Genomic DNA, 57,509 nt, shown 5'->3' with positions numbered 1-57,509 from the left:
GCGGCCCACCTCCGCCGCCTCCACCCCGCGCCCCTTCAGCAGCGCCAGCGCCGCCGGCACGTCCGCCTTCGCCACCACCGCGATGAGCCCCAGGCCCATGTTGAAGGTGTCGTACATCTCCTGGCGCTCGACTCCGCCCAGCTTCTGGATGAGCTCGAAGATGGCGGGCCGCTTCCACGTCTTCTCGTCCAGCACCGCCCGCGTCCCGTCCGGCAGGCACCGCGGCAGGTTGCCCGGAATCCCGCTGCCGGTGATGTGCGCGAAGCCCTTCACCTTCACCGCCTTCGCCAGCGCCAGCGCGTCCTTCACGTAGATGCGCGTGGGCTCCAGCAGCGCGTCCGCCAGCGGCCGCTCCAGGCCCTCGGGCACCGCGTCCAGCTTCAGCTTCGCGTCCTCCAGCAGCACCTTGCGCGCCAGCGAGTAGCCGTTGGAGTGCAGGCCCGAGGAGCTCATCCCGATGAGCGCATCGCCCGGCGCCACGCTCTTGCCGTCGATGATCTCCGAGCGCTCCACCACGCCCACGCAGAAGCCGGCCAGGTCGTACTCGCCCCGCGCGTAGAAGCCCGGCATCTCCGCCGTCTCCCCGCCCAGCAGCGTGCACCCCGCCTGCTCACAGCCCTGGGCGATCCCCTTCACCACCTCGGCCGCGGCGTCCACCTCCAGCCGCCCCGTGGCGAAGTAGTCCAGGAAGAAGAGCGGCTCGGCCCCGCAGGTGAGGATGTCGTTCACCGACATGGCCACCAGGTCGATTCCCACCGTCCCGTGCCGGCCCGCCTGGAAGGCCACCTTCAGCTTGGTGCCCACCCCGTCCGTGCCCGCCACCAGCACCGGCTCGCGGTACTTCCCGGGCGGCAGGGCGAACAGTCCCCCGAAGCCGCCCACCCCGGCCACCACCTCCGGCCTCACCGTCCGCGCCGCATAGGGCTTGATGCGCTCCACGAACGCATCGCCCGCCTCGATGTCCACTCCTGCCTGCTTGTAGGTCGTTCCCACGGCCGGGCCTTCTATCGGCTTCCCCCTCTGCTTGTCTCGGCCGGAAGCACCCCGGGTGTCACATTCGCGTCGTCCTGGACGCGGGGGCTCCAAAGGGGGCTCCCAGGCGCCTCGGGTGGGGTGGGCGTCTGGACGACACCGAGGGTCCACAAGCCATCAAAATCCGGCCGGAATTTGACCCTGCGAGTGGGGACGGCTTAACTCGCCCTGCGATGGGCGCCGAGGAAACCCTCTTTCAGCGATTCGGCAAGGAATTCCCGAAGGGCACCGTCCTCTTTCGAGAGGGCGAGCCCGGCAAGGAGATGTTCGTCATTCAGTCGGGACGAATCGCCATCTCCAAGCGAGTGCGGGACGTGGAGAAGGTCCTGGCCGTGCTCGGCCCGGGCGAGTTCTTCGGCGAGATGGCCATCATCTCCAACAAGCCTCGCAATGCCTCGGCCAGCGTGAGCGAGGACGCCAAGCTCCTGGTGATCGATCCCAAGACGTTCGAGGGGATGATCCGCGGCAACGCGGAGATCGCCGTGCGGATGATCAAGAAGCTGGCGGAGCGGCTGTCCGAGGCGGACGCGCAGATCGAGAACCTGCTGCACGCGGATCCGGCGAGCCGGGTGGTGCACCACATCCTCCAGGTGTGCCAGACGCGCGGGCGGCCCATGGAGGAAGGCGTGGAGATCGAGCTGGCGGTGCGCGAGCTGCCCCGGCAGATCGGCGTGGGCGAGCCGGCCATCCGCAACATGCTGGATCGTCTGGAGCGGGCTGGCCTGGTGGAGCGCTCGGGTGACAGACTCACCGTGTATGACACCGCGCGCGTCCACGACTTCCTCCAATACCTGGAGATGAAGTGGAAGTTCGGAGAGCTCTAGCGTGAAGCTCCAGGTTCTCGGCTGCCATGGCGGTGAGCTTCCCTCGTGCCGCACCACGTGCTTCCTGGTGGATGACGTGCTCGCGCTGGACGCGGGCGCGCTCACCAGCACGTTGTCGCTGGAGCAGCTCTGCAAGGTGGACGACATCCTCGTCGGCCACAGCCACTTCGATCATGTGAAGGATCTGCCGTTGATGGCGGATCTGATCATCGGCCGGCGGGACAAGCCGGTCACCATCCATGCCTCGCGCGAGTGCGCCCGTGCGCTGCGCGAGAACATGTTCAACAACGCGCTCTGGCCGGACTTCACGCGCATTCCCACGCGCAAGGAGCCGGTGCTGCGCATCAAGCCCTTCCGGGCCGGCAGCACGTTCCAGGTGGGCCCGTACACGGTGCAGTCCATCCCCGTACACCACCCGGTGGAGTCCTGCGGCTTCGTGATCACCCGCGGCCGGACCTCCATGGCCATGAGCGGGGACACCGGGCCCACGGACAAGCTGTGGAAGGTGCTCAACCAGACGCCCACCCTCAAGGCGCTCCTGGTGGAGACGAGCTTCCCCAACGCACTGCATCAACTGGCCGAGGTCTCCGGCCACCTCACGCCGAAGATGCTCGAGGACGAGCTGACCAAGTTCCAGCGCAACGGCTGCAACGTGCTCGTCTACCACCTCAAGCCGGCCTTCCTTCCCCAGTTGAAGAAGGAGCTGCGGGAGATGCCGGTGGAGATCCTCGAGCTGGGCGATACCTTCGAGTTCTGAGGCTTGACGGGCCCCGGGGAGTGCGGTTAACCGCCCTCCCATGGCCTGGTTCTCCAAGAAGCCCCGTATCGCCACCGCCCCCGAGCCCATCGAAGCCCCCAGCCGCATGCAGGGGCTCTGGGCCAAGTGCGAGAGCTGCGACGAGATCATCTACCGGCAGGAGCTGGAGAAGAACCTCAACGTCTGCCCCCACTGCGAGCACCACCTCCCCTGGACGGCGCGCGCCCGCCTGACGTCTCTGTTGGACCCCGACAGCTTCGAGGAGTTCGACAAGGAGCTGGAGCCGCAGGATCCGCTCGGGTTCACCGACTCCAAGAAGTACAAGGACCGGCTGCGCTCCACCCGCAAGGCGCTCGGCGAGAACGACGCCTTCATCTCCGGCGTGGGCCGCATCGAGGGCAAGCCGGTGTCCGTGGGCTGCTTCGTCTTCGAGTTCATGGGCGGCTCCATGGGCTCGGTGGTGGGCGAGAAGGTCACCCGCGTCTTCGAGCGCGCCCATGAGCTGAAGTGCCCGGCCATCGTGTTCTCCGCCTCGGGCGGCGCGCGCATGCAGGAGGGCATCTTCTCCCTCATGCAGATGGCCAAGACGAGCGCGGCCATCGCCCGCTTCCGCAACGTGGGCAAGCCCTACATCTCCGTGCTGCTCCACCCCACCACCGGCGGCGTGGCGGCCTCCTTCTCGTGGCTGGGTGACATCATCCTCGCCGAGCCCAAGGCCCTCATCGGCTTCGCCGGCCCGCGCGTGATCGAACAGACCATCCGCCAGAAGCTCCCCGAGGGCTTCCAGCGCTCCGAGTTCCTCGTGGAGCACGGGATGATCGACGCCATCGTGCACCGCAAGGAGCTGCGCGCGAAGCTCGGCCAGCTCGTCACCCTGCTCGGCTAGTCCCCGCGAGTGATGACGCTGCCCCGGACGCCGGCGGAGGCCCTGGAGTTCTTCTCCCGGCTCAGCCCCTCCAGCATCAAGCTCGGCCTCGAGCGCGTGCGGGAGACCCTGGAGGCGCTCGGCCACCCCGAGCGCCGCTACCCCGTGCTCCACGTCGCGGGTACCAACGGCAAGGGCAGCACCTGTGCCTTCTCCTCCGCCGCGCTCCACGCCGCGGGCCACCGGGTGGGGCTCTACACCTCGCCCCACCTGGTGCGCGTCAACGAGCGCATCCGCGTGAACGGGGAGGAGATCTCCGACGAGGTGTTCGGCCAGCGCATTCTGGAGGTGCTCGAGCGGCACCCGGCCGCGGCCACCTCGCTCACGTACTTCGAGTTCGGCACCGTGGTGGCCTTCTGGCACTTCGCCCGCGAGGCCGTGGACGTGGCCGTGGTGGAGGTGGGCCTGGGTGGCCGGCTGGATGCCACGAGCGCCTGCGAGCCGCTCGTCACCGCCATCACCGCGGTGTCCTTCGATCACATGGAGTACCTGGGCAACACCCTGGGGGCCATCGCCGGGGAGAAGGCCGGCATCCTCAAGCCGGGCGTCCCCGTGGTGGTGAGCCGTCAGGAGCCCGAGGCCCTCGCCGCCATCGAGCGCAGGGCTGGGGAGGTGGGCGCGCCCCTGCTCCTCGAGGGCCGTGACTTCTCCGTGGTTCCTCGCCCGGACGGCCGCCTCGCCTACGAGGGAACGGGCCTCTCGCTGGAGGGCCTCACCCTGGGCCTCCGAGGGGAGCACCAGCGGCAGAACGCCGCGGTGGCACTCGCCTGCCTGGAGCAGCTCTCCGCACGCGGTGTCTCCGTCTCCCCGGAAGCCCTGCGGGCGGGAATCGCCGGGGCTCGCTGGCCCGGACGCCTGGAGGAGCTGGGCGGCTCGCCCCCCGTGCTGCTGGATGGCGCGCACAACCCCGCCGGTGTGCAAGTGCTGCTCGCGGGCCTGCGCTCCTTGTACCCGGGCCGCAAGGTCCACTGCGTCTTCGGCGTCGTGGCCGACAAGGACCGCGGACCGATGCTGCGCGCGCTCCTGCCAAGCTGTACCTCGGTCCACCTCACGCCGCTCGATACCCCTCGCTCGCTGGCTCCCGAGCTTTACCTCGACGAGGCGCGTGCGTGGTGTGCGGACGTGTACGCCTGGCCCTCGCTGGACGCGGCGCTGGCGGGCGCACGGGCTCGCGCCGCGCCGGCGGACGTCATCCTGTGCACGGGTTCACTGTTTTTGGTGGGGTCCGTGCGCGCCAGGCTCGGTGGAAACCTTGGCGCGTTGCATCACAGTTCGTAGATTCACGGTATGCGCTTGCCGGATTGGAGAGCGGCGACTCCAACGGGTCCCCATACACCGACGGTCGATGAGCTCGACTTCCGGTCGCTCTACCAGAAGACGAAGTACGTGGTGGAGACGGCCGATGGCTGGTCCCTCGTCATCACCCGCTATCGCCCCGTCAAGCAGCCCTTCGCGCAGCCCCTGTTCGGCGAGCCGCTGCTGCTGGTGCACGGCTTCTCGCAGAACCGGCACGCCTGGACGAGCGGCCAGTTCGTCAAGAACCTGCTCTTCTTCGGGGTGGACATCCACATCCTCGAGCTGCGCGGCCACGGCAAGAGCTCCATCGAGTTCCAGAAGGAGCGCGCCGCGCGCTTCCGCCGCCCGCTGCCGCAGGACCTGGACTACGGCTGGGACATCGACAGCTACTTCCTCTATGACTTGCCGGCGGCCGTGTCGGGGGTCAAACGCATCACCCGGCGCGAGCGCATCTTCTACTGCGGCCACTCCATGGGCGGCATGCTCGGCTACGGCTACGCCGGCATCCACGACGACTTCGATGGCCTCATCACCATCGGCTCTCCGGCGGACCTGGGCCGCGGCATCGCGGCGCTTCGCGTGCTGGCCCTGGGCACTCCGTTGTTGGGCGCGGCCATCGACACGGCCATCGCCGGCCTCAACCTGGAGGAGCGCGTCGGGCACACCGGGCGCATGCTGCTCGCGCGCGGGGCCTCCGCCGTCAACGAGAAGCTGGCCCGGTGGTTGGAGCCCAGGGACGGTCCCCAGCAGCACCGCTTCCACTACATCCCGGTGGATGACTGGCTGAAGTTCGCGGAGAAGCAGCTCGCCCGGGCCGAGGACCATCCCGTCTTCAACCGCCTCACCACCCGCATCAACCGGTTGAGCAATCCCGCTCGCGTCAGCTCCAAGGACGTGCGCTGGCTGCTGCGCGAGGGTGGAGAGCGCGAGCCTCGCAAGGTGGTGGAGCAGTTCGCCCGGTGGATCCGCCGCGGCGAGATGGTCTGCTACCGCACCGGGTACGACTTCAAGCGGGGCTTCTCGAAGATCCACATCCCCATGGCCATCATCTTCGGGGACATGGATCCGCTGGCCTCGGTGGAGTCCACGCGCAGCGTGTACCACGCGGCCCAGAGCGAGTACCTGCTGTGGCGGCCGGTGAAGGGCAACAGCCACATCGAGCTGACGATGGGGCACGACATCCGGCAGATCTGCTACGACATCAAGAACCTCATCGAGTACGCGCGCACCCACCGCACCCGCAAGCCGGCACTGCCCCGGCTGCGCTGAGCGGGCCGCCGCGCGAGGGAAGTGCTGCCGTCCGAGGGCTTCACTGGTAGACGTCTACCAGTGAAGACGCACATTGGCCTACATCACTGGTAGACGTCTACCAGTGCCACCGCTCGAGGCCGATGAACCGGATGCCGGGGTGTGGCCGTTCCAGGTGGGAAGTGCCCGGCCCGATGGCCATTTTCAGGGCACGAACCCACCACGCTCGCGGCGGGATTGCTGGAAAGTTGGAGCCCGAGTACCGCGTGCTAGCTTCGAGACGCCATGCGTCCGTCCAGAGGGAAGTCGCCGATGAAGGCCATCCTGGTTGCGTTGCTTGCCTGCGTGATGGTGCCAGCCCTGGCTCTGGCGCAGGAGGGGCAGGCCCCGGGCAATCTCAACACCATCACGGCCGTCAACGTGACGGGCGGCCGGGTGGAGATCGTGGGCACCCGGAAGCCCAACTTCACCACCTTCACGATGACGGATCCGCCCCGGCTCGTCATCGACATCTCCGAGGCCGTCTTCTCCGGCGTGAAGGAGGAGCTCGCCGTCGGCAATGGCACCATCACCGGCATCCGCACGGCCAGCTACGGCTCGGACGAGTCGTCGATCGCCCGGGTGCTCATCGGCTACGAGCGGGAGGTGGAGACGGACATCCAGGCCGCCGGCAATTCATTGGTGGTGACCATCGCGGGCGGTGGGGGCGCGGCCGTGGCGGAGCGGCCTGGCGCCGCCCAGGGCACGGCTCCGGCGGGCACGGCTCCGGCGGGCACGGCTCCGGCGGCGGCGGCCACCCCGCCCGGTACCACCGCGGAGCAGGCGGCCGTGGCGGCGCGGACGGACCGGCAGCAGCAGGAGAAGGCCGCGGCCCAGGCGACCGCGGCGGCCCAGGCGGACCCGCGGCAGCAGGAGAAGGCCGTGGCCCAGGCGACCGCGGCGGCCCAGACGGACCGGCAGCAGCAGGAGAAGGCCGCGGCCCAGGCGACCGCGGCGGCCCAGGCGGATGCCGAGGCCCGGCGGCAGGCCGAGGCCCGGGCGGTGGCCGATCGCAAGGCGCAGGAGGAGGCCGCGCGGGTGGCGGCCCAGCAGGCCAAGGAGGCCGAGCAGCGGCGTCTCCAGGAGGAGCGTGCGGCGAAGGAAGCCGCCGCGGTCGCGGAGAAGCAGCGCCAGCAGGACGAGGCCCGCGCCGCCGCCGCGGAGAAGCAGCGCCAGCAGGCCGACGAGAAGGCTCGCCGCGAGGCGGAGGCCCAGGCCGCGGCCACCGAGAAGAAGCGCCAGCAGGACGAGGCCCGCGCCGCCGCCGAGGAGAAGAAGCGCCAGGCCGCCGAGGAGCGGGAGGCGAAGCTCGAGGAGGCTCGCGCCGCCGCCGAGGAGCGCCGCGCCGCCGCCGAGGAGAAGAAGCGCCAGCAGGCCGAGGCGCGCCAGACTCGCGTTGCCCAGGCCGAGACGCCGCGCCGGGAGCCCGAGCAGGGTGACAGCGCGGGCGGCTCCTCGCGCAGCAAGGTCATGACGCTGGTGGGCTTCCAGCCGGCTCGCGCGCGCGTCTTCGTGCGCACCAACGAGCCCGTCCGCTACAACGTCACCGAGGGCAACAAGGAAGTGGTGCTGGAGCTGGAGAACACCCGCATCTCCGAGTCCAACAACACCCGCTCGCTCAACACCTCCTTCTTCGACACGGCGGTGGCCTCCGTGAATGCCGATGCGGGTCCCTCCCGCACCGTCCGGGTCGCCATCAAGCTCAAGGAGCAGGTCTCGTTCGAGACGCGCCAGGAGGGCAACGAGGTCTTCATCGAGTTCCAGCGCCCCTCCCGCCGCTGACGCACGCGGCGCCAGCCGTCCCGGGACGTAAGGCTTTTCCCTCATGCGGCCGAGTGTCAGCTCGGCTGCCCCCATTCCAGACTGAATATTTTTCCTGGAAGTGCTCGCTCACACGGATGCCCACCGGCCGCACGGCCGATGACGTACCACGCGTGTGAACGAGGGGCTCGGCTTTGGACTCGGGATGCGATACGAGACCGTCACACCGCCACAAGCTCGCGGCGTGTCCTCCCTCCGTTTTTCGTAGGGGCGGCAGGACTCGACAAGGGGGCGAGCGGGCCTGGACTTCGGAGTGAACCTCACGGTTACGGAGCTCGGGGCGTTCGGAACCGGGAGGCAGGAATCCTGGTCGCGTGTGCGTGGTTCTTCACTCCCTGACTGGATTCCCCCTGAGGAGGACGAGGTCTTTCGTGTCGGAACTCGGCAAACGTATCGGACAGCGTATTCGTGAACTTCGCACCCAGCGCCCGGAGCGTTGGACGCAGGAGGAGCTCGCGGAGCGGGCGCAAATCAGCGTCTCCTTCCTCTCGATGATCGAGCGGGGAGAGCGCGTTGCGCATGTGGAAACCCTTGCCGCCCTGGCCTTGGCCCTGGGCGTGAGCCTGGGCGAGCTCTTCGCGGGAACGGAGGAGACACCGGCGCAGACGGAGGATTTGCTGCGGCCGTTGTCGGACTTCGCTCGCGCGAGGGGCCTGACAGCCCGGGATGTCGACCGCCTGCTGGGCGTGGCCCGGGCCATGTTCAGCGGCTCCGCGGCCTGACCCAGGCAGCCCTGAAAAGGCCGCTGTCCTTGACTGGACGCATCTGAGACCGGGAAGATGGAAGTCCTCTTCTAAGGAGTCTTCTCAGATGCGTCTGGGTCTCGCCGTGTGGATGGCGATCGCGAGTGGAGTGCTTGCGGCATGCCAGCCCTCCCTCCCGGCCACGCTGGAGTTCGTGGATCAATCTCCCCTTCAGCCCAAGCTGGGGGAAATCACCACTTTGCGCTTTCGCGCCATCGACTCTCGTGGTCAGCCGCAGCCGGGCGTGCGCATCGTCTTCGAGACGCAGGCGCCCGTCTCCGGTGTCGAAATCAACCCCCCGGAGGCCACCACGGACGTGGGCACCGGCATTGCCTCCACCCAGGTGGTGGCCAAGGGCGGCCGTGTCTCCTCCGTGGTGGTGATCGCCCGGGTGGAGGACCTGATGGTGACCAGCCCCGCGGTCACCTTCGCCGGCTCCTCCTCCAACTCCCGCCAGTTCACGTTCCAGTGCGGCTCCGTCTCCGGTGATGGCTCCGGTGGTGTGCACGCCATTGGCGCCTACGATGAGACGCGTCACCTCATCGCGGGTGTGAAGCTGAACTGCATCGCCCACGTGGCCGACCGCAACGGCGATGGTATCGCCGGGGCGCAGGTGTCCTTCCTCACCGAGGCCGGCACCATCGGCCCCAGCGCCACCAGCGTCACCGACGTGGTGGGCAATGCCCAGGTCCTCTACAAGACCTCGCTGCCCATGCCCGACGACGTGACCCCGGGCACCTTCTCCTGGAATCCGCTCAACGACGAGACCCACACCGGCGAGTACATCGCGCCGCTGTGGATGCACCCGTTCATGTGGCAGGACGATCCCATCGCCGGCTACCTCGCGGAGCCCACCCTCCAGGAGCCGCGCCGGCAGGATCCCGTCCGTCCGGGCAAGGAGAACAACCCCCGCGACAACCTGGTGAGCATGATCGCCGTCACCTCGGGCGAGGAAGCCTTCGACGACAACAACAACAACGGCGTGCGCGACGCGGACGAGCCCTTCGTGGACCTGACCGAGCCCTTCGTCGACAACAACGACAACGGCACCTGGGATGCCAAGGAGCGCTACGTCGACGCCAACGGCAATGGCAAGTGGGACGGGAAGAACGGCAAGTACGATTCCATCACGCTCATCTGGGTGCAGGAGCGCATCCTCTGGACGGGCTGGCCGCACGAGCTGGACCGCGCCATCAACTCGCGCAATCCCAAGGCCGTGGTGCGCCAGCTCGTTCCGGCGCCGAGTGGCACCCCGCCCCGGAACGTGCGGAACATGCTGAAGTTCGACGCGTACGTCGCCTCGTTCCTGCTGGCGGATCCCTGGTTCAACAGCATCGCCCGCAACGCGGAGTCGGACGGCTGCGAGAATGGCTCGGTGGGGCCCGTGAAGGTGTCCACGTTCCTCTCGGGCAAGGCCTTCACCTACCCGGCCTACACGCTCATGACGTACTCGGTGGAGGACGTGCGCGATCCCGCCGCCAACCCTCCGGCGCCGGACTACCCGCGGCCCATCGCCTACTCGGTGAGCGCGCCCTGCCGGTTCACCGCCTCGCCGGAGGAGGGTCACGAGGCCCTCGTGTTCGCTCCCATCGTCGAGGGCACCATCCAGTAGTCAGAGGCCCGGCAAGGGCATTGACCCCGGGCCCCTGCATCCGTAGCGTCCTCCCCGGCTGATTGGCGAATCAACGGGCCGGGGAGAGACACCGCGTGAGTCAGCGGCAGAGCAAGTCGGAGGCGGCAGGGAACCGGGAGAGTGAGCGCCGCCGCACCATCCTGCGCGCGGCGATCGACGTGTTCGCGCGCAAGGGCTACCACGGGTGCCGCATCGCGGACGTGGCGCGAGAGGCGGGCGTGGCCTACGGGCTCGTCTACCACTACTTCAAGAACAAGGACGAGCTGCTGGAGACCGTCGTGGAGACGGGGTGGAGCGGCTTCGTCTCGCGCATGCGCGCGGTGGCGGAGGAGGAGAGCACCTCGCTCGAGGAGAAGGTGCGCGGCATCGCGGACGTGGCCTTCGAGGCCTACCGGGTGGACCCGCGCGCGGTGAAGGTGCTCATCCTCGAGGTGGCCCGCAGCCCCGCGGGCACCCAGGTCGTCAGCCGTCAGCAGGCCTACCTCGACACCATCCGCATGGCCGCGGACATGTTCGCGCGCGCCCAGTCCACCGGCGAGCTGCGCGCGGACCTGGACCCGATGCTGTGCGCCTCGCTCCTCTTCGGCGCCATCGAGCTGGGCCTCACCGCCTTCGTGTCCGGCCTGATGGAGGACCGTGGCCCCGAGGCGCTGGAGCGCGCCAAGCTGCAGATCGCCGAGTCCTTCCTTCGCGGCGTCCTTCCCGGCGCCGCCACTCCCGCGGAGGCGTCATGGAAGCAGGAGAAGGTGTCGTCCGGTACCAGGCCCAAGGCGGGCAAGCGCTCCTGACCATCGATCGGCCGAAGGCGCGCAACGCGCTCTCGCCCGAGGTGCTGCGGGAGTTGATGGCCGCGTTGGATCGCGCCGAGGCGGATGCCGCCGTGCGCGTGGTGGTGCTCACCGGCGCGGGAGAGAAGGTGTTCTGCGCGGGAGGAGACCTCGGGCAGATGGGCGGGGAGGGGGGTTTTCTGGCCTCCCACGAGGGCCGCCGCGCCTATGGCCGGTTGCTGCTGCGGCTGCAGGACGTGCGCAAGCCCACGGTGGCACGCGTCAACGGGCATGCGCTCGCGGGCGGGTTGGGCCTGGTGCTCGCGTGTGACCTGGCCGTGGCCGCCGAGCACGCCGAGCTGGGCACGCCGGAGATCGACGTGGGGCTCTTCCCCATGATGATGATGGCGCTGCTGCAGCGGCACGTGGGCCGCAAGCGGGCGCTGGAGATGGTGCTGACGGGCGAGCGGATGGCGGCGCGCGAGGCGCTCGCGCTGGGGCTGCTCAACCGGGTGGTGTCCGCGGCGGAGCTGGACACGGCGGTGACGGGGCTCGCCGGGAAGCTGGCCGGCAAGAGCCAGGCGGTGTTGGCGCTCGGACGCCGGGCCTTCTTCACCGCCGAGGACATGCCGCTGCCGGCCGCGCTGGAGTACCTGTCCTCGCAGCTGTCCCTCAACGTGCTGACCGAGGACGCCGCCGAGGGGGTCACCGCCTTCATCGAGAAGCGGCCCCCGAAGTGGAAAGATCGCTGAAGGACCGCTACTCCTTGTCGCGCTGGGTGACGGCGGGGGCGGGCTCGCCGGTGAAGTCGAGCTTGAGCAGCGTCTCGCCGTCCACCCACATGTCATCCACCTTCACGCCCCAGTGGAGGTGGGGGCCGGTGACGCGGCCGGTGGCGCCCACCTTGCCGAGCAGCTGGCCGCGCTCCACGCGATCGCCGTCCTTCACGTCCGTGGCGGACAGGTGGAAGTAGGCCGTGTAGAGGCCCGCGCCGTGGTGCACGAGCACCGTGTTGCCCGAGGCGTACGCATCCCGCGACATCACCACCGTGCCCGCGTTGGCCGCGTACACGGGCGTGCCGGTGGCACCGCGGATGTCCGTGCCGTAGTGCTGGCTCTGCTTCTTGCCGTTGTAGGTGCGCAGATCGCCATAGGGCGCGGTGATGGTGTCCTGGCGCGGCCAGGCGAAGTTGTCCTGGAAGAGAGGCGCGGCGAAGGGTTGCGCGAAGGCGGCGGCGAAGGCGGCCTTGTCCGCCTCCATGCGCGCCTGCACCTCGGGCTCGGGCTTCTTCACGGTGAACTTGTTGGCCACCTTCAGCGTGCGCGAGGGCCAGCCCGCGGCCACCACGTCCAGCGTGCCCGTGAGCTCCGTGGGCGTGACGAGCCCCTGGGCGGGCACGGACACCTTCACCGGCACCGGTCCCGGCGTCAGCTCCACCGGAAGGCCGGTGAGGGCCTGGAACCCCTCGCGCGTCGGATAGAAGCGCAGGGGGCGCTCTCCGAGCGTCCCGGTGGGAACCTGGGTGAGGCCCCGCACGGTGACGAGCACCGGATCTCCCGGACGGGCGGCGGCGGGCTGAAGGGAGAGAAGGGGACGCTCCTCGGCGGCGAGAGCGGACAGTCCGAGGGCCAGCAGGAGGAACGGAAGCCTTCTGAGCGGGGCGGTGTGCACGGGGGCGAGATATGCGTGCGGAAGGGGAGGGCGTCAACGAATGCCGGCAGCGACAACCCCCCGAATGTCCGCCGCGTGGCTGTCAGCGCCACCTGCCGGAGGAAGGAGGGGCGCATGCTCCGTCCTTCGAGGAGCAGGCGGACGAGCGGGCCCATGTGAGCCTCGAAGTTCCCTCTGCTCGCATGGCTCCCTAGCTTGCGCGTCATCCGTTTTCTGTTTCTGAGGGGGAGATAATCGGATGCCGCGCAACTTCCGTTTCGAGCACTTCAACGCACCCAAGACGTCGACTCCGGCCCGTGGGGTGCGCCGCCGGGACAAGCAGGCCCTGTCCGCGCGGCATGCGGTGGAGCGCCGATCCGACAAGGAGATCCACTACGGCCGCAGCCATGCGGAGACGGAGGAGATGTTCCAGGTACGCGCGATGAACGCGCAGCTCGAGGCGCTGGCGGGGCTGTCGGCCAACGCGCCGGTGAAGCCCTCCGCCACCAACCGGGGCCAGCCCATCGGCGCGCTGCCGGTGTCCGAGGAGCCGACGATGGTTTCGCGCGCGGCGCTCCGGGACGTGCTCGACGAGGCCCTGCGCCAGTTCCGCGCCCTCCAGTCGGGCATCCAGGACGCCACCCGGGCCACGGGGCGGCTGCTGTCGCTGCCCATGGAAGCGGCCCGTCTCGCCGCGCAGCGCATGCGGCTCGTGCAGGGCTAGTCGCCCGGGAACAGGCCACACGTGGAGCTGACGCTCGTCTCCTACAACATCCACAGCGGCATCGGGACGGATGGCCAGTTCGATCTGAACCGCGTGGGGGACGTGCTGCGGGAGATCAACGCGGACGTCATCGCCCTGCAGGAAGTGGGGGACTACCGGGGCGTGACGTCGCGCGAGGATCAGCCCGAGCACCTGGCGGATCTGCTCGGGCTGCACATGGCCTTCGGGCCCAACGTGGTGCGCAACGGCCGCCGCTACGGCAACGCCATCCTCTCGCGGCTGCCCATCCTCAAGTCGAAGAACTACGACCTGAGCGTGCCCCGCCGCGAGCCCCGGGGCGCCCTGCGCTGTGACCTGGACCTGGGCAATGGCCGGCAGCTCCACCTCTTCTGCCTGCACCTGGGCCTGAGCATGAGCGAGCGCCGCCGTCAGGAGGCGCTGTTGCTGTCCGCCGACATCCTCCGCGACGCCGTGCGGAATGATCCGGTCGTCGTGTGTGGAGACTTCAACTATTGGGGCCCCGGTGCGGTGCCCGGGCTGGTGCGCCAGGCCATCCACGACGTGGCCCTGGAGCTGGGCATCCGGGTGCGCACCTACCACTCCCGCCTCCCGATGCTGCGTTTGGATCGCATCTACGTGGACGCGGGCGTGAAGCCGCTGTCGCTCCAGGCCCACCGCACCCCGCTCTCGGCGGTGGCCTCGGATCACCTGCCCCTGGTGATGCGCTTCGAGGCGCCCCTGGAGGCCCGGCCCCCCCTCTCGGCACCGGTGGAGCTCATCGGCTAGCCTGGGGCCTCCGGTCCGTCCGATGGCCGACGCTGACGAACGCCGGACAGATTCCTCCGTGGCGGGGTTGTCGCGGAGAAAGGGAGGATCCTACGTTGGGACCTCCGAATGAGAGCGACGGCTGGGGAGCAGATGGGCTTGGGCACCGAACAGACGGAGCGCGGATTGAGCGCGCTCCTCGGGCGCTTGACGGATGGTTTCAGCAAACTGGTGACTCAGCACCTCACGCTGGCGCGCGTGGAGTTGATGGAGGACGCGCGCGTCATGGGCACGGACGTGGCGCGTATCGCCGCCTTCGTGCCCTTCGTGCTGGTGGGCTACTGCTTCCTGTGCGCGGCGCTGTCCGCCTTCCTGGCCCGGTGGATCGGCTGGGACGGCGCGCTCGCGCTGGTGGGCGCCGTCAACCTCGTGGGCGGAGGAATGGGAATCGCGCGAGCCGCCTCGCGGCTCAAGTCCTTCCGGCTCATGGACGACACCGCCGAGGAGCTCAACCGCAGTGTGACGGCGCTCGCGCAGACGCCGGTTCCGGTGCCGGCCGTCCAGCCCGCGACCCTTCCCCCGGAGGCCGGCCATGGCCGCTGACGGCAAGGCGCGTGTCGTGCCCCAGACGGCCGAGCAGATCCGCGCGGAGATCGAACGCACCCGCGCCGAGCTGGCCCTGTCCGTGGGCGAGCTGCGCCAGGAGGTGGCGCGGCGCACGGACTGGCGCCAGTGGGTGCGAGAGCGGCCCTACACGTGCCTGGGGGCGGCTTTCTTCGTCGGCTTCCTCATCGGCAATAGCCAAAGGCGCTGAGACGCCCCATCTTCGCCACCACCCTTCCCAACACCCCGAGAGGAGACGGTTTCCATGGACGTCAACCCGCAGCAGATTCAGGACAAGGCCCGCCAGCTCCAGGAGAACCTCCTGCCGCAGATCGACGAGGCGCGGCGCAACCTGGAGGATGTGAACACGCGCGTGGTGAGCTTCATCCGCGCCAACCCGGGCACCTGTCTGCTGGGCGCCGTGGCCGTGGGCTTCATCATCGGCCGCATCGCCTCGCGCCGCTGAGCCCGTCACCGATTTCTCGACGCATCGGAGTTCCTACATGACGACCTTCCAGAGCAACCCGGGCAATGGCGGCCCGTCTTCCAACGGCAGCCAGGCACAGGGCAATCAGGGGCAGGACGGCTTCGGCCATCGGGTGGACCGGATCGGCTCGGACGCGCAGCAGCTGTGGGACGACGCGCGCGGCGCGGTGACGGATCTGCAGGACACGTTGGACCTCAAGGGCCGCGTGGATCGCAATCCGTACCTGATGATGGCCGCGGCGCTCGGCGTGGGCTACGTGCTCGGCGGCGGGCTCTTCACGCGCACCACGGGCCGGCTGCTGCGGCTGGGCGTGCGGCTGGCGGCGCTGCCCATGGTCAAGGACGAGCTCATCGGCATGGCCGAGGCGGCGCTGCGCGGCGTCGAGACGGGGGCCCGCATGGCCGGGACCGGCAACGCCGGTGGTTCGGACCGCCCCCAGGGTTCCCAGGTGTGATTGACTTGCCTTCCCACCCGCCGCACATGGAGTGCCCGCGATGTTCAGCGCCAAGGATCTGAAGAAGATGGACAGAGACGATCTGCTCGAGCTGATCGGCCTCGAGACGAAGAAGGGCCCCACGGACTGGCTGTTGCCCGCGCTGGGCGCCTTCTCCGTGGGCATGCTGGTGGGCGCGGGCCTCGGCCTGCTGATGGCGCCCAAGCCCGGTGCCGAGCTGCGCGATGACCTGCGCAACCGGCTGCAGGGCGGGGACACGCTGTCCAACGGCACGGGCCAGCAGCGCCCCGAGTCCGTGTCCCGCGGCGCCTGAGTCCGCTGTCCGTGCTCCGCCCGGGAATCCGGGCGGCCGTCGAGGGGCGATCCGCTCAACCGGGTCGCCCCTTCGACTTTCCAGGCGGTACACTCCAAGTCCATGCGGGAGCTCGCGGCGTGACGTCGAGGAAGGAACGCAAGCCGGCCAGCGGCAAGGGCCGGGCAGGCAAGGGCGCCTCCGGTTCGGAGCCGAAGGTGGAGGCCCCCGCTCGGGCGCGGGGTGCGGTGAAGCGCGAGGTCTCGCCGCTGCGCCGCGACACGCCGAGGGAAATGGCCGCCATCGATGGGGCGTGGGAGGAGGGGAGTCCGCTCCCCGTACCCGTGCGGCCCCGGCGGCCCGCGGCGGCGCAGGAGCTTCCGCCCAGGCGCGTGTCCTCGCCGCGCCGGGATACGCCTCGCGATCTGCCCGCGGTGGGTGGCGAGGGAGAGACGCCCGTGGCTCGCGCCGGGAGCGTGCCGGGAGCGCCCTCGGCGTCGGCGGAGGCCGTGACGCGCGGGGCCCTGGCCCGGGTGCGTGGCATGGAGACGCTGGAGCCCGCCTATGACGCGTGGCTCGAGCTGCGGCTGGCGTACGGCACCGCGCGGTTGCGCTTCCAGGAGGAGCGCGAGCGGTTGGATCAGCAGGGCTCCTTCCTGGTGGGCGCGGTGCGCGCGGCGAGTCAGGAGCGGGCCGTTTCGGCGGAACCGGCTCCGGCGGAGGAGTCGGCGCTCACCTCCGGAGATGCGCCCATGCGGGACTTCCTGCGCCAGGCCGAGGAGAAGCTGGCGCGGGCACGCGAGGCGCTCGCGAAGGAGGAGTCCGAGAGCGAGGCGCGCTTCCAGGCGGCCTTCGAGGAGATCCGCTCCACCGTGAAGGACCGGGTGCGGCGGTATCTGGCCGGCTCGCCTCCGCGCTTGAAGCTGCTGCTGCGCAAGGTGGGCGCCACGCGCGTCATCCTCCACGTGGAGCGGGTGGGCGGGGATGTTCCCGTGCTGTTGCTGTACCTCTTCGCCGGGCGCATTCCCTCTCGCCACGGGTTCCTCTTCGACGACTCCACCGAGGACGTGTCGCTCCCGCCCGCGCCGCTCTACCCGGAAGAGGGCGTGGCTCCGGCGGAGGTGCGCCCGGAGGCTCCGGCATTGGTGGCCCGCGTGCGTGCGCCGGGCGAGGTGCTGCCCGTGAAGGGATTCCTGCCCGTCTTCGTCCCGCGCCCCGAGGGCGGCGAGGACTTCTTCCGCCTGCTGCAGCGCGGACCGGTGATGGAAGTGGAGGTGGCCGAGGGCCCGGGCTTCCGCGGTGTCCTCACGCGCGAGGAGTCCGAGCGTTTCGCGGGCCACCTGCTGCGCCTCAAGCTCGAGGGCAGGCTCGAGCTCGAGGTGGAGGCGGGGTAGGAACCCGGGCGGCTACTCGAGGGTGTGCACCAGACCGATGTCGGCGGTGCCCACCAGCAGCGTGCTACCAGTGAACAGGTTGTCGGACTGCGGGCCGCCGAGCTGCGCCGTCTGGAAGATGACGAGGTAGTTGCTGTCCTTCTGGGGGAAGGCGGTACCCGGGATGGAGAGGATCTCCTGCTGCCACTCGCCGGTCGCCGTCACGAGTTGCAGGAAGTCCAGCGGCTCCTTCGGCATGTTGGTGTAGGTGATCGCACCCTTTCGACCTTCCATGTCGAGTGGGACCACGGTGACGAAGCCGAGCGTCAGTGGCTTGCCTCCACTCTCCGTGGGCCGCCTCAGCGTGAGGCTCTGGTTGGCCGCGTGCCGGACGTAGCCCCCGGCCGGGTGGAGCGCTTCAATCCGCTCCAGAGCCGGCGCGTCCTTCACCTGGCCCACGTGCGAGTTGCCGCCGTGCACGGCGACGAAGTTGTAGGTGGCACCATTCACATACTTCACACCCGCATCGTCGCCATAGTCGCTCTTCAGGCTGTACATGCCCGTGTCCTCACCCTGCTTTTCGAGGGCGAGCGAGCCCCCGTTCTGGATCTCGATGCGGACGGTGGCATCGGAGAGTGGCTCGGGGGTGCCTTGCTCGCCGTCGCGCGTGGCGAAGAAGACGAAGGCCTCTGTCTGGCCCGGGATGGTGATCCGCTCCTCGCCCGGGGGGATGCCGCCGTCGGGCAGCGTGCCGGCGTCGAGCCCGGACATGGCGACCAGCGACACGTCCACATCCGGTGTGGACAGGAGGGTGCCCACCATCACCTTCTCGGCCAGGAGCTGGTCGAAGTTGCAGGCAAGGGGGGCGACCAGGAGAGCGGTCACGGCGGCGGACAGCAGGATGCGTTTCATATGCGTCTTTCCAGAAGGGCAGGCCGCCCAGATGGACGGCCCGGCGAGCGAGCATATCAGGGCCACGGGAGGGCTGGGGATGGGGGCCGAACGCGGTATGGTGCCTGCTCCCGTGCGAAGCCTTCCCATCTACTCGGCCGGTCTCCGCTTCCTGCAGCGGCTCGGCTACTCGCTCCTGCAGGCCACGCTCTTCGGCGCCATCCTGGGGCTGCTCGTCTTCTATCGCGTCCCCCGTGCCCTGCTGTCCGAGGACGCCACCCCCATCGCGCTGCTGGCGCGGCCCTCGGCGTGGCTGCAGTCGTGGGAGCGCGCCACCTACGACTGGCGCGCGCGCTCACTGGGAGGCCGCTCCTCACGCTCGGATCGCGTGGTGGTGGTGGCGCTCGATGACGAGACGCTCGCCGAGGCCCGCCAGGACGAGCACCCCGGCATCGCCTCCAACCCGTGGCCCCGCGAGATTCTGGGCGGCCTGTCCAACCGGCTCGTCGACGAGGGCGCGGAGCTGGTGCTGCTCGACTTCCCCTTCACCGAGCGCAGTCCACGCGCCTGCCTCGCCCAGGGCACGCCCGCTCTGGAGGGGCTGGACGACGACCAGGCCTTCCGCAAGCTGTTGGATCGCTACCCGGAGAAATCGCTGCTGGCCTTCTCCTGGTCGCTGGACCGGGGCATCCCCGCGGGCAGCCGGCTGTGGCCGTACCGCGTGCGTCTGGGCACCTACCCGAACGAGGCCGAGGCCCGGGGCCGGGTGCAGAAGGTGTTGTCGGATCAGCGGCCGGCCTACCTCATCCCCGCGGGCAACGCGCTGGAGGTGTGGGCGGGCGTGGCCAGCGAGCAGGAGGGCCAGCGGGTCGCGCTGGAGCAGGGCGTGCGCGAGCCACCGAAGGTGCAGGAGCGCCGGGTGACGGACGACACGCACCGCGTGGGCCCGCTCGAGCTCTTCGTGTCGCTGGCCGAGGTGCAGGTGGAGGGGTTGGACGTGGCGCAGCTGGAGGAGGTGCGGCAGCTGGAGCACCCGGTGGCGCCGCTGCTCGGCACGGCGAGCCTGTACGGCTCCAGCACCGTGTTGCCCGAGCCGGATGGCGTGGTGCGGGCCGTGCCCCACCTGGTCAGCTACCGCTCGCGCGAGGGCACCCGGCACGTGTTGCCCTCCCTGCCGTTGATGGCGGCGATGCGCCTGGCGAACACGCGCCAGCTGCGTTACGCGGACGGCCGGCTGTACGTGGGGGACCGCTTCTCCATCCCCATGGACGAGTCCGGCTACAGCCTGGTGCGCTGGGATGCGGCGGAAGTGGGGCGCGGCTCGCGGGGCTCGGTGTCGCGGGCCATTCCCGCGTGGAACGTGCTGCTCAACCTCTTCGCCGTGCGCGAGGGCGTGCCACCCCGGGCGGTGCACGACATCGAGGGCCGCCTCATCGTCTTCACCAACACCTCGCGCCAGGGGATGCACTACCAGCACACGCCCATCGGCGAGTACACGCCCGCGGGCGCGGTGCTCGCGCAGTCGCTGGTGAACCTGCTGCAGTCCGAGGGCATCACCCGCGCCACCCCGCGGATGGATCTCTTCCTGACGCTGGGGATGGCCTTCATCGGTGCCTTCGTGGCGCTCACCTTCAACCGGGGCCTGCGCTCGTCCGGCGACGTGCTGGTGTACCTGGGCGCCATGAGCGCGGTGGGCCTGCTCTACGCCTGGGGGGCCTGGCACATCTTCCTCAAGGAGCGGCTCTGGGTGGCGATGATGGGCCCGCTGCTGGCCATGGGGCTCACCTTCATCTTCACCATCGTCCAGGCCTCGCGCTCCGAGCGGCAGCTGCGCCACTTCGTCACCGACGTGCTCGGCCGCTACGTCAGCCCCGAGGTGGCGCGGCTCGTCACGCGCGACCTGCGCCTGCTGACGCGGCCCGAGCGCCGCGAGGTGACGGTCTTCTTCTGTGACCTGGTCGGCTTCTCGCGGCTCGCCAAGGAGCTGACGCCCGAGCGCCTCATCCAGCTGCTCAACGACTACCTGACGGACGTGACGGACGTGGTGCGGGCCACGCGCGGCCAGGTGGACAAGTACATCGGCGACGCGGTGATGGCCTTCTGGGGCGCGCCCGTGCGCACCGAGCGTCATGCGCACCACGCCTGCGAGGCCGCGTTGAAGGTGCGCACGGTGCTGTCGGAGCGCCAGGAGTACTGGGACAAGACGTACGGCCAGCACCTGCAGTGCCGCATCGGCATCGACAGCGGCGAGGTGCTGGTGGGCGGCATGGGCAGCGACTTCGAGTCCAAGTACTCCGTCATGGGCGAGTCGGTGAAGCTCTCCATGTTCCTGGAGAGCCTCAACCGCGGCTACGGCACCTTCGTGCTGGTGGGGGACACCGCGGCGAAGCTGGCGCAGGACGCCTACGTCTTCCGCGAGGTGGATCGGGTGCGGCTCAAGAGCCGGGCCGAGCCCTCGCGCCTGCACGAGCTGGTGGGCCGCAAGGGTGAAATCACCCCGCAAATGCAGGAGCAGCTCGCGCTCTACGAGCAGGCGCTCACCGCGTACCACCAGCGGCGCTTCGACGAGGCGCTGGCGCTGTTCACGCAGGGTGCGGAGACGTTCCAGGATCCGGTGGCCGGCGTGTACGCCGAGCGCTGCCGCAAGTTCGCCTCGGCGGCGCCGCCCGAGGACTGGGACGGCGTGTTCGCGCTCGAGGGGAAGTGAAGGGGGGACGGACTACTCCGCCTCGTCCGGGTGGCCGAAGAGCTCGACGACGGGCTTGTCCTGCTCGATGTGCTCGGCCACCACGCGCTTCATCTTCTCCGGGGTCATGTGCGAGTAGTACACCTCGCCCTCCCAGCCCATGAGCTGGAAGTCCTCGGGGGAGAGCGGATCCCGCTTGCGTCCCGTCTCCTCGCGGATGACGACGTTGGGGCCCATGTGGCAGAAGCCGTAGCAGCCTCCGCGGTACAGCTCGCAGCGCGCCTGGAGCTTGCGGGCGGACAGCTCGTCACGGGCGGCCGCGGCCACGGAGTCGGAGCCGTTCGACTTGCAGCTCGAGCCCTTGCACACGGAGAGGCGGTAGCGCTTCATGCGTCACCCACCCTACGGCGTTTGCGAGGAGGCGGAAAGGGTCGCGCGGCCGGTGAGGGCCAGCCCCCTCGCACGCAGCGAACCGGGTTGTAGGGCTCCAATGCCGCTGCACGCGGGCCCCCCTCGAAACGGAACCGGCCCGCCGTTCCACCGCGAGCAAGCGGGGAGGGCGGGCCGGAAGCCGGCGGAGTGCCGGACGTCCTACTTGAGGAACTTCGTCACGGGCACGGGGCCCTCGTTGGACACCACGGTGGAGCGGGTGCCCGGGGTGACGTGGTCGCCGTGCGAGTGGCCCGCGGCGAGCTCGTGGCCGTGGTGCGCGCCCTCGTGGCCCTCGCCGATGCGGGTGTGGGCCTCCTTGTGCACGTGGGCCGGCTGCTCCGAGCCCGGGCGCTTGTTCCACGGGTCGGACGGGTGCGCCACGGCGGGCCCCTTGAGCAGCTTGGGGATGTCGTAGACGAAGCCCTGCCGGTTGTACTCCGGCGGAGTGTGCGTGTACGTGTCCATGCGGATGGCGTCCTTGGGGCACGCGTCCACGCACAGTCCGCACACGATGCAGCGCAGCTCGTCGATGACGAACTGGGTGGGGAACTTCTCGATGACGCGCGATTCACCCTCGGCCGCGTCCACCTCGTACTCCCCGGCCTCGATGTAGATGCACTGGGCCGGGCAGATGGTGGCGCACATGTAGCAGGCCACGCAGCGCGGCTTGCCATCCTCGCGCGGAACCAGCCGGTGCAGACCGCGGTACCCGGGAGGATAGGGGACCTTCTCCTCGGGGTACTGCACGGTGGTGACGAGGCTGGTGCCCTTGCGATCCTCGAACGGGACGCCCACCTCGCGGGTCCCGAAGAGGTTGCGCAGGAAGTGCCGCGTGGTGATGGCCAGACCCTTGATCAGCTCCGGCAGGTAGGAACGCTCGCGGATGTCGGTGCGGGGATCCTGAGTCGCCTTGTAAGCCATGGTGTCTTTCTCTCAGCCTAGTGCGAAGCCGCGGCGGCACCGGAGTGCGCACCGGAATGGGTGTCCGCGTGGGCGGCGTGGCCGTGGGCCGGCAGGCCGTGACCATGCGCGTCGTGACCGTGGGCGTCGTGACCGTGCCCGTGACCCCCGCCGTGGCCCTCCTCGGACTTGAGCGCCGAGGACGTGGTCAGGGCGATCAGCAGGCCGATCTGCAGCAGGCCGAACACCGCCAGCGCCCGCAGGGACGGATCCCACAGCACCAGCGCGCCCGTGGCGAACACGTTGAAGAGGCCGATGGGCAGGAGGATCTTCCAGCCCAGCGTCTGGATCTGATCGTAGCGGAAGCGCGGGAACGTCCAGCGGATGGCCAGCTGCAGCCACACGAAGAACATCACCTTCGCCCAGAACACGGTGCCCAGGAGGGTGCCGTACAGCCAGCCGTGCTCCTTCATCAGCGCCAGGTTGGACAGCCACTCGCCGCCGAAGGGCAGGTGGTAGCCACCGAAGAAGAGCACCACGATGAGGCCGGAGAGGACCACGATCTCCACGAACTCGGAGATCATGAAGAGGCCGAACTTCATGCCCGAGTACTCGACGAAGTAGCCGATGATCTCCGACTCACCCTCGGGCGTGTCGAAGGGGGCGCGCTTGGTCTCCGCGAAGGCCGCGGCGAAGAAGAGGAAGAAGCCCAGCGGCTGCAGCAGGAAGCCCCACGCGGGCACGCCGATGTCGAAGCCGCCCACCCGCGCTTCCCACAGGTAGCGGGCCTGGCCGACAGCGGCATTGCCCATGCCCAGCTCGTTGGCCACGTTGCCCACGAAGGCGGGCAGCTGCACCGTGGAGAAGGCCATCATCAGGCCCACCAGCGACAAGCCCAGCGCGACCTCGTAGGAGATCATCTGCGAGGCGGCGCGGACGCCACCGAGCAGGGCGAACTTGTTGTTGGAGGACCAGCCGGCCAGCGACGTGCCGTACACCGCCAGCGAGGCGATGGCGAACACGTAGAGCAGGCCGAAGTCCGGGGTGGCCACCACCATGTCCACGGTGTGGCCGAACACGGACACCGTGGGGCCGGCGGGCACCACCGCGAACAGGGCGAACACCGGCGCGAAGGCCAGCATGGGCCCCAGGTTGTAGAGCAGCTTGTTGGCCGTGGCCGGGAGGAAGTCCTCCTTGAACAGCATCTTCATGCCGTCGGCCAGGAAGTGGGGGATGCCCACCAGGGCGCTGTTCTTGATGCCCGGCAGGTTGATGCGCGCGCGGTTGGGGCCGATGCGGTTCTGCATCAGCGAGCTCCACTTGCGCTCGGCCACCGTGAGCAGGGACGCGATGCCCATCACGACGGCCACCATCAGGATGGCCAGGTTCGTCAGGCGGCTACCGCCCGGGAGGACCCCCTCCACGAGACCGCCCAGAGCATAGGCCGCCGCCATGATGCCCACGAAGTGGGCGAACATGACGCCGAACCAGAAAAGCATGGTGAGTGTGCGCTTCATTGTCAGATACCCCGGACCCTGGGAGCGCCGAACTCACGGTACCCCGGAGGCCGGCCGTCGGCGGCGGTCGGCAGCGGGTTGATGCCCGGCTTCTCCCGGTCGGGAGGAGCCGACTTGTCCCAATCGAACCCGGCGAACGCGGCCACCTGCTTGCCCAGCTCGCGGAACACCTCGCGAGAGGACGTCCAGGCCGCGGTGCCACCCATCTCGCGGCTGAGCTCGGCCGCCAGGGCCCAGTGCCCCACGGCGTCACCCTTGGACGGGTAGGCCTTGCGGAAGCGCTGGATGAGGCCGTCCACCTGCACGAAGGAGCCATCGAACTCCACGTGCGCGGAGGCCGGCAGCAGCACGGTGGCCTGCGCGGTGAGCGGCGACTCGTTGGTGGCCTGCGCCACGAACACGTCCAGCTTCGCCGCCGCCTGCGCGAAGGTCTCCACGTTGCCCGGCACCTCGGTGCCCACGGCGTAGAGCGCCTTCACCTTGCCGCCGTCCAGGGCCTTCACCAGGTCCTCGAACGGCTTGAGCGCCAGCCCCAGGCCCTGGGCGATCAACTCCAGGCCCTTGCGGTTGGGGTTGCGGTCCGCCGTGAGGAGGTAGTGGTCCGCCTCGCCCTGCGGGCGGCCACCCACGTAGATCTCCTTCGCGCCCAGCGTCGCCTTGGCGAAGGTGAGCGTGGCGAGCAGATCCTCGTTGGAGGCCACGGGCGAGGCGAGCACGGCCACCTGGCCCTTCACGCCGGAGAGCGCCTTGGCGGCGGCCTGGATGGCCTCCTTGCGCGCCACTTCCGGACGGGCGGTGCCGGTGCCCTGCTGGCGGCCCACCACGGCGCTGAGCACGCGCCCGGTGTTGAGCCCCTTGTAGGTGGCGCGGCCGTGGTCGCACATCCAGCTCTTGTTGACGGCCTCGTTCTCGCGCGGGCGGTAGCGGTAGGTGTCCTGCGCCATGAAGTCCGCGTAGATGTTGCAGCCGCGCGAGCAGCCGGTGCACACGGACGGAGCGGCGGACAGGAACCAGGAGCGGGCGCGGAAGCGGAAGTCGCGGCTGAGTAGCGCGCCCACCGGGCAGATGTCCACGGTGTTGAGCGAGTAGTTGCTGTTGAGCTCGCTGCCCGGGAAGGTGTCGATGACCTCGTGGCTGCCACGGCCGAAGATGCCGAGCTGCGGCTCCTTCGGAATCTCGTTCATGAAGCGCACGCAGCGGCTGCAGATGATGCAGCGCTCCTGGTCCAGCACCACGCGGGGCCCCAGCACCTTGCGCTTGTTCTTCATGACCTTGCCGCCCTCGAGCCGGGAGGGGCGGTAGTCGTAGCGCATGTAGTAGTCCTGCAGCTTGCACTCACCGGCCTGGTCGCAGATGGAGCAGTCGACCGGGTGGTTGAGGAGCAGGAACTCCATGACGGCGCGCTGCTGCTCCTTCACCTTGGGCGTGGTGGTCTTGATGACCTGGCCCTCGACGAGCGGCGTCTGGCAGCCGGGCACCAGCTTGGGGGCGTTGGAGGCCTCCACCATGCACATGCGGCAGTTGGCCGCGATGGACAGGCGCGGGTGGTAGCAGAAGTAGGGGATGTCCGAGCCGACCATCCGGGCCGCCTCGATCATGTTCGTCCCCGGCTTCACGACGACTTCCTTGCCGTCGATGGTGCAGGTGACGAAGCCCGGGTTCTTGGGCGGGGGCGGCCCGGCCGGCTTGGCCGCGGGAGGAGGCGGCGGCGCGGTGGGGGCGCTGTGCGCGGCCGGAGGCGTGTCCAGCTTGGCGCCCGCGGGCGGGTTGGAGGGCTGGGAGCCGATCTTCGCCGCCGGCGTATCCGTGGGCGCACCCTTCGGGGGCGGCTGGGCGTCTCCGGTGGGCTTCTTGGTGTCGTTGTCGCTCACTGCTCGACCTCGCCGCCGATCATGTTGATCGTGTCAAAGGTGGGAATGAGGTCCGCCAGCAGCTTGCCCTTGATGATGTGGGGCACGGCGGACAGGATGGGGTAGCCCGGCGCGCGCACGTGGACCTTGTAGGGACGGCCGCTGCCGTCGCTCACCATGTACCAGCCCAGCTCGCCGTTGGCCGCCTCGGTGCAGTCGTAGACCTCACCGGCGGGCACCTGCACGCCCTCCATCACCAGCTTGAAGTGCGAGATGACGCCCTCGATGGTGCCGTACACCTCGGGCTTGGGCGGCAGCGCGATGCGCCAGTCGTCCAGGATGATGGGGCCGGCCGGAATCTGCTGGAGCGCCTGGCGGATGATGCGATCCGACTGCTTCATCTCCTCGATGCGCATCAGGTACCGGTCGTAGTTGTCGCCCTTCTCGCCGACCGGGACGTCGAACTCCATCCGGTCGTACACCCAGTAGGGCTTCACCTTGCGCACGTCGTAGTCCACGCCGCAGGCGCGCAGGCAGGGGCCCGTCCAGCCGTAGTCGATGGCGTCCGCGGCCGTGATGATGCCCGTGTCCTTGGTGCGGTCCACGAAGATGCGGTTGCGCGAGAGCAGCCCGTCGATCTCGTTGACGTGCTCCATGACCTTGTCGAGCGTCTTGATGACTTTCTCGCTCCAGCCCTCGGGCAGGTCGCGGTTCATGCCGCCGATGCGCCCGAAGTTGGTGGTCAGGCGCGCGCCCGTCAGCTCGGCCACGCGGTCCATGATGAGCTCGCGCGCTTCCACGGCGAAGAGGAACGGGGCGAAGCCGCCCAGCTCCATGCCCGTGGCGCCCACGCACGTCAGGTGATCATGGATGCGGTGCAGCTCCGAGCCGATGACGCGGATGTACTGGGCGCGCTCCGGGATCTCCAGGCCGATGAGCTTCTCCACGGCGTTGAGGAAGCCGAAGTTGTTCATCATCGCGGACACGTAGTTCAACCGGTCCGTGTACGGCAGGCACTGCGTCCAGGTGACGTTCTCGCAGCTCTTCTGGAAGCCGCGGTGCAGGAAGCCGATCTCACAGTCGATCTCGGCGATGTTCTCGCCCTCGAGCTCCACCTTCAGACGCACGGTGCCGTGCGTGGCGGGGTGGGAGGGGCCCATGTTCACGTACATCCGCTTGGTCTGGAGGTGGGCCTCCAGCTCCGCCTCGTGGGCGTAGGCGTCGGTGTCCGGGTTGGGCGCTTCGGGGGTGGGGGGTGACACGGGCTTGTGGGTGTCCGCCATGATGTCTGTCCTCGGGAGGCTGCCGGTGGGAGGCGCTCAGGAAACGCCGCTGGTGCCGGGGCCGCGGAAGATGTCCTTGATAGGGCGCTCGGGGATGAGCGGCTGACGGTCGCGCAGGGCGTAGTCCTTGCGGAGCGGGTGGCCCTGGAACTCCTCGTACAGCAACACGCGGCGCAGGTCCGGGTGTCCCGAGAAGCGGATGCCGTAGAAGTCCCAGACGAAGCGCTCCCACCAGTCGGCGCCGCGGAACACGGGCGTGATGGAGGGAATCTCCGGACGGGCCTCGCTCACGCGCACCTTGAAGCGCACGTGCTCGTGACGCGACAGCGAGTAGATGAAGTAGACGACCTCGAAGCGCGGATCATTCTCCGCCAGGTGCAGGCGGTCCACCGCGTCGATGGAGGTGAAGAGCTTGAAGTCCAGCTCGTTCTTGAGGAACGCGGCGACCTTGGGAAGGTGCTCCGCGTGGATGACGGCCCAGGCGCCGCCAGTGCGGTCGAGGTAGCGCTCCGCCACCGCCTCCGGAAACTGGGCGGTGACCCTGTCCAGTGCGAAAGTGCTCAAAGGGGGCCCCAATGCTGGCTATGGAATCCGGCGCGTTATAAGGATGCCCCCCGGCAGGCGTCAACGTAATCCCTCAGGCATCCTCACTACTTACGCGAGTCAGAAGCCGGCGTTCGCCGGAATGGGGCTTCCGGGCCGGCTCCTCGGTGCCCTCCCGGGCGGTAAGGGGCCCGGGAATGAAGGTGGCCACCGGCTCTCGCTTGCCCGCCACCGGGGTGGGGGGGACCTCCCGCCAGTGAAACCCGTCCCCCGCCCGCTCCCGGGTCTCCCGGGAGACGAGCACCGGGGTGCGGTGCTGCTTGGTGAGGTGTTCGATCCGGCTGGCCAGGTTCACCGTGTCGCCAATGGCGGTGTACTCCAGGCGGCGGGCGGTGGAGCCGATGTTGCCGAGCACCACCCGCCCGGTGTGCAGGCCCACCCCCATGCGCAGGGCGGGCTCACCCCGGGCGGTCCGCTCGGCGTTCAGCGCCTCCAGCTCGCGCACCATCTCCAGGGCGCACTCCACGGCGCGCCGGGGGTGCGCCGGGTCCGGCAGGGGGGCACCGAAGTATACCATGAGTGCGTCCCCGATGAACTTGTCGAGCGTGCCGCCATGGCGGAACACGACCTCCACCATGCGGCCGTAGTACTCGTTGAGGATGGCCACCACGGCCTCGGGGGACAGCCGCTCGCTGAGGGCGGTGAAGTCGCGCAGGTCCGAGAAGAGGATGGTCACCTCGCGCACCTCGGGGGTGGACACGGGCGAGGCCAGGTCCTGCAGGCGCTCGGCCACCGCGGGGGAGAAGTAGCGGCCGAGCTGGGCGCGCTTGAGCTCCTCGCTCGTCACCGCGGAGATGAGCACGCGGATGCGGTGGTAGAGGTAGCGCGCGGCGGCACCCGTCAGCACCAGCACCACCACCGCCACCACGCGCGCCCCCACGCCGATGGAGGCCTCGGCCTGCAGGGTCACCTCGGCCACGCAGGCCGCTCCCGTCACGGCGAAGAGCACCGGCCGGCGCAGCGACAGCGCCGACAGGACGATGATGCAGCAGTAGAGGCCCAGGGTGAAACCCGCCACGCCTCCAGGAGAAGGGGACACGGGCAGGGCGAGGTGCTGCAGCCAGTAGATGGCCGGCACGTCCACCACCGCGAGCGACAGGCCCGCCCAGCTCGCCCCGCGGGGCCAGCGCCACACGATGCCCACCGTCATCGCGGTGCACATCCAGTAGGCGCTGAAGGGAGCGAGGTACACCTCCCAGTCCGCCAGCCCCTGCACCCGGGCGAGGTACACCGTGATGGCCAGGATGGCGGACACGCCGAGGAAGCGCAGCAGCGCCAGACGCGCGGTGTTGAGCCGGCGCTCCTCCTCGAGGGCCCTCCCCACCGGTTCCCGCAGGAAGTCGATGAGGGGGGGTCGTGTCTGCCCGGCTTCGTCCACGCGACCTCGGCGGTAAGGGGGAATGGTGCATTCTCGCACGTCCCCCGGAGGTCCGCACGGTTCGCGAGCCCGCCTGCTCGTCCGAAAAGGCGAGGGCCCCGCCACCTCCGGAGAGGTTCGCGGGGCCCTGGAGCCGCTGCACCCGGTGGTGCGCGGGGCCTACTTGCTGAGGTTGTACTGCGCGGCCAGCAGGTCGTGCGGGGCCGAGCCCTTGTGACCCACCCGGTGCACCTGGTTGCCGATCTTGTCCTGCAGCAGCTTGAGGCCGTCGAGCACCTGCTCGGGGCGCGGCGGGCAGCCCGGGATGTAGACGTCCACCGGGATGATGCGGTCGATGCCCTGGAGCACGGCGTAGTTGTCGTAGAAGCCGCCCGACGAGGCGCACACGCCGAAGGCGACGACCCACTTGGGCTCGGCCATCTGCTCGTACACGCGCTTGAGGATGGGCGCCTGCTTCTGGTTGATGGTGCCGATCACCATCAGCATGTCCGCCTGACGGGGCGAGAACCGGGGGAACTCGGCGCCGAAGCGGGCGATGTCGTGACGGGCGGCGGCCACGGACATGAACTCCATGCCGCAGCACGCGGTGGCGAACGGGTAGGTGAAGAGCGAGTACTTGCGCGCCCAACCCAGGCCCTTGGACACCATCCGCTCGAAGAAGCCCATGGCCTCGTCGCGGCGGGTGGTCAGTACGGGTGCGATGTCAGAGTCAGCCATGATTCCTCAGTGCCCTCAGTGCTCCCACTCCAGGGCGCCCTTCTTCCAGATGTAGATAAGGCCCACCACGAGGGTCGCAGCGAAAACGAGCATCTCCACGTAGCCGAACCAGCCGAGCGCCTGGAAGTTCACCGCCCAGGGGTACAGGAACACGGCTTCGACGTCGAACACGATGAAGAGGAGGGCCACCACGTAGAACTTCACCGCGAAGCGCTGGCGCGCCGGGCCACTGCTCTCGGAGCCGGCCTCGAAGGCGGTGGACTTGATGGCGCTCGGACGCTTGGGGCCCAGGGCGGCGGCCAGCTGAACGATGATGAGCGACAGCACACCCGCGAGCAGCAGCACGATCGCCAGCGGCAGGTAGGGCGCCAGGGGGTTGGGGTCGAGCGTGGGGTTCATTCGGCGCGGACCCTAGGGACACCGGGCAGCCGTGTCAATGGAGAAACCCCGGAAGCCAAGCCCCGGACATGACAGAGGAAAGCCCCGGGACGGGCTCGGCCGCCCGCCCGCCACTCCCGGGGGCCCGGACAGGGGGTTTGACGCTCCGCGCACCGGGGGCCTAGGGTCACGGGCTGGCGCGTCTTCCGATCAGATAGGAGAGAGCCCGGGCATGTGGGGTCGTCTCAGTTTGCGCTGGCAGGTGGCATTCGCGGTGCTGGTTCCCAGTATCGCCGTGGCCCTGTTCAGCGGTTTCTACTTTCCGGAGCAGCAGCGGAAGTCGTCGCTGGAGCGGCTCGAGGATCGCACCCGGGTCGTGGGTCTGCTCGCCTCGCATGAGCTCTCGGCCGTGCTGGAGCAGGCGGGGGTGACGGCTCCGGATCGTTCGGAGTCCCAGCCCGTGGCCTCGAGAGACATCGGTCTGCGGGCCGTGCCGCAGCTCCTGAACGTCTTCGATCGGGTGGAGCAGGTGGGCGCGGTGGCCTTCCAGGCGGTGCTCTCGCCCGGGGACAAGGTGCTGTCCGAGCGCGGCTTGCCGAAGGGGCTCAAGGGCACGCCGAAGGAGGGCGAGGAGTGCTCGATGGAGCACCCGCAGGGCCTCCCGGTGCTCTTCTGCCGGTTGCCCGGGAGCCACACCTACGTGGTGGGCCTGGACGCCGACCAGATGAAGCCGGAGTCCATGCAGCAGGCCCTCTTCGTGTACCTGGGCGCCATGGTGGTGGGCCTGTTCATCACCTTCTTCATCGGACGGGCCATCGCCGAGCCGGTGACGCGCATGACGCAGGCGGCGCGCGAGGTGTCCCAGGGAGACCTGTCGCTCAGCGAGATGGACGTGGCCTCGGCGGGCGAGGTGCGCATGATGGCGCACTCCTTCAACGAGATGCTCGGCACGCTGCGCGGCACGGTGTCGGAACTGCTGGCGCGGTTGGAGCAGCTCTCCAGCGCCTCGCGCGGACTGACGGGCGCGTCGGCGGACCAGGAGCACGTCATCAGCCAGCAGGCGGCGTACGCGCAGCAGATCGCCGCGACGTTCGAGGAGCTGAGCCGCACGGCGGAACAGATCTCCAGCTCCACCGAGGTGGTGGAGTCCAGCGCGCGGCGCACGCACGAGGCGGTGGCCGAGGCGATGGCGGTGGTGGCGCAGGTGGTGGCGGGCATCAACGACATCCGCATGGAGTCCAAGGGCGTGGCGGATGCCATCGTGGGCCTCAACCAGGACCTGCAACAGGTGTCGAAGATCGCCCAGGTCATCAACCAGGTGGCGGAGCGCTCGGACCTGCTGGCGCTGAACGCGGCGCTGGAGGGCACCAAGGCGGGCGAGGTGGGCCGGGGCTTCTCGCTGGTGGCGGCGGAGATGCGCAAGCTGGCGGAGAACGTGTCCGCGTCGGCGCGCGACATCGCCCGCATCGTGGAGAAGGTGCAGGACTCGGGCAACGAGGCGGCCACCAAGGCGCGCGTGGGCATGGCCACGAGCGATCGCGGCGTGGAGGTGGCGGAGCAGGCCTCGGCGGTGTTCCAGCGGATTGTGGAGCTGGCGCGCGGCACGAGCGAGGCGGCGCGGCAGATCACCATCGCGACGCGGCAGCAGCGTCAGTCCAGCGAGCAGGCCGTGCAGGGCGCGCGCAACGTGGCCGAGCTGGTGAAGCAGGGCGTGGACGCCACGGGCCGCACCACGCGCATCGCGCAGGATCTGCAGAACGTGGCGGACAGCCTCACGGTGCTGACCAGCAAGTTCAAGGTCGCCCGCGACCGCTGAGCGCCCTGTGCCTCCTCGGACATTCCTCCGCTGACACTCCCTCTCCCACCGGGAGAGGGTCGGGGTGAGGGTATCCGCACCCCGGGTTGTGCCATGCGCCGGCGTCGTCCTGTGTCACTCAGGCCGCAGCGAGCTGGATGCGCGTCTTCTTCGGCGGCGCGCCGAAGGGGATGTAGGTCAGCTTGGGCGTCGCGGTTCCCGGAGCGAGCTGGGGCCTCTTCCCCCGGCGAGCCAGTTCACGCGCGAAGGCCGTGGCGAACTGCACCACCTCCATCCAGGCCAGGTGGTAGCCCAGGCAGAAGTGGGGGCCGCCTCCGAAGGCCGCGGTCTCGATGGCCGACGGCGGCAACCGCCTGCCCATCCAGCGCGAGGGATCGAAACGATCCGGCTCGGGGAAGAGCTTCGGGTCGTAGCCGTAGGCTCCCAGGGGGACGAGGAGCGTCGTGCCCTTGGGCACGCGCTTGCCGTGCAGCTCCAGATCCTCCTTGGCCTGGCGCCCCGTCGACGACACGGGCGGGTACATGCGCAGCACCTCGCGGAAGAGCGCCTCGGCGAAGGGGTGGCGCTTGAGATCCTCGGGCGAGCGGGGCAGGTCCGGTGCCGCCACCGCCTCCTCGCGCAGTTGGTCCCAGAGGTCCGGCCGCTGGGCGAGCACGATGCCCATCCAGGCCATCACCGACGCGGACGTCTCGTGCCCCGCCAGGGCCAGCAGGCGCAGGTTCTGGATGAGATCCTGCTCGCTGAGCTCGCGCCCTTCCTCATCGCGCGTCTTCAGCAGCGCCGAGAGCGTGCCCGGCATGTCCGGCTTGCCCCGCGCCATGGAGATCAGCCGCGAGAAGCTCGCATCCAGCCACAGCCGCCCTTGCCGGGCGCGCCTCGCGGGCGAGAAGGGGAAGTCCTGCTTGATGGGGAGGGCGCCCAGGATGAACTCGCGGTAGTTGCGATTCCAGGCCTCCATCTCGCTGCTGTCGATGCCCATGACGCGGAAGATGATGTCGAGCGCGAGGCCCTGCGTCTGGGCGAGCAGGGAGAAGGGCTCCTCGGGGAAGCGGGTCACATAGGACTCGATGACCTCGGCCGAAATCGCGGAGGCCCCGCTGGACGTCAGACCCCGGGGCGTGAAGGGCCCGCTCATGGCCGAGCGCAGGCTCCGGTGGGGCGTCCCATCCCGCGACAGGAGCGAGTCACCCACGAAATCCGGCGACCCCTCGCGGATGAACTCGCTGCTGGTCACCTTGTTCTTGAGCAGCTCGAAGCCGGGCTCGCCCATGCACACCAGCGTGTACATGCCCATGTTCTTCGTCCAGAACAGCGGGCCCACCTTCGCCTCCGCGTCCCGGAGGAAGGTGAGGGCGTTGCCCATGGTGTAGAGGGAGTGGCCCACCAGGGGCAGCGCGCCCGGGAGGACGGGGATTCCCTCTCGGAGCTCCGGCTGTTGGGTCGAGCGGGAGAACAGGTTCGTCAGAAGAGCTTGCATGTGCCTGTGCATACAAACGGCGCGGGCCCGGCACAACCCCATCACCCGGTGTATGAAATTGTCCGTACCCGCCACGCTATGCCCGCGCCGACGCGGCCCGGGCGCGCAGCTTCTCGAAATTCTCACGGGGCGTCGTCGAGTCACCGGGACGCCTGCCTGGCGTCACCTGCTCGCCGTGGAAGTCGCTGCCCCCGGTGGTCACCAGGTCGAACTCCTTCGCGAACTTCAAATACTTCTCCCGCACGCTCGGGTTGTGGTCCGTGTGCAGCGCCTCCAGGCCGTCCAGGCCCTCGCGCGCCAGTTGCAGGATGTCGTAGCGCTCCAGCTTCGAGCTGCCCGGATGCGCCAGCGTGGCCGTGCCTCCCGCGCGATGGATGAGCCGGATGGCGTCCCGGCCCTCCAGCTTGAACCGGTCCGTCCACGCCGGCTTGCCCGCGCCCAGGAACCGGTCGAACGCCTCCTTCACGTCCAGACACAAGCCCTTCTCCACCAGCAACCGCGCCAGGTGCGGCCTCCCCAGCTGCGCGCTCCCGGCAATCGCCCGCACCTCCTCCATCCGCACCGGGAAGCCCAGCTTGCGCATCTGCTCCACCATCCGCTCCATCCGCTGCTCGCGGTCCACCCGCAGCCGCTCCGCGAAGCGGGCCAGCTCCGGGAAGTCCGGCCGCACGAAGTGCCCCAAAATGTGCACCTCCTTCTTCAGCACGAACGCGGACACCTCGATGCCCGGCACCAGCTCCACCCCGTGTGCCCTCGCCGCCTCCGCCGCTTCCGCCAACCCCGCCACCGTGTCGTGGTCCGTCACCGCCAGCGCCGTCACCCCCGCGCTCGCCGCCAGGGACAGCAGCTCGGCGGGCGAGTGTTGGCCATCACTCGCCGTGGTGTGGGAATGCAAGTCGATCACCGCTCACTCCAGGGGACTCGGGTTGAAGGCTCCACCTACCATCCATAGGATGTGGGATAACCCTTGGATTCGCCAGCCTGTGAGTCCCCCCGGGAGGAGGAGCGTCATGGCCAAGGACGACACCATCGAGAACCGCGTGTACCTCTTCGAGTCGCTGGCGAGCAGCTACATCTCCGCCGCGTCCGAGCTGCTGTCCTCCGAGGACGAGGCCGTGCGCGCCCGGGCGAAGCGGGTCCTGGCGGAGCTGGCGTACGTGTCGTGTGTCGTCTCGGACACGGGGCACCTGACGGCCGAGCAGGTGCGCGAGCGCGTGCTGGGCACTCCCGAGGTGGAATTGACGCCGCCGGACGTGGATCCGGCCGACAAGGGCGGCAAGGGCAAGAAGCGCAAGTAAACCCGTGCTCCCCTCGGCGCGCGGGCGGTGGTAGATCGCGCGCCATGGCAAAGAACCCCTCGAACAACCGAAAGAACCTGCGCGCCCACTACTCGGGAGCGCGCAAGGCGGATCCGCGTCCCATCACCGGCAAGGAGTCGCCCACCGAGCTGCTCGAGCACGCCTTCTCGGCCTACGTGGGGCGCCAGGAGCGCACCGCGTTCGAGCTGATGCGCCGCTCCATGGAGGTGGATGCCTCCATCTTCCTCACGCTCTCGGGCGCCATGACGCCGGCCGGCCTGCACCAGAGCTGCATCATCCCCCTCATCGAGAAGGGCGTCATCTCCGCGCTCACCACCACCGGCGCCAACCTCTACCACGACGCCCACCGCATCATCGGCCACGCCATCCGCGAGGTGAACCCCAACGCGGGAGATCTCCAGTACCGCCTGGCCCGCATCATCCGCATCTACGATCTGGGCTTCTGGGAGGAGGCCCTGCTGGACACCGACCGGCTCTTCTCCGCCCTCCTGCGCCGCCCCGAGTTCCAGCGCAAGATGACCACGCCCGAGTTCCATTACCTGCTCGGCAAGAACATCCAGGCCATCGAGAAGAAGCTCGGCGTGAAGCAGCCCTCGCTGCTGTCCACCTGCTACAAGCACGGCGTGCCCATCTTCGTGGGCGCCGTGCAAGACGGCTCCATCTTCCTCAACGCCGTCAAGCTCAAGCGCCTCATGGGCGATGAGTTCAAGTTCGAGATCGACATCAACGACGACGTCTATTGGATGTCGGCGATCCAGCACTACTGCCGCCACCACTTCTCCAACAAGATGGCCATCTGGATCCTCGGCGGCGGCGTGCCCAAGAACTACACGCTCCAGGGCGAGCCGCTGCTGGATCAGATTCTCGGCGTGCCCACGGATGGCTTCGACATCGACGTGCAGTTCTGCGTGGACCCGGTGGACAACGGCGCGCTCTCGAGCTGCCCGGCCGGTGAGGGCCACACCTGGGGCAAGGTGTCCATGGAGGCCGTGGAGGCCGGCTCCATGTACGTGCACACCGACGTCACCGCCGTCTTCCCGTGGCTCACCCACGCGCTGCTCAGCGACACCAAGATGAAGCGCAAGCCGCGCCGGCTGATGGACGTGATGCAGGAGGCGGTGGCCTTCCTCGACAAGGACGTGCAGAAGCGCCGCAAGTCGCTGCTGAAGACGATCGACTGGAGCCCCGACGAGGCGAAGCCGGATCCGACGGAGCACGAGACCTACGTCCGCTGAGGCGGCGTCAGAACAGGAGCCACGACCATGAGCCAACCCACTCCCGCCACCGGCGTCGTGATGACCGTCGCGAGCGCGCCGGGCTTCCACTGCAAGCTGGAGCACGGCCCGTCCGGCACGAAGATCACCACCGAGGCCCCCAAGGACAATGGCGGCACCGGCATGTCCTTCTCGCCCACGGACCTCGTGGGCGCGGCGCTCGCCTCCTGCGCCCTCACCACCATGGCCCTGGCCGCCGCGCGCGAGGGGATTCCCTTCGGCGACGCGCGCGCCCGGGTGGAGAAGCGCATGACGCCTCCTCCGCGCCGCATCGGCGAGCTGGTGCTGGAGATCGACATGCCCGCGGGCCTCTCCGCCGCGCACCGCGCCCGGCTCGAGGAGGTGGCGCACGGCTGCCCCGTCACCCGCAGCCTGCACCCGGACGTGAAGATTCCCCTGACCTTCCGCTACCCCGACGAGGCCCGGTAGGCGGAAGAAGGCCCGCTCTCCCGTCCGCCCTCCAACCGCCCGGGCATGGTGCTCTGCGCCATCGCCCGGGCATGCCGACCCTCCGCTCGGTGGGGACGCACACGAGGAGGGTGGCGTGAACACGGCGCTGTTGAAGATCTACCTGAATGATCATCTGGCGGGCTCGACCCTGGGCCTGGAGCTGGCGCGCCGCGCGAAGGCGGAGAACGCGGACAACGCCGTGGGCGAGTACCTGGAGACCCTCCATCGCGAGCTGCTGGAGGATCGCTCGATCCTGCTGAGCGTGATGTCGGCCCTGGGGTTCAAGCACGATGTGCTGAAGCAGGGCGCGGCCTGGGTGGGCGAGAAGCTGGGACGCCTGAAGCTCAACGGCCAGCTGACGGGCTACTCGCCCTTGAGCCGCGTGGTGGAGATGGAAGGGCTGTGCCTGGGCACCGAGGGGCGGCTGTCGATGTGGCGGACGCTGCGGCGGCTGTCGCGCAAGGACGAGCGCCTGGGCCGCTTCGACTTCTCCGCGCTCATCACCCGGGCCGAGCACCAGCGGCGCATCCTGGAGCGGCTGCGCCAGCAGTGCTCGGACGAGGCGTTCCTCGAGCCGGGAGAGGGCTCGGTGCTGCGTCTCACGCCCTCACCCTCCGAGAGAGAGGCGCACTGATCCGTGCCCGCTCCCTCGCCCGCTCGTGGGCCCTCCCGATGGTGGTGGGGTTTCCACGAGAGGGAGCGACATGACGGAACTGGAGCCGCTGCTTCAACGCATCGAGCAGCTCACGCCGCACTTGGGCCGGGCCCAGGAGGACCTGGTGGCCCTGGCCACCCGGGCCCGCAACCGGGACTACAAAGCTTCGCGGGCGTCCTGCCGGCCTCGGCCTCCGGGGCGGCGAGCTCCTCGAAGACGGCGCGGAGCTCCCGCGCCAGCTCCTGCTCGAGCGCGAGGAACTTCTCCGGCGTGTCCTGCGCCCCGACGGAACGGATGATGCGGCCCGTCCCGGTCTCGACGACGCGGGCGTCCACGCGCAGGGTGTTCATCACGTCGAATTACCCGCCCATGACGAGGTAGCGCGCCCCGAGCAGCTTGCCCACCTTGTTGGCCGTGGTCTGATCGAACCTGCTGGATGAGCATCTGCGCCAGCCCCTTCTTGAGGAACTGCATCCCGGCATCGGCGCCCTCGTCGTCGAAGTAGAGCACCGCCACCGTGGGCTTGTCGGAGTCGGCGGCCAGGACGGGCAGGGCGAACAGCCCGAGCAGCAGGCCGAGGAGACGCGGGAACAGGAAACGGGTTGCCTTCATGAGACAGGATTCTGGTACCGGACCGCTCATGGCTGGATTGCTTCAATTTTCTTCCATGACAGTTTTCGTGACCGTCCCGGCACTGGCGAGACACCTCTCCTCCGTCCGCTCCAGACCTTATCTAGGACCGCCAGCGCAGAAAGCCGAGAAATTCACGTCAAAACTCGAGTTGGATGATTTATCATGCGCGCCCCCTCGTTGGGCCGGAGGGGGGGAAGCCGGAAGTTGAAGGGGAGGGGTATATCCATCATGAGAAGCCATCGAATTCCGGGACGCTTCCCGGATGCCTGGATATGGCTATGGCTGGGGTTGTGTCTGGCGGTGGGGTGCGGCCTTCCAGAGGAGGAGGGCGCGCAGCTCGCCGAGCCCTCGACGATCGCGGTCGCGCTGAGCACACCGGCACTCGGACAGGATCAGGTCGCCGCGGGCGCCAATCACACGCTGATGTTGCGCTCCACCGGCACCGTCTGGGCCTGGGGTGACAACCTCTTCGGGCAGCTGGGCGATGGCACGGATGCCACCCGGCTCGTTCCGGTGCGGGTCCAGGGACTCGACAACGTGGTGGCCATTGCCGCCGGCGCTCAGCACTCACTCGCCCTGCGCTCCGACGGCACCGTGTGGGCCTGGGGTGACAACTTCTTCGGCCAGTTGGGCGACGGCTCGGACGCCCAGAGCCCGGTGCCCGTGCAGGTGCTGGGATTGAGCGGCGTGGTGGCCATCGCCGCCGGAGACAATCACTCGCTGGCGCTGCTGACAGACGGCACCGTGCGCGCCTGGGGTTTCAACAACTACGGACAGCTCGGCGATGGCTCCACCTTCGCGAGCCCCTTCCCCCTGTTGGTGCAGAACCTGGGTGGCGCGGTGGCCATCGCCGCCGGCAGCGGGCACTCGCTGGCCGTGCTCTCCGATGGCAGGGCCAAGGCCTGGGGTGACAACTATTACGGCCAGCTGGGTGATGGCTCCGGCTTCGGGCAACTGACGCCCGTGGTGGTGTCGGGCCTCACCGGGGTGAAGGCCATCGCCGCGGGCACCTTCCACTCGCTGGCGCTGCTCACCGACGGCACCCTGCGTGCCTGGGGCGAGAATGGCTCCGGCCAGCTGGGAATCGGCTCCACCACCCGGCGTCCGGTGCCCGTGGCGGTGCCGGGCCTCACCGGAGTGAGCGCCATCGCGGCCGGGAGCGCCCACTCGCTGGCGCTGCTCACCGACGGCACGGTGCGCGCCTGGGGCTACAACGACTTCGGCCAGGTGGGCAATGGCTCCCTCACCTCGCAGCTCGCGCCCGTGCCGGTCTCGGGTCCGGGGTATGTGAAAGGCATCGCGGGCGGTGCGACGCACTCGCTGGCCCTGCGCGCGGATGGCATCGCGTGGGCCTGGGGTGACAACGCCCATGGCCAGCTCGGCAATGGGCAGATCAACCAACAGCCGAGGCCCGCGCGGGTGCTCATCCCGAGAGCGACGACCCTTGATGGGGGCGGTGGCCACTCCCTCATCGTTCGTGCGGACGGGACGGTGTGGGCCTGGGGTTCCAATAACAATGGCCAGTTGGGGGATGGGACGGGGCTGCCTCGAATGCTGCCCACCCGCGTTACAACCCTGACGGGCGTGGTGGCCGTGTCGGCTGGGAGCTGGCACTACCCCTTCTCCCTGGCGGTGCGCACGGATGGTACGGCGTGGGCCTGGGGTGACAACACCTACGGCCAGCTGGGAGATGGGACCACCACCCGCCGCCTGGCTCCCGTTCGTGTGTCGGGACTGACCGGCGTGGAGGCCCTGGCCGGCGGCTCCTATCACTCGCTCGCGCTGCGCACGGACGGCTCGGTGTGGGCCTGGGGTGACAACGGCAATGGCCAGCTGGGGGATGGGACCACCGTCGCGCGCCGCACGCCCGTCCAGGTCCAGGGGCTGGCCTCCATCGTGGCCATCGCGACCGGAGGCTCCTTCTCGCTGGCGCTGCACCAGGACGGAACCGTGTGGGCCTGGGGCGTCAACTCCGACGGCCAGCTGGGAGATGGGACGACCACCTCGCGTCCCACCGCGGCGCGCGTTCCCGGGTTGGGCAACATCGTGGCCGTGGCGGCGGGGCTCAGCCACTCGCTGGCCCTGGCAGCTGATGGGACGGTGTGGGCCTGGGGCTCCAACGCCTTCGGCCAGCTGGGAGATGGGACGTACACCTCGCGGCCGACGCCGTTCCAGGTGCCCGGCCTGAGCGACATGATGGACCTCTCCGCGGGCACCTCCCACTCGCTGGCGGTTCGCGCGGACGGCACGCTCTGGGCCTGGGGCTACAACGATCATGGCCGGCTCGGCGATGGGACGACCACCGCGCGCAGGTCCCCCGTCCAGGTGCCGGGGCTTTCCGATGTGTTGCTCGTCGCGGCCGGAGACACCCACTCGCTGGTGCTGCACGCGGATGGGTCCTACTCGTCGTGGGGAGACAACAACCTCGGCCAGCTGGGCGATGGCACGGCCGGTCTGCATCCGCTGCCCGTGCAGGTGCCGGGCCTGAGTGGAATGCGAGGCGTGTCGGCCGGCCCCTGGCACTCGCTGGCGGTGCGCTCGGATGGAACGGTGTGGAGTTGGGGGTGGAACTCGCTCGGCCAGCTGGGCGATGGGACCACCACTCAACGCCTGACACCCGTCCAGACGCGCAACCTGTCCTCCGTGATGGCCGCGTCCGCGGGGGACTATTTCGGGTTGGCGGTGCGCTCGGACGGGACGGTGTGGGCCTGGGGTGACAACTATTCCGGCCAGCTGGGGGATGGGACGAGGACCGGGCGCTTGTCGCCGGTGCAGGTGTCGGGACTGGGTGGCGCCGTCGCCGTCTCCGCCGCGAGCAACTACAGCCTGGCCTTGCGCTCGGATGGAACGGTGTGGGCCTGGGGTGACAACACCCATGGCCAGCTGGGCGATGGGACCACCATCCAGCGCTCGCTGCCGGTCCAGGTGGCGGGCTTGAGCGGCATCGTGGCCATCGCGGCCGCCAGAGCCCATGCCCTGGCGGTGGGCTCGGACGGGACGGTGTGGGCCTGGGGAAGCAATTCCCTGGCACAGCTGGGCGATGGGACGACCACACAGCGTCTGCTGCCCGTGCAGGTGCCGGGCCTGAGTGGCGTGGCGTCCGTTACGGGGGGCTACAGCCATTCGCTAGCGGTGCACGCGGATGGGACGGTGTCGGCCTGGGGGTACGGTTACTACGGGCTGGGTGACGGCTCGACCTATCGCCAGCTGCCGGTCCGCATTCCTGGATTGAGTGGTGTGCGCAGCGCGGATGCGGATTGGCAATCCCTGACCGTGCGCACGGATGGGACGCTGTGGAGCTGGGGGGACAACGGTTATTGCGAGCTCGGGGATGGCACCACCTCCCCGCGGGCGACTCCCCTCCAGATGGCCGCCCTGAGTGGCGTGACGGCCACCGCGGCGGCGGAGAGGCACTCCCTGGCGCTGCGAGCGGATGGAACGGTGTGGGCCTGGGGTGACAGCAATTACGGCCAGGTCGGGGACGGTGTGCCGTCCGTGCGCCTGGTGCCAGCACGCGTGTCCGGACTCTGAGCGGCACGGGTGGCTGTCCCATCCGTGCCTCCTCGGGCGGGTGCGCAGTGGGTCCGCAGCAAGAAGGGTTGCATGACGCTTTCACACCGCTGAACGACAGGGGAGCAGCCAGATGAGAGGCAATCGGATTTCCGGGAGTGGCCCGGGCGCATGGATGGGTGTGTTGCTCGGGCTATGTCTGGCCGTGGGATGTGGTTCACCTCCCGAGGAGGGAGGTTCGCAGGCCACCGAGCCCGCGGTGCTGGAGATCTCGCTGACCACTCCATCCACGCCGCCGCTCGGCCAGGAGCAGGTCACGGCGGGCAACTCCCACTCGCTGCTGTTGCGCCCCGATGGCTCCATCTGGGCCTGGGGTGACAACACCTTCGGCCAGCTCGGTGACGGCACGGACATGCAACAGTCCCTCTGGGTGCCGGTGCAGGGCATCGACAGCGTGGTGGCGCTCGCGGCCGGCTACCAGCACTCGCTGGCCCTGCGCGCCGATGGCACCGTCTGGGCCTGGGGTGACAACACCTTCGGCCAGCTCGGTGACGGCTCGGACGCGCAGAGCATGCTGCCCGTGCAGGTGCTCGGCCTCGACAGCGTGGTGGCCATCGCGGCGGGTGACTACCACTCCATGGCCCTGCGCTCCGACGGCACCGTGTGGACCTGGGGCTACAACAACTACGGCCAGCTCGGCGATGGCTCCACCTTCTCGAGCCCCTTCCCCATGCGGGTGCAGGACCTGAACGGTGCCGCGGTGGCCATCGCCGCGGGCAACGCCCACTCGCTGGCGCTGCTCACCGATGGCAAGGTCAAGGCCTGGGGTGACAACTACTACGGCCAGCTCGGCGATGGCTCCGTCACCGGGCACCTGACGCCCGTGCAGGTGGCGAGCCTCACCGGCGTGAAGGCCATCGCCGCGGGCACCTACCACTGCCTGGCCCTGCTGGTGGATGGCTCGGTGCGCTCCTGGGGCGAGAACGGCTCCGGTCAGCTCGGCGTCGGCTCCACCATCCGCCGTCCGGTGCCGGCGTTGGTGACGGGGCTCACCGGAGTGCAGGCCATCTCCGCGGGTTACCAGCACTCGCTGGCGTTGCTCTCCGACGGCACGCTGCGCGCCTGGGGCAACAACGACTTCGGCCAGGTGGGCAATGGCTCGCTCACCCATCAGCTCTCCCCGGTGACGGTGGCGGGCCTGGGCTACGTGAAGAGCCTCGCCGCGGGAGGCGCCCACTCCATGGCCCTGCGCGTGGACAGGCTCGTGTGGACGTGGGGCGACAACTCGCGCAACCAGCTCGGAGATGGGCAGGCCAGCCAGCAGCTGAGGCCGGCGCGCATCCTGGGCCAGCGTGTCCGGCTGCCCGTGGCGGGAGGCGGCCGTCACTCGCAGGCGCTGCGGGCCAACGGAACGGTGTGGTCCTGGGGCGCCAACGCCGTGGGCCAGCTCGGAGATGGGACGGCCCTGCCGAGGACCGTGCCGGTCCAGGTGCCCGGCCAGACGGGAGTGCAGCTGCTGGCCGCGGCCACGAGCCACTCGCTGGCGGTGCGCGCGGACGGGACGGTGTGGTCCTGGGGTGACAACGTCAACGGCCAGCTCGGCGACGGGAGCACCACCCAGCGCCGGCAGCCCGTGCCGGTGCCGGGCCTGGGCGAGGTGATGGACCTCGCCGCCGGGCACAACCACTCGCTGGCGGTGCGCGGGGACGGGACGGTGTGGTCCTGGGGCTTCAACGGCGCGGGCCGGCTCGGGGATGGGACGACGCTCCAGCGGGTGGCGCCGGTGCAGGTGCAGGGGCTGGACACCATCGTGGCCGTCGCGGCCGGGTACGATCATTCGCTGGCGGTGCGCTCGGACGGCACGGTGTGGGCGTGGGGCGACAACTCCGACGGCGAGCTGGGCGATGGGACGATCACCCGGCGCCTGACGCCCGTGCGGGTGCAGGGCCTGAGCAACATCATGGCCGTGGCGGCGGGCAACGGACACTCGCTGGCGCTGGGCGCGGATGGAACGGTGTGGGGCTGGGGCTACAACCTGCTCGGCCAGCTGGGGGATGGGACGACGGACCAGAGCCTGACGCCCGTCCAGGTGCGGAGCGCGGGAGTGATGGTGGCGATCGCCGCGGGCGACTACCACTCGCTGGCGGTGCGCTCGGACGGGACGCTGTGGTCCTGGGGCAGCAATGATCAGGGCCAGCTCGGCGATGGGAGCACCCTCGAGCGGGCGTTGCCCTTCCAGGTGCCGGGCCTGTCCAACGTGGTGGCCGTGGCGGCTGGAGATGGCCACTCGCTGGTGTTGCACGCGGATGGCACCTCCTCGTCGTGGGGAGGCAACGAGTACGGCCAGCTGGGCAATGGGACGGCCACCCTGCATCCGGTGCCCGTGCAGGTGCCGGGCCTGAGCGGGATGAAGGGCGTGGCGGCCGGCGGGCTCCACTCGCTGGCGGTGCGCTCGGACGGCACGGTGTGGGCCTGGGGCAACAACGGCTCCGGCGAGCTCGGGGATGGCACGGGGCTCCAGCGCGCGCTGCCGGTGCAGGTGCCGGGCCTGGGCTCCGTGGCGTCCGCCGCCGCGGGAGTCAACCACAGCCTGGCGGTGCAGTCGGATGGCTCCTTGTGGGCCTGGGGCAGCAACTCCCAGGGCCAGCTGGGCGATGGGAGCTCGAGCTCGCGCTTCGCTCCCGTCCGCGTGCAGGGCGCGAGCGGGATCGTCGCCGTCTCCGCGGGCAGTGCCCACAGCCTGGCGCTGCGCTCGGATGGAACGGTGTGGGCCTGGGGCGGAAACACCTACGGCCAGCTCGGGGATGGCACCGTCACGCGCAGGCTGACGCCGGTGCAGGTGCCGGGCTTGAGTGGCGTGGTGGCCATCGCCACGGGGCTCCACCACTCGCTGGCCGTGCGCGGGGATGGAACGGTGTGGGCCTGGGGCTACAACTTCTACGGCCAGCTCGGGGAGGGGACGAAGACGCAGCGCCTGACGCCGGTGCAGGTGCCGGGCCTCACGGGCATGGTGTCCGTCGCCGCGGGCACCTACCACTCCCTGGCCATCCACGCGGATGGGTCGGTGTGGTCCTGGGGCTACAACAACTACGGCCAGCTCGGGGATGGGACGCTCACCCAGCGCCTGCTGCCGGTGACGGTGCCGGGCCTGAGCGGCGTCATCTCCGCCGACGCGAACTGGAGCTCCCTGGTGGTGCGCATGGACGGGACGGTGGCGGCGTGGGGGAGCAACAACACCAGCCAGCTGGGGGAGGGGAGCACCACGGATCAGCGCTCCCCCGTCGCCTCGTCCGTGCCCACCAGCATGCGGTCCGTCTCGTCCGGCTCCAACCACTCCCTGGCGCTCCGGTCGGATGGAACGGTGTGGGCGTGGGGCTTCGGCAACTACGGCCAGATCGGTGATGGCGTGCCGTCCATGCAGCTGGCGCCGGCACGCGTGTCCGGCTTCTGAGGAACGGTCCCTCCCGCTCCACTCCCGCCATTGCCGGGGAGGCGCGGGAGGGGCCGCGGTGCCTTACGGCTGGCCGAGCAGCGCGCGGCAGCCCGCGTCATCCATGTTCCACGTCACGCTGCCCTGCTCGAAGCCGCCCAGCAGGCACGAGACGTTGAGCGTGGTGGAGGCGCTCACGTTGGAGGGGCCCGGGTTGTAGGTGATGTAGATGAGCTCGTTCTTGTTCAGCGCGAGCTTGTCGTAGTTGGCGCGCAGCGTGAAGGACGCCGTGCGCTGGTCGCTGATCTGTCCGTTCACCGGCGGGGTGTACTTGCGCACCTCGTTGAACAGCTCGTCCTGGAGCCGCCGCTGCACGGAGGTCACCACGTTGACGAAGTTGGCGTCACTCGGCGCGGTGGGACCCCAGGCGCCGCTGGTCTGCTGGTATTCGATGCGAATGCCGCACGTGTTCTCCGCGCCGCACTGCGAGAGTTGCTCGAAGAAGCCGCGCACCTCGCTGTCCACGCACGAGTTGGAGTGATAGGCGGCGTAGGTGCTCGCCTGCTCGAAGAGCACCTGCCAGTTCACGTTGAAGCGGGCCTGGCGGGTGAGGCTGCTCGTCTTGATCTCCCAGTCGATCTTCGCCGTCAGGATGTGGTCCCACTGGCCGCCGGTGGCCATGAGGAAGCGGATCGTGTCCACCCAGCCGGGCAGGGTGGTGGCCTGGAAGGAGAGGTCCTGGGCCACGACGCTTCCACTGGAGGCGCTGGTGCTGGTGAACCGGTACATCACGTTGGTGTCCAGGTCGTACGGCTGGGTGGGATCCTGGCGGGTGAAGCACCGGGGGACGGGCACCCGGCGGATGGCGCCGGTGGAGGTGACCACCTCGATGAACTCCTGCGCGCACGCCACGTCGATGCGGCCGTTGGTCACCTCGTAACCGGCGACGAGGAAGCGCGTCTTCGCCTTCGAGGCCGGCGCCGGGGTGATGTAGAAGCCCCGCGCGCTGGCCTCGCTCTGCAACTGCTGCAGCGAGCCCAGATAGCTGGTGGTGGAGAGCGTGCCATTCATGTTGGTCAGCTCCTCACCCGCGAAGAAGCCGGAGAGCGGCGTATAGGCGTTGATCTGGAAGCGCGGAGCCGGCGCGGTGCTCAGCGGGTACTGGACGGCCACGCCACCGCGGCGCGGGATGTAATAGACGAGCAGCGGGTCATCCGTATCCGCCAGCAGCGTGAAGGAGTCCTGCACGGTGGTGGAGAAGTACTGCGCCACGTTGCGGGCGCTGGGGGACATGGGCGCGGCGGCGGCTTGTCCTGACAATGTAACGGAGGCCACGGCCGCGATAGCGGAAAGCAGTGTCTTCTTCATGGGTTTCCCTTTCTCAAACAGCGTGTCGGGTGCTGCCTGGAGCGTCCGGCTGCTCCGTGTCTGCGTGATTCCACGTACGGGATGACGGTCTTGTCTCGTGTCTGTGTATTTCCCGTGGCGGTATCTTCACATACTCGGCGTATGTACGGATTTTGACAATATGGGATTGGCTGATTGATTCAGACGTATTCCAGCGAAGCTGGTGAGAGATGTCATCGTTGTAATGCGGGGGAAGATCGCAGAGGGACGAAAAAGTTTCTCCAGCCAGGAAAAGCGGTGTTAAGCCGATTTTACTCGCGGTCCGATGAGCACCGAGTATTATGCCTTTCATCCAACGGCCGAGCGCCCTGGATTCGAGGGGGAAATCCACTCAAGCCACAACCCGTAGTCCGTCCTGTCCACCTCAGGCGTGCCGGGCACCCGTGTGTCTTCTGTCACGGGCGCACTGGGACGCCGGGTGAATGTCACGGGTCCGTGAACACATGGACCTGACGGGAGAGGTGCTTCCTTCGAGCCGCACCCCATGAGTTGTCTGAGAAAGGAATGGTTCACACCATGAAGAAGTCATTGATGCACGCCGCTGTGGTCGTTGCTTCCGTTGCGTCCCTTGGCCAGGCGCAGGCGGCGCCGATGTCGCCCGCCGCCCGTCCCGTGGCGCAGAATTTCTCCGCCCTGGTGCAGGAGAACTTCACGCTGATGGGGGACACGGATGATCCGTTCCTCATCTACTACGTGCCGCGCCGTGGCGGAGTTGCCGTGGACTCGGCGGCGAGCACCAGCCCCATCCCGCGCTTCAACATCTCCGCCTTCTATCCGACGTTCGGCTTCTGGGCGGGCCTCGAGCTGAGCCGCCTGGGCGGTACGCTCTCCACCACCAGCTACCTGGGCGAGCTGCAGCGGCTGCAGAACGAGGCCGCCTCCAAGGGGCTCTACGTTGCCCCGGCGCCGGCCTCCAAGGCCAAGAGCAAGTTCCTGATCACCGGCTATGAGGTAGATGGCCGCATCGACGTGAGCTGCACCAAGGAGAGCATCGAGATCATCGTCAACGGCGTTCCCCGGACGGTGCAGGTCCCCAACTGCTTCACCCGCCAGAACCCGGACGAGCCGTACGCCCTGGACACCAACGTGATGTACAAGTTCGCGTCCACGGGCGTGAACAGCGGCAGCGTCGTGGCCCAGGACATCTCCTTCCAGGCCACCACCCTGCCCGACTACGTCCAGGGTCTGCGGGATGTGATGACGTTCGGCGGCCAGTGGGATAACCTGATCACCGCGAAGGTGGACTGGGAGATCAAGACCAGCAACCTCACCCGCCAGGCCCGCCTGCACGTGAACTGGCAGACGCTCTTCGAGCAGGCCAGCAGCTACGCCTCCATCCACCTCAACTCCTGTCTGGACGTGGAGGTGAAGGCCTTCTTCCAGCGCGTGGTGCAGTGCAACAAGGAGGCCGAGTGCGGCATCCGCATCGAGTACCTCGTGAACGGCGTCTGGGTCCCCACCGCGCCGAATGACGCCAACTTCGTCAACGTGGTGAACGCCGTGGAGCGCCAGGTGAAGGACGAGCTGTTCAACGAGGTGCGCAAGTACACCACGCCGGTGAACGGCCAGGTGTCCGACGAGCGCTCGGCCATCTTCACCCTGCGCGCCAACTACGAGAAGCTGATGATGAGCAAGAACGAGGTCATCAACGTCACGTACAACCCGGGCCCCACGGACGTGACCGCCTCCACCACGCTCAACATCTCCTGCCTCATGGGCGGCTTCGAGAGCGGCCGCGTGACGTGGAACATGGCCGACCCGGGCTGCGTGGCGCTGCTCGGCCAGGAGAACCCGTAATCCAGACGTGAAGTGACAGGGGCGGGAGGCTCTTCCAGAGGGCCTCCCGCTCTTCTCTTTCCCTCACACGCCCTTCATTCCATGCGCATCCATACCCACCTTCCCCTTGCCCTGCTCGGCCTGTTCGCGCTCGTGGCGCCGCGAGCCGAGGCCCAGCAGCTCGACTACGCGCGGACCCTCCACGGTCCCGACATGGTCTTCGTTCCCACCCTGGGGACGAACCGCGGCCCCATCTTCTACACGCGGTACGAGCAGGTGGCCCCCACCTCCTCCACCGCCCTGGGCGATTTCCGCCGCATGATCATCAACCTGTGGCCCACGGCGCACCGGCCCGTGACCCAGTACAACAACTTCCTCACCGCCAATGCCATCACGGACGCGAAGCAGCTCGCCGTCCCCACGTACGGTGCGTGTGAGCCGACGCAGGCCATCAAGGATCGGCTCGCCCACATGCCGGATGGTTTCAAGCCGGCCGCCCTGCCCGGTACCTATCCCATCATCTGCAAGCTGAGCCTCTACTTCCTGCCCGAGGAGGAGGCGGATGTGAGGGCGATGATCGCCGCGGGCCCGGTGATGACGCTGCAGGGCAGCGTTCCGCTCTGCGACGAGTCCAGCCCGCAGGTGAAGGTGCCGGAGATCAACCAGCGGCTCACCACCGATGGCGTCCTGACGACCAACACCGCCGCCGAGGTGACCGGCAACAGCTGGAACGTGCTCTACGAGTCCGCGCGGCTGGCCGTGCTCAGCCCCTCGCTCTTCGGCACGCCGGATCCCCAGGTGGGCTGGGAGGTGTACGCGAAGTCCTTCGTGATGGATCTGACCGCGCAGACGGCCGTGATGTCCCCGGCCACGGCCAGCCAGCCGCAGTACGTCTGCACCCCGGAGCCGCTGGTGTTGCAGTTCGGGCTGTAGGAGCGCCCTTCGTCTTTCATCACCTGAAACCGGGAGTGGCCAGGGCTGATGCCATGGCCGCTTCCGGTGCTGGAGTTTCAGCGCATGTCGAAGAGCATCTGGGTCGTCGTGGGTTGGGGCTGGCTGGTGGCCTGTACCGAGCCCGGGGGAAATGGCAATGGAGTGGACGCGCGCAGGCAGCAGGAGCGGGCCTGCATCCTCCAGCGGCTGCCACCCCAGGGGGATACGGCTTCCGGGTGGGAGGTCTCCGGCTACGTCCTGGTGGATGCGTACGTGAAGTGCAAGGAGACGCCCTCCGAGGCCTCGGCCGAGGACTTCTCCGCCGTGGTCCAGGGGCTGGCCACCGGAGTGCAAGGAGACGCCTCGCGGGTGCGGATCATCGCCCCGTCCGGAGGCTCGCCATGAGATGGGCGCTCCTGCTCTGCCTGGGGGTGGGGACGGCCGCGGCGGCGGGGGCGGGTGCTCCCGTGGAGACGGAGTGCACGGGGTGCCACACCTCCCGGCGCGTCGAGCCGCAGTCCCGCTTTCCCACCGGCCTGGGCAGGTGGAATGACAGTCAGTGCTATGGCTGCCACGCGGAGCTGAACGAGGTGGCCGCGCTGGGCGCGAAGGGGGTGAAGGATCGCCGCTACTACGCCGTGCCCGTGCGCGACGAGAAGCTGGCGCGCATGGCCACCTCCCCGCTGGCCTACATGAATGCCCCGGAGAGCCTCGAGCCCGCGGCGGGGGGCGTGTCCCGCGTGTCCTGGACGCGCCTGGCGGACTTCCTGAAGCGCCCGGCCAGCCTCTCGCCCTCGCAGGGCAGCCGGGCGCCCCGGATGATGGCCTATCCGTCCCTGACGGCCCGGGAGCTGAAGGCCGTGGCCCGGCTGCTGGGCGTGAAGGCGCCGGCCCGGCCCGAGGCCACCGCGACGCTCTCGGACGAGGAGCGGCGGCAGGCCGAGGCGCTGTGGACGGCCCGTTGCGTCACCTGCCATGGCGGCCCGAGCCCCGTGGCGGGCCGGAGCGACGTGGCGTTGGGGCTCTACACCGCCGAGTGGCTGCATGCGTATGCCCATGGCAAGGCCTCCTCCCCCCGCGGGGCGCGCACCATGCCCGTGGTTCCCCTCTCACTCCAGGAAGCGGAGCTGTTGTACCGGCTGTTCGGCGAGAAGCGGGCCGTGGCGGAGCGGGAGCTGGATGCGCGCGTGTCGCGGCTGAAGCCCGAGGACTCGGCCGCGAGAGGCCCGGTGCCTCCCGCCCTGGTGAGCTACCTGTGGGGGCCCTTCTTCCGGGATGCCACGTGCGTCCACTGTCACGCGACGAGCCCCCGGGCCATCGCCGCCTTCACCGCGGACGCGGAGGGGCTCAAGGCCTACCTGCGGCGCAAGTCCGGCACGGAGTTCTGGCGCCGGTTGGAGAGCCGTGCGCTGGAAGCGGAGCACGGGCTCGCCGCCGCGCAGCCTGGTATGCCCATGGCCGGCGTGGAGCTTCCTCGCGAGCTCCGCGCGCTCATCGCCCGTTGGGTGCTGGAGGGCTGCAAGGATCCGCAGGGTCAATCCTGGTGTCAGCGTTGAATGCCCGTGTGAAATTTTACATTCAATGAGGAATTGCGGGTAACGCGGCTTTTACAGATCTTGTCTTGACTTCACCCAGGGTGTTCAGTGTATTTGGAGCCCCATGGTTCGGGTTGACGGCCCGTGACTTCCGACCCCCAGGAAGGGCCGTCACCCATTCCCCCCGCCATACGCTGTCAGCCGTTGCCGATGCCGTGGCAGTCGCAGCACCCCTCGGCTCTCGTCCGGGAGGGCAGGGGTATGTCCATTCATTTGGGAGGGAGTCCGACATGAAGGCGTCCTGGAGCAAGTCGTTGTTGAGCATGGCCGCGGGTCTGGGTGTGTTGGCCGGCTGTGGGGGCGAGAGCGCGCCCGGGGCAGGGAAGAATCCGTCCGAGCTCGGGACGCTCGGTCAGAAGGTGCTGCCGGCCTGTCCGTTCACCACGCCTGTCATCAACATGGACAAGGAATTGGTGGTCCGGGATCTCACCGTCGTGAACGATTCCTGCCGCACCCAGTTCAACGGCACGGGCTGTGCTTCGCCGAGCTCCAGGGGCAAGTGGTCCTTTGGCTATCTCATGTCGCAGATCGCCGGGAACAAGGACGCGGTGGGAACCTCGGAGTTCGTGCTGAACTGGCTCAGCACGTGGCAGACCACCCAGGTCGTCAACGGCCATCAGGTGGCCGCCCGGGGCGGTATCACCACCCGGCTCATCAACACCTGGCGGGCCAAGAGTGGCTGTGCGACGACCGGGCCGTGCACGCTCGATTTCAACCAGGCGCCCTTCCGGCTGCTGGCCATCATCAACCGCATCGACCTGAGCGGGAATGCGTATGGCTCCGCCAGCCCTGGCGAGATGCGCTTCGTCTTCGGCTTCGTGGATCTCAACAAGCTCAGCGACGCGGCCAGCAACAACGGCGCCATGAAGGGCACGGTCATCTTCGAGTACAAGCTCACCCAGCACCTGAACACCTTCGATTGGGCCTATTACTGGCACCAGCTGGCCAACTACCCGTTCGGTGAGTCCTACAACGGCGCGTTGCAGCAGCTCACGGACCTGGTGACCACCTATGATCCGTCGTGGATCCCCGGTGGCTCGGCCATCAGCCAGGTGCGCACCAACGAGATCGAGTTCGACACGGCGTCGCTCGCGAACCGGGCGTGGGAGTTGCGTGAGCAGGTGCGTGACTGCTCCTCGGGTGTCTGTGTTCTGCGGCCGGACACCGTCAAGCTGACGCCCGACAGCCGGTACAACCGGGGGGGCGAGGAGCAGACGGATCCCGCCTACATGGGCACGAACCTGGATGACTACCTCCTCAACAACGCGTCCCTCATCGACCAGGAGGATCTCGCCACCCTGCCGGCGCACATGGTTGGCGGAGCCTCGCGGTCCAAGGGCGCGCTGGGACAGCAGCTCGTCTGGGATCTGTCCTCCATGGCGCAGGGCGCCTACGAGCCGAATGGTGGCAGCTTCAAGACGGCGACCCGGCACTCGTTCGCCCTGCAGACGTGCGGTGGTTGCCATTACGCCGAGACGGGGACGAGCAACTTCCATGTCGCTCCGCGTGGCATCAACCAGATGACCCAGCTGTCTGGCTTCCTCGCGGCCTCCGGCTCCGACTCGCTCATGCCGAACGCCAGTGACGTGTCCAAGCCGCTGTACTACATCTCGCCCACGGATCCGGTGGATGGCGAGACGCGTCAGTACAACGACCTGTGGCGCCGCAAGTGCGAGATGCAGCGGCTGCTGAACTTCTGGACGACGCCGCTCTTCAAGCCGAGCGGCGCTCACTGACGAAGGCAGGGGTGTGGGCCCGGTCCTCCGCATCGCGCGGGGGCCGGGCCTTCTCGTAGCGGGACGTGGAGTGAGGAAGGAACACCGTCAATGATGGACAGCGTTCGCAAGGGGCAGGGGATGCCCGCGGCGGGCCTCGTGGGGCTGGCCGTGCTGGTGCTCGTGCTTCAGGGGTGTGGGCAGACGCCCGGCGGTGTTTCCCCGGAGCCCGTGCTCCCGGGCGGGACCGGAGAGAAGCGGTATGTGGAGGGGGAGCTCCTGGTGCGTTTCCGGGCGCCGTCCCGCACGGGCGAGCCGTCCTCGCTCCACGCCAGGTGGGGTGCGAAGGTCGTCCATTCCTACGCGTCCCTGCCGGGCCTGCAGGTCATCCGGCTGCCCGAGGGGACGGACCTGGAGCGGGCCCTCGAGGCCTACCGGGCGGATCCGCGCGTGCTGTCCGCCGGGTACAACGCCGTCTACTCCAGCGACAGCGTGGCTCCGGTGGTCCCGGATGATTCGCTCTTCGGAAGCCTCTGGGGCCTGAAGAACACGGGACAGGACGCGGGCGTCGCGGGAGCGGACATCGGCGCCACCGAGGCCTGGAGCCTCACGCAGGGCAGCAACGAGGTCGTCCTGGCGGTGATCGACAGTGGCCTCGACTACAACCATCCGGACCTGGCGCCCAATGTGTGGACCAATCCCGGGGAGATTCCGGGCAACGGGCTCGATGATGACGGCAATGGCTATGTGGACGACGTGCATGGCATCAACGCCATCACCGGCACGGGCGATCCCATGGACGACGGCAACCACGGGACGCACGTGGCGGGCATCCTGGGCGCGGTGGGCAACAACGGGCAGGGAATCGCTGGCGTCAACTGGAACGCGAAAATCATCGCCTGCAAGTTCCTCGACAAGGCGGGCAACGGGACGGAGGCGAACGCGCTCAAGTGCATGGACTACCTGTTGCGCCTGAAGCAGCGCGCGAAGAACCCGGTCAACATCATCGCCACCAACAACTCCTGGAGCTGCCGGTCCCGCACCTGCAACTCGGAGCTCATGCGCACGGCCATCCTGAAGCACCAGGAGGCGGGGATGCTGTTCGTGGCGGCCGCGGGCAACGTCAACGCCAACATCGACACCGCGGAGAGCTGGCCCGCCAAACACCAGTTGCCGAACATGCTCGTGGTCGCGGCCACGGACCGGAAGGATGCGCGGTGGAGTTTGTCGAGCTACGGCCCGCACACCGTGCACCTGGGCGCTCCGGGCGTGGACATCCTCAGCACGGTGCCGGGCAATGCCTATCGCAGCTTCAATGGCACCTCCATGGCCTCCCCGTACGTCGTGGGCGTGGCCGGCCTGCTCGCGGCGCAGGATCCCACCCGGGACTGGAGGGCCATCAAGAACCTGCTGCAGGCCGGGGCGCAGCCCATTGCCAGCCTGTCGGGATTCACGATGACGGGCCGGCGTCTGCGCGCCTGGGGGCCCGGGGGCACGGGTGCATTGAATTGCGAGAACCAGACCCTCACCCAACGGCTGGCGCCCATGGTGACGTCCGGCCGGGTGGCCACGGTCGTCGGGTTTCCGCTCCCCCTCTCCGTGTTGAACATCCGCTGCGCCGTGCCCGCGGGGGATGTCTCCGTGCGCGTCGCGGGGAGCGCGGAGACGGTGGTCTCCCTTCATGATGAGGGCGGGGGAGGGGACCTGGCGGCGGGTGATGGCCTCTACTCGGGAGAGTTCACCCCGGAGCAGCCGGGCACGTACACGCTCACCTTCCCCGGGGGCGAGTCGCTCACCGTGGATGTGCTCAACCACTACGTTCCCGCGGAGACACGGCCGTTCTCCTACGAGACCATGACCGAGGCGAACGTCCGCGTCGACGGGGCCTCCGACGAGACGACCAGCGTCATCTCCGCGCCCTTTCCCATCCGCTTCGCGGATGTGTCCGATGGGTTCACCACGCTCTACGTGAACAGCAACGGCTACATCGCCTTCGCTCCCGTTCCGTCCGCCTCGGCCAACACGGCCCTGCCCTCCACCTTCTTCCAGACGGCCATCCTTCCCCTCTGGCAGAACCTGGAGGTGCCGGGTGTCGAGCCCTCGGGCCTGTACCACGAGACCCTTGGCACCGCGCCGCACCGGAGGTTCGTCATCGAGTGGCGCGACGTGGCCATCTCTCCCATCTTCCCGGTCCAACCCCTCAAGTTCCAGGTGGTGTTCTTCGAGAACAGCTCGGACATCGCGTTCAACTATGCCCAGGTGTTCTACGGGGACGCGGACTACCCGGAGCTCGACAACGGCGGGAGCGCCACGGTGGGCATCCAGCTGCTGCCCACGGCCGTCCAGCAGTTCAGCTACCTGGAGCCCCGCCTGGCGGATGGCACCTCCCTCCTGTTCAAGACGATCCCACCGGAGACTTCTCCGAACGTGCCGGTGGTCACCACCCCTGTCATCACGAGCGGCAGCCCGAAGGAGGGGAGCCTCGTCTCCGTCCAGGCCTCCTTCCGCGTGGCCAACGCGGAGGATGGTCCCTGGAAGGTCGAGTGGAGCTGCCACTACGACGGGGTGGACTTCGTGCCCGAGCAGGAGGACCTCGATGCTCCGCAGGGGCTCGTCATCCACACCTGTGATTACGCCAGCCAGGGTGACTACAAGGTGGCCCTCCGGGTCACCGGCCGGTCCGGCGAGGCCTCGCAGGTCCAGTGGACGGCCGTCACCGTCGCGGATGTCAGCCCGAGGGTCCTCTCGTTCTCGGCTACTCCGTCGAGTGGAAGCGCGCCCCTGGTGGTGGACTTCACGGTCTCCGCCACGACGGGGGCCGAGGACGGCACCACCGACCCGGTGAGCGGTTACGCGTGGGACTTCAATGGGGATGGGATCTTCGAGGCGGAGACGGCTGCTCCCACGGCCCGGTACACGTACACGCAGGGCGGCACCTTCACGGCGCGGGTCCGGGTGCGCGACATGGACAGCCACACCGACGCGCAGGCGCAGGTGGTGGTGCAGGTCATCACGCAGAACCAGCCGCCCACGATCAATCCCATCACCACCACCCAGACGGCCTACTGCGGTACGCAGTACTCGCTTCAGCTCTCCGCCTCGGATCCCAATGGGGATCCGCTCTCCTTCTCGTTGACGCAGTATCCCTTGGGGATGACGATCGATTCCTCCACGGGGATGATCCGCTGGACTCCCCCGGCGTGCGCGTGGGGCTACTTCTCCATCGTGAAGATCAGTGTCTCGGATGGCCGGGGAGGGACGGGCACGGCACAGTTCACGCTCAATGTGCGCAACAAGCAGAGCGCTCTCACGGCGCCCCAACTGCTGGAGCCGGAGGGGGATGCGCCCGCCGGGCCCAGGTCCCTGACCTTCATCGTGCGGAACGTTCCGCATGCCGGAGACGCCCCGTTCACCTATGACTTCGAGCTGCTCGATGTCATGGCGGGCGGCGAGGTGGTGCACTCCCTGCAGGGCATCGAGGAGGGCCGGGACGGGAGTACCTTCTTCACCCTCGACGGCGCGCGGCTCGAGCAGGGCAGGGCCTATGCCTGGAGGGTTCGTGCCGTTTCGGCCACGGACGGAGCGGGGGAGTGGTCGGAGCCCCGCCGCTTCCAACTCCGGCAGGTACCCGGGAGCGTGCCCCCTCCCAACCCAGGAGAGGGAAACATGGGTTGCAGCGCGATGCCCGGCGCCTCCGCCCCCGTCCAGCTCCTGCTGTTGCTCGCGCTGACGGGCACCGCTCGCCGCCGGGGACGGATCCCCTGACGAATGACCCGGGATGCGCCTATAAGGTGCCTCCCATGGATTCGAAGTTGCGACAGGTGGTGGAGGTGCTGCTGGGCGAGCAGGTGGTGTGGCTCGCCGAGAAGCCCGCGCCCGGCGTGGAGCCGGGACCGCGTGAGCTCTTCTTCAGCGTGGGCTCGCGCGGCGAGTCCCTGCCGCCCCATCCCCGCATGCTGGCGTGGAAGTTGCCCCAGTGGATGCGGCGCTCGGTGCGCTCCACCACGGGCGCCGTCCTCCTGTCCGCCGAGGAGCTCGACGCCTTCTCCCAGGAGTTGAGGAAGGGGCAGCCCGAGGGCTCGTTCGGCCCCCTCACCCTGCGCGTCCACGAGCCCACCCTGGACGTGCTCTGCGCCACGTTGCTGGCCATGTACCGGCTGCTCCACGGTTCCTGGCCCGAGGGCGTCGAGGCCCTCGTCGACTACGTGGGCGAGTGGGAGCAGGGCCACACCGAGACGGTGGGAGACTACGAGCGCGCCCTGGGCACGGTGTTCTACGCCGCGCTGAACCTGTGGCCCTCGGAGACGGATCGTCCCACCCGCGAGCTGCTGGAGCTCCTGGCCACCGTGGTGGATCGCGGCCGGCTCTCCGTGGAGCTGACGAAGCTGCCCGATTCGCTCATCCCCCCGGCCATCTCCCGCCGGCTCAAGGCCGACGAGCGCCTCTACCGCGCCGAGCTGTCGCGGTCCCAGCGCGTGCAGCTCGACATCCCGCTCGGTGACGAGGACAACGGAGCCGTGCGGCGCGTGGACGCGCTCTTCCTGTCCTCCTTCCAGGACGTCACCGTCCTGCGGCTCCTCGCGCGCACCGACACCGAGAACACCCACTACGGCCAGGGTTTCGACTTCATGGCCATCCACATCTCGCGGCCGGACCAGTCCAAGCCCTGGCATGCCTTCTCGCTCACCCCCGAGCGCGCGGGGACGCTCGCCAACCTCGCGGGTTACCTGGATGAGCTCGAGGGAGAGCGGCTGCCGGATGGGAGCCCTCGGGCCCGGGGGGCCCGGCGCTTCGAGCGCCAGCCCAATGACTACTCGGACCCGTGGTACTCGGATGGCTATGCCAGCCCGATTGGCCGCTCGACGATGGTGGCGGGCCCCTACTCGGGCACCCGGCAGTCGCGCCGCGAGCTGTGGGAGGCCATCTGGAGCCGCTTCAACGTCGGCCGCCACGTCCACGTCCTCAAGGCCCACACCGTGTTCGCCCGGCCCTTCCTGTGGCGGGGACCGGCGCCCGACGTGGAGCTCGTGTCCCGAGGCTTCCGCCGGTGCGATCTCTCCAACCAGGGCTCGGCCTTCCACCCCGCGGTGGTGCACTCCTTCCTCGGCGCCACCCCCGAGGCGGACGTGCTGCACTACGAGAAGCCCACCGACGGCCACACCGTCCGCGTCTCCGTCTACCCGAACCGGCTCGTCGTCGTGTGGATCGAACGGCCCCGGGCGGCGGACACCTCGCTGTACGAGCTCGCCCGCGAGCAGGCGGCGCTCGTGGAGAGCAAGGAGCTGTGGGAGCTCGAGCCCCTGCGGGGCCTGCCGCCCTGGCTCGCGCCGCTGGGCCCGGAGCGCTGGCTCGTCTACGGCGGTTATCGGATTTCCCGCGGCCGCTCGTCGATGCTCGATGACTCGCGCTCCATGCAGGGGCTCTTCTACGCGCTCGCCACGGGCACGGAGC

Annotated in this window: 49 protein-coding genes (2 of these 49 cut by a window edge); 33 read left to right on the top strand and 16 right to left on the bottom strand. The window is 69.0% G+C overall.

The window, feature by feature from the left end:
* A protein-coding gene (purM, locus tag AC16DP_RS16710) for a phosphoribosylformylglycinamidine cyclo-ligase (RefSeq protein WP_329727114.1) crosses the window boundary here: on the bottom strand, window positions 1-993 show its 5' portion. 45 nt of this gene lie to the left of the window's left edge; only the first 993 of its 1,038 coding nucleotides appear in the window; the start codon lies at window positions 991-993; the stop codon falls past the left edge of the window.
* 212 nt (window positions 994-1,205) lie between these two features.
* On the opposite strand from purM, the gene AC16DP_RS16705 reads away from it, so the two are divergent.
* The 10 genes from AC16DP_RS16705 (at window position 1,206) to AC16DP_RS16660 (ending at window position 11,837) form a co-directional block, all read left to right on the top strand.
* On the top strand, window positions 1,206-1,856 hold the full coding sequence (locus AC16DP_RS16705; protein WP_329727115.1) for a Crp/Fnr family transcriptional regulator: 651 nt from the start codon (window positions 1,206-1,208) through the stop codon (window positions 1,854-1,856).
* Window position 1,857: 1 nt separating this feature from the next.
* Entirely contained in the window at window positions 1,858-2,613 is a 756-nt protein-coding gene (locus AC16DP_RS16700; protein WP_329727116.1) for a 3',5'-cyclic-nucleotide phosphodiesterase, read from the top strand.
* A 40-nt stretch (window positions 2,614-2,653) separates the two neighbouring features.
* A complete protein-coding gene (gene accD, locus AC16DP_RS16695; RefSeq protein WP_329727117.1) occupies window positions 2,654-3,499 on the top strand; it encodes an acetyl-CoA carboxylase, carboxyltransferase subunit beta in 846 nt (281 codons plus the stop codon).
* A 12-nt stretch (window positions 3,500-3,511) separates the two neighbouring features.
* Entirely contained in the window at window positions 3,512-4,816 is a 1,305-nt protein-coding gene (locus AC16DP_RS16690; RefSeq protein ID WP_329727118.1) for a bifunctional folylpolyglutamate synthase/dihydrofolate synthase, read from the top strand.
* A gap of 9 nt (window positions 4,817-4,825) precedes the next feature.
* Window positions 4,826-6,103 carry an alpha/beta fold hydrolase gene (locus AC16DP_RS16685; protein WP_329727119.1) on the top strand — a complete coding sequence of 426 codons (1,278 nt, stop codon included), beginning with the start codon at window positions 4,826-4,828 and terminating at the stop codon, window positions 6,101-6,103.
* 264 nt (window positions 6,104-6,367) lie between these two features.
* Complete coding sequence (locus tag AC16DP_RS16680; RefSeq protein ID WP_483956801.1) at window positions 6,368-7,903, top strand: AMIN domain-containing protein; 1,536 nt, start codon at window positions 6,368-6,370, stop codon at window positions 7,901-7,903.
* A gap of 410 nt (window positions 7,904-8,313) precedes the next feature.
* Entirely contained in the window at window positions 8,314-8,664 is a 351-nt protein-coding gene (locus AC16DP_RS16675) for a helix-turn-helix domain-containing protein (protein WP_047862667.1), read from the top strand.
* Window positions 8,665-8,752: 88 nt separating this feature from the next.
* On the top strand, window positions 8,753-10,297 hold the full coding sequence (locus AC16DP_RS16670) for a hypothetical protein (RefSeq protein ID WP_329727121.1): 1,545 nt from the start codon (window positions 8,753-8,755) through the stop codon (window positions 10,295-10,297).
* Between the two features lie 95 nt (window positions 10,298-10,392).
* Entirely contained in the window at window positions 10,393-11,106 is a 714-nt protein-coding gene (locus tag AC16DP_RS16665) for a TetR/AcrR family transcriptional regulator (RefSeq protein ID WP_329727122.1), read from the top strand.
* Entirely contained in the window at window positions 11,049-11,837 is a 789-nt protein-coding gene (locus tag AC16DP_RS16660) for an enoyl-CoA hydratase/isomerase family protein (RefSeq protein ID WP_329727123.1), read from the top strand. The genes AC16DP_RS16665 and AC16DP_RS16660 overlap by 58 nt, the downstream gene beginning before the upstream one ends.
* 7 nt (window positions 11,838-11,844) lie before the next feature.
* Here the strand turns inward: AC16DP_RS16660 and AC16DP_RS16655 are convergent, their stop codons facing one another.
* Window positions 11,845-12,756 carry a M23 family metallopeptidase gene (locus AC16DP_RS16655; protein ID WP_329727124.1) on the bottom strand — a complete coding sequence of 304 codons (912 nt, stop codon included), beginning with the start codon at window positions 12,754-12,756 and terminating at the stop codon, window positions 11,845-11,847.
* A gap of 238 nt (window positions 12,757-12,994) precedes the next feature.
* On the opposite strand from AC16DP_RS16655, the gene AC16DP_RS16650 reads away from it, so the two are divergent.
* From AC16DP_RS16650 to AC16DP_RS16615, 8 genes are all read left to right on the top strand, one after another.
* On the top strand, window positions 12,995-13,459 hold the full coding sequence (locus AC16DP_RS16650; RefSeq protein ID WP_329727125.1) for a hypothetical protein: 465 nt from the start codon (window positions 12,995-12,997) through the stop codon (window positions 13,457-13,459).
* 21 nt (window positions 13,460-13,480) lie between these two features.
* Window positions 13,481-14,245: an endonuclease/exonuclease/phosphatase family protein gene (locus tag AC16DP_RS16645; protein WP_329727126.1), complete on the top strand. Its 765-nt coding sequence runs from the start codon at window positions 13,481-13,483 to the stop codon at window positions 14,243-14,245.
* A gap of 132 nt (window positions 14,246-14,377) precedes the next feature.
* Window positions 14,378-14,827, top strand: a complete 450-nt coding sequence (locus AC16DP_RS16640; protein WP_329727202.1) for a phage holin family protein — start codon at window positions 14,378-14,380, stop codon at window positions 14,825-14,827.
* On the top strand, window positions 14,817-15,038 hold the full coding sequence (locus AC16DP_RS16635; RefSeq protein ID WP_329727127.1) for a DUF3618 domain-containing protein: 222 nt from the start codon (window positions 14,817-14,819) through the stop codon (window positions 15,036-15,038). Before AC16DP_RS16640 ends, AC16DP_RS16635 begins: the two co-directional genes overlap by 11 nt.
* Window positions 15,039-15,092: 54 nt before the next feature.
* Window positions 15,093-15,293 (top strand): hypothetical protein, encoded by a 201-nt coding sequence (locus AC16DP_RS16630; protein WP_329727128.1) that lies wholly within the window; start codon window positions 15,093-15,095, stop codon window positions 15,291-15,293.
* Window positions 15,294-15,330: 37 nt separating this feature from the next.
* On the top strand, window positions 15,331-15,768 hold the full coding sequence (locus tag AC16DP_RS16625) for a hypothetical protein (RefSeq protein ID WP_329727129.1): 438 nt from the start codon (window positions 15,331-15,333) through the stop codon (window positions 15,766-15,768).
* A gap of 40 nt (window positions 15,769-15,808) precedes the next feature.
* A complete protein-coding gene (locus tag AC16DP_RS16620) occupies window positions 15,809-16,081 on the top strand; it encodes a YtxH domain-containing protein (RefSeq protein ID WP_329727130.1) in 273 nt (90 codons plus the stop codon).
* Between the two features lie 119 nt (window positions 16,082-16,200).
* A complete protein-coding gene (locus AC16DP_RS16615; RefSeq protein ID WP_329727131.1) occupies window positions 16,201-17,454 on the top strand; it encodes a hypothetical protein in 1,254 nt (417 codons plus the stop codon).
* Window positions 17,455-17,466: 12 nt separating this feature from the next.
* Here the strand turns inward: AC16DP_RS16615 and AC16DP_RS16610 are convergent, their stop codons facing one another.
* Complete coding sequence (locus AC16DP_RS16610; RefSeq protein ID WP_329727132.1) at window positions 17,467-18,345, bottom strand: hypothetical protein; 879 nt, start codon at window positions 18,343-18,345, stop codon at window positions 17,467-17,469.
* A 112-nt stretch (window positions 18,346-18,457) separates the two neighbouring features.
* On the opposite strand from AC16DP_RS16610, the gene AC16DP_RS16605 reads away from it, so the two are divergent.
* Window positions 18,458-21,031: an adenylate/guanylate cyclase domain-containing protein gene (locus AC16DP_RS16605; RefSeq protein WP_329727133.1), complete on the top strand. Its 2,574-nt coding sequence runs from the start codon at window positions 18,458-18,460 to the stop codon at window positions 21,029-21,031.
* Between the two features lie 12 nt (window positions 21,032-21,043).
* Here AC16DP_RS16605 and AC16DP_RS16600 read toward each other — a convergent pair whose 3' ends face one another.
* The 9 genes from AC16DP_RS16600 to AC16DP_RS16560 form a co-directional block, all read right to left on the bottom strand.
* The gene (locus AC16DP_RS16600) at window positions 21,044-21,400 is read right to left on the bottom strand and encodes a (2Fe-2S) ferredoxin domain-containing protein (RefSeq protein WP_329727134.1); all 357 of its coding nucleotides are present in this window, start codon (window positions 21,398-21,400) and stop codon (window positions 21,044-21,046) included.
* A gap of 201 nt (window positions 21,401-21,601) precedes the next feature.
* Window positions 21,602-22,363, bottom strand: coding sequence for a NuoI/complex I 23 kDa subunit family protein (locus AC16DP_RS16595; protein WP_329727135.1), 762 nt, complete (start codon window positions 22,361-22,363; stop codon window positions 21,602-21,604).
* A gap of 17 nt (window positions 22,364-22,380) precedes the next feature.
* On the bottom strand, window positions 22,381-23,859 hold the full coding sequence (locus AC16DP_RS16590; protein WP_329727136.1) for a complex I subunit 1/NuoH family protein: 1,479 nt from the start codon (window positions 23,857-23,859) through the stop codon (window positions 22,381-22,383).
* A 2-nt stretch (window positions 23,860-23,861) separates the two neighbouring features.
* Complete coding sequence (locus tag AC16DP_RS16585) at window positions 23,862-25,730, bottom strand: NADH-quinone oxidoreductase subunit G (RefSeq protein ID WP_329727137.1); 1,869 nt, start codon at window positions 25,728-25,730, stop codon at window positions 23,862-23,864.
* Complete coding sequence (nuoD, locus tag AC16DP_RS16580) at window positions 25,727-26,992, bottom strand: NADH dehydrogenase (quinone) subunit D (RefSeq protein ID WP_329727138.1); 1,266 nt, start codon at window positions 26,990-26,992, stop codon at window positions 25,727-25,729. The genes AC16DP_RS16585 and nuoD overlap by 4 nt, the downstream gene beginning before the upstream one ends.
* 36 nt (window positions 26,993-27,028) lie before the next feature.
* Window positions 27,029-27,541, bottom strand: a complete 513-nt coding sequence (locus AC16DP_RS16575; protein WP_329727203.1) for an NADH-quinone oxidoreductase subunit C — start codon at window positions 27,539-27,541, stop codon at window positions 27,029-27,031.
* Between the two features lie 88 nt (window positions 27,542-27,629).
* Window positions 27,630-28,973 (bottom strand): adenylate/guanylate cyclase domain-containing protein, encoded by a 1,344-nt coding sequence (locus AC16DP_RS16570; RefSeq protein ID WP_329727139.1) that lies wholly within the window; start codon window positions 28,971-28,973, stop codon window positions 27,630-27,632.
* A 159-nt stretch (window positions 28,974-29,132) separates the two neighbouring features.
* Window positions 29,133-29,690 carry an NADH-quinone oxidoreductase subunit B gene (locus AC16DP_RS16565; protein ID WP_329727140.1) on the bottom strand — a complete coding sequence of 186 codons (558 nt, stop codon included), beginning with the start codon at window positions 29,688-29,690 and terminating at the stop codon, window positions 29,133-29,135.
* A 15-nt stretch (window positions 29,691-29,705) separates the two neighbouring features.
* Window positions 29,706-30,089 (bottom strand): NADH-quinone oxidoreductase subunit A, encoded by a 384-nt coding sequence (locus AC16DP_RS16560; RefSeq protein ID WP_329727141.1) that lies wholly within the window; start codon window positions 30,087-30,089, stop codon window positions 29,706-29,708.
* 253 nt (window positions 30,090-30,342) lie between these two features.
* Between AC16DP_RS16560 and AC16DP_RS16555 the strand changes: the two genes are divergently transcribed.
* Window positions 30,343-31,884, top strand: a complete 1,542-nt coding sequence (locus AC16DP_RS16555) for a methyl-accepting chemotaxis protein (protein WP_414640683.1) — start codon at window positions 30,343-30,345, stop codon at window positions 31,882-31,884.
* 118 nt (window positions 31,885-32,002) lie between these two features.
* On the opposite strand, the gene AC16DP_RS16550 is transcribed toward AC16DP_RS16555, so the two are convergent.
* Window positions 32,003-33,361 carry a cytochrome P450 gene (locus AC16DP_RS16550; RefSeq protein WP_329727143.1) on the bottom strand — a complete coding sequence of 453 codons (1,359 nt, stop codon included), beginning with the start codon at window positions 33,359-33,361 and terminating at the stop codon, window positions 32,003-32,005.
* Between the two features lie 76 nt (window positions 33,362-33,437).
* Complete coding sequence (locus AC16DP_RS16545) at window positions 33,438-34,265, bottom strand: PHP domain-containing protein (protein ID WP_329727144.1); 828 nt, start codon at window positions 34,263-34,265, stop codon at window positions 33,438-33,440.
* 106 nt (window positions 34,266-34,371) lie between these two features.
* On the opposite strand from AC16DP_RS16545, the gene AC16DP_RS16540 reads away from it, so the two are divergent.
* From AC16DP_RS16540 to AC16DP_RS16525, 4 genes are all read left to right on the top strand, one after another.
* On the top strand, window positions 34,372-34,659 hold the full coding sequence (locus AC16DP_RS16540; RefSeq protein ID WP_329727145.1) for a hypothetical protein: 288 nt from the start codon (window positions 34,372-34,374) through the stop codon (window positions 34,657-34,659).
* A 44-nt stretch (window positions 34,660-34,703) separates the two neighbouring features.
* Entirely contained in the window at window positions 34,704-35,915 is a 1,212-nt protein-coding gene (locus AC16DP_RS16535; RefSeq protein ID WP_329727146.1) for a deoxyhypusine synthase family protein, read from the top strand.
* A 27-nt stretch (window positions 35,916-35,942) separates the two neighbouring features.
* Window positions 35,943-36,383: an OsmC family protein gene (locus AC16DP_RS16530; RefSeq protein WP_329727147.1), complete on the top strand. Its 441-nt coding sequence runs from the start codon at window positions 35,943-35,945 to the stop codon at window positions 36,381-36,383.
* Between the two features lie 115 nt (window positions 36,384-36,498).
* Window positions 36,499-37,038: a hypothetical protein gene (locus AC16DP_RS16525; RefSeq protein WP_329727148.1), complete on the top strand. Its 540-nt coding sequence runs from the start codon at window positions 36,499-36,501 to the stop codon at window positions 37,036-37,038.
* Window positions 37,039-37,148: 110 nt separating this feature from the next.
* Here AC16DP_RS16525 and AC16DP_RS16520 read toward each other — a convergent pair whose 3' ends face one another.
* The gene (locus tag AC16DP_RS16520) at window positions 37,149-37,412 is read right to left on the bottom strand and encodes a hypothetical protein (RefSeq protein WP_329727149.1); all 264 of its coding nucleotides are present in this window, start codon (window positions 37,410-37,412) and stop codon (window positions 37,149-37,151) included.
* A gap of 508 nt (window positions 37,413-37,920) precedes the next feature.
* Here AC16DP_RS16520 and AC16DP_RS16515 point away from each other — a divergent pair.
* Together AC16DP_RS16515 and AC16DP_RS16510 are read left to right on the top strand one after the other, a co-directional pair.
* Window positions 37,921-41,223: an RCC1 domain-containing protein gene (locus AC16DP_RS16515; RefSeq protein WP_329727150.1), complete on the top strand. Its 3,303-nt coding sequence runs from the start codon at window positions 37,921-37,923 to the stop codon at window positions 41,221-41,223.
* 163 nt (window positions 41,224-41,386) lie between these two features.
* Window positions 41,387-44,653, top strand: coding sequence for an RCC1 domain-containing protein (locus AC16DP_RS16510; RefSeq protein WP_483956800.1), 3,267 nt, complete (start codon window positions 41,387-41,389; stop codon window positions 44,651-44,653).
* 63 nt (window positions 44,654-44,716) lie between these two features.
* Here the strand turns inward: AC16DP_RS16510 and AC16DP_RS16505 are convergent, their stop codons facing one another.
* Window positions 44,717-45,925 carry a hypothetical protein gene (locus AC16DP_RS16505; RefSeq protein ID WP_329727151.1) on the bottom strand — a complete coding sequence of 403 codons (1,209 nt, stop codon included), beginning with the start codon at window positions 45,923-45,925 and terminating at the stop codon, window positions 44,717-44,719.
* A 630-nt stretch (window positions 45,926-46,555) separates the two neighbouring features.
* Here AC16DP_RS16505 and AC16DP_RS16500 point away from each other — a divergent pair.
* The 7 genes from AC16DP_RS16500 to AC16DP_RS16470 form a co-directional block, all read left to right on the top strand.
* On the top strand, window positions 46,556-47,836 hold the full coding sequence (locus tag AC16DP_RS16500) for a hypothetical protein (protein WP_329727152.1): 1,281 nt from the start codon (window positions 46,556-46,558) through the stop codon (window positions 47,834-47,836).
* 81 nt (window positions 47,837-47,917) lie between these two features.
* Entirely contained in the window at window positions 47,918-48,748 is an 831-nt protein-coding gene (locus AC16DP_RS16495) for a hypothetical protein (protein ID WP_329727153.1), read from the top strand.
* An 84-nt stretch (window positions 48,749-48,832) separates the two neighbouring features.
* Window positions 48,833-49,153 carry a hypothetical protein gene (locus tag AC16DP_RS16490; protein ID WP_329727154.1) on the top strand — a complete coding sequence of 107 codons (321 nt, stop codon included), beginning with the start codon at window positions 48,833-48,835 and terminating at the stop codon, window positions 49,151-49,153.
* Window positions 49,150-50,304, top strand: coding sequence for a hypothetical protein (locus AC16DP_RS16485; RefSeq protein ID WP_329727155.1), 1,155 nt, complete (start codon window positions 49,150-49,152; stop codon window positions 50,302-50,304). Before AC16DP_RS16490 ends, AC16DP_RS16485 begins: the two co-directional genes overlap by 4 nt.
* Window positions 50,305-50,573: 269 nt before the next feature.
* Window positions 50,574-52,079 (top strand): hypothetical protein, encoded by a 1,506-nt coding sequence (locus AC16DP_RS16480; protein WP_329727156.1) that lies wholly within the window; start codon window positions 50,574-50,576, stop codon window positions 52,077-52,079.
* Between the two features lie 90 nt (window positions 52,080-52,169).
* Entirely contained in the window at window positions 52,170-55,823 is a 3,654-nt protein-coding gene (locus AC16DP_RS16475; protein WP_329727157.1) for a S8 family peptidase, read from the top strand.
* A gap of 35 nt (window positions 55,824-55,858) precedes the next feature.
* On the top strand, window positions 55,859-57,509 hold the 5' portion of the coding sequence (locus AC16DP_RS16470; RefSeq protein WP_329727158.1) for a hypothetical protein. 674 nt of this gene lie beyond the right edge of the window; 1,651 of the gene's 2,325 nt are visible here — the first part of the coding sequence; the start codon lies at window positions 55,859-55,861; its stop codon lies beyond the right edge, outside the window.

Source organism: Archangium sp. (assembly GCF_057119385.1).
The sequence above is the reverse complement of the archived record's forward strand: the minus strand, read 5'-3'. Positions and strand labels throughout refer to the sequence as shown.

What these genes read in the sequence shown, in the direction of transcription:
- AC16DP_RS16705 (WP_329727115.1), top strand. Translation starts at nt 1,206, where the DNA reads ATGGGCGCCGAGGAAACCCTCTTTCAGCGATTCGGCAAGGAATTCCCG.
- accD (WP_329727117.1), top strand. Translation starts at nt 2,654, where the DNA reads ATGGCCTGGTTCTCCAAGAAGCCCCGTATCGCCACCGCCCCCGAGCCC.
- AC16DP_RS16690 (WP_329727118.1), top strand. Translation starts at nt 3,512, where the DNA reads ATGACGCTGCCCCGGACGCCGGCGGAGGCCCTGGAGTTCTTCTCCCGG.
- AC16DP_RS16685 (WP_329727119.1), top strand. Translation starts at nt 4,826, where the DNA reads ATGCGCTTGCCGGATTGGAGAGCGGCGACTCCAACGGGTCCCCATACA.
- AC16DP_RS16680 (WP_483956801.1), top strand. Translation starts at nt 6,368, where the DNA reads ATGCGTCCGTCCAGAGGGAAGTCGCCGATGAAGGCCATCCTGGTTGCG.
- AC16DP_RS16670 (WP_329727121.1), top strand. Translation starts at nt 8,753, where the DNA reads ATGCGTCTGGGTCTCGCCGTGTGGATGGCGATCGCGAGTGGAGTGCTT.
- AC16DP_RS16660 (WP_329727123.1), top strand. Translation starts at nt 11,049, where the DNA reads ATGGAAGCAGGAGAAGGTGTCGTCCGGTACCAGGCCCAAGGCGGGCAA.
- AC16DP_RS16650 (WP_329727125.1), top strand. Translation starts at nt 12,995, where the DNA reads ATGCCGCGCAACTTCCGTTTCGAGCACTTCAACGCACCCAAGACGTCG.
- AC16DP_RS16640 (WP_329727202.1), top strand. Translation starts at nt 14,378, where the DNA reads ATGGGCTTGGGCACCGAACAGACGGAGCGCGGATTGAGCGCGCTCCTC.
- AC16DP_RS16635 (WP_329727127.1), top strand. Translation starts at nt 14,817, where the DNA reads ATGGCCGCTGACGGCAAGGCGCGTGTCGTGCCCCAGACGGCCGAGCAG.
- AC16DP_RS16630 (WP_329727128.1), top strand. Translation starts at nt 15,093, where the DNA reads ATGGACGTCAACCCGCAGCAGATTCAGGACAAGGCCCGCCAGCTCCAG.
- AC16DP_RS16625 (WP_329727129.1), top strand. Translation starts at nt 15,331, where the DNA reads ATGACGACCTTCCAGAGCAACCCGGGCAATGGCGGCCCGTCTTCCAAC.
- AC16DP_RS16620 (WP_329727130.1), top strand. Translation starts at nt 15,809, where the DNA reads ATGTTCAGCGCCAAGGATCTGAAGAAGATGGACAGAGACGATCTGCTC.
- AC16DP_RS16610 (WP_329727132.1), bottom strand. Translation starts at nt 18,345, where the DNA reads ATGAAACGCATCCTGCTGTCCGCCGCCGTGACCGCTCTCCTGGTCGCC.
- AC16DP_RS16600 (WP_329727134.1), bottom strand. Translation starts at nt 21,400, where the DNA reads ATGAAGCGCTACCGCCTCTCCGTGTGCAAGGGCTCGAGCTGCAAGTCG.
- AC16DP_RS16595 (WP_329727135.1), bottom strand. Translation starts at nt 22,363, where the DNA reads ATGGCTTACAAGGCGACTCAGGATCCCCGCACCGACATCCGCGAGCGT.
- AC16DP_RS16590 (WP_329727136.1), bottom strand. Translation starts at nt 23,859, where the DNA reads ATGAAGCGCACACTCACCATGCTTTTCTGGTTCGGCGTCATGTTCGCC.
- nuoD (WP_329727138.1), bottom strand. Translation starts at nt 26,992, where the DNA reads ATGGCGGACACCCACAAGCCCGTGTCACCCCCCACCCCCGAAGCGCCC.
- AC16DP_RS16565 (WP_329727140.1), bottom strand. Translation starts at nt 29,690, where the DNA reads ATGGCTGACTCTGACATCGCACCCGTACTGACCACCCGCCGCGACGAG.
- AC16DP_RS16560 (WP_329727141.1), bottom strand. Translation starts at nt 30,089, where the DNA reads ATGAACCCCACGCTCGACCCCAACCCCCTGGCGCCCTACCTGCCGCTG.
- AC16DP_RS16550 (WP_329727143.1), bottom strand. Translation starts at nt 33,361, where the DNA reads ATGCAAGCTCTTCTGACGAACCTGTTCTCCCGCTCGACCCAACAGCCG.
- AC16DP_RS16540 (WP_329727145.1), top strand. Translation starts at nt 34,372, where the DNA reads ATGGCCAAGGACGACACCATCGAGAACCGCGTGTACCTCTTCGAGTCG.
- AC16DP_RS16535 (WP_329727146.1), top strand. Translation starts at nt 34,704, where the DNA reads ATGGCAAAGAACCCCTCGAACAACCGAAAGAACCTGCGCGCCCACTAC.
- AC16DP_RS16530 (WP_329727147.1), top strand. Translation starts at nt 35,943, where the DNA reads ATGAGCCAACCCACTCCCGCCACCGGCGTCGTGATGACCGTCGCGAGC.
- AC16DP_RS16515 (WP_329727150.1), top strand. Translation starts at nt 37,921, where the DNA reads ATGAGAAGCCATCGAATTCCGGGACGCTTCCCGGATGCCTGGATATGG.
- AC16DP_RS16505 (WP_329727151.1), bottom strand. Translation starts at nt 45,925, where the DNA reads ATGTCCCCCAGCGCCCGCAACGTGGCGCAGTACTTCTCCACCACCGTG.
- AC16DP_RS16500 (WP_329727152.1), top strand. Translation starts at nt 46,556, where the DNA reads ATGAAGAAGTCATTGATGCACGCCGCTGTGGTCGTTGCTTCCGTTGCG.
- AC16DP_RS16495 (WP_329727153.1), top strand. Translation starts at nt 47,918, where the DNA reads ATGCGCATCCATACCCACCTTCCCCTTGCCCTGCTCGGCCTGTTCGCG.
- AC16DP_RS16490 (WP_329727154.1), top strand. Translation starts at nt 48,833, where the DNA reads ATGTCGAAGAGCATCTGGGTCGTCGTGGGTTGGGGCTGGCTGGTGGCC.
- AC16DP_RS16485 (WP_329727155.1), top strand. Translation starts at nt 49,150, where the DNA reads ATGAGATGGGCGCTCCTGCTCTGCCTGGGGGTGGGGACGGCCGCGGCG.
- AC16DP_RS16480 (WP_329727156.1), top strand. Translation starts at nt 50,574, where the DNA reads ATGAAGGCGTCCTGGAGCAAGTCGTTGTTGAGCATGGCCGCGGGTCTG.
- AC16DP_RS16475 (WP_329727157.1), top strand. Translation starts at nt 52,170, where the DNA reads ATGATGGACAGCGTTCGCAAGGGGCAGGGGATGCCCGCGGCGGGCCTC.